Source organism: Kitasatospora sp. NPDC091335, assembly GCF_044757205.1.
Taxonomy (GTDB): Bacteria; Actinomycetota; Actinomycetes; order Streptomycetales; family Streptomycetaceae; genus Kitasatospora.
The window spans coordinates 438,784-495,820 of record NZ_JBIVUM010000002.1 but is presented as its reverse complement, the minus strand read 5'-3'; the positions used below and the strand labels follow the sequence as shown (position 1 = coordinate 495,820).

The window sequence follows — 57,037 nt, the reverse complement described above, 5'->3', positions numbered from 1 at the left end:
GCGGAGCATCATCGCCGCGACCCGGCTCGCAACCTAAAACGGGCAGCCCGGCTCATGGGTCCAAGATCGTTTTAGGTTCCGAGCCGAGGCCGCCGTAGTGTGCCCGTCCCGCCCACCACCTACCTCCGCTGCCCGACCCTCGGCGCTACGAACGCCGAGGGCCACCTGGCAGCCCACCAACCCACCGCCCATCCCACACAGTCGCCATGGCGGCGCGTTGCCCCGCGCCGCCGGGAGGAACACCTATGCCCGAAACGCCCCTGTCCCTCGCGCGCCTTGCCGGCGCGATCGGTCTCACGGAGCACCAGCTTCTCGCCCTCGTCGCCAGCTGCGGCACGGAGGTGCCGGACCCGACGCTTGTGGCCCTCACCGTCGAGGAAGCCGCCCGTCGCCTCGGCGTCGGCCGCACCACGATGTACGCCCTGGTCGCCTCCGGAGAGGTCCCGTCCGTGACGATCGGCCGTCTCCGCCGGGTGCCCGCCGAGGCGCTCAAGGAGTACGTGGCCATCCGTACGCAGGCCGCCGCTTCGGCCGTCGCGCTCGCGGCCTGAGGGGGGACCGATGGCGAACACCCGCAAGCCCAACGGCGACTCCTCGATCTACGAGGGCAGCGACGGCCGGTGGCACGGCCGTGTCACGGTCGGCGTCAAGGACGACGGCACTCCCGACCGCCGTCACGTCAGCGCCAAGACCCGACCCGAGGTCACGGCCAAGGTCCGCAAGCTGGAGAAGCTGCGCGACGACGGCACCGTGCCGAAGGCCGGGCAGAAGTGGACGGTCGGCAAGTGGCTGACCCACTGGATCAAGGAGATCGTGCCGGGCACCGTCAGCGAGAACACGTACGCCGGATACGAGGTCGCCGTCCGCGTGCACCTCATACCCGGCCTCGGCGCGCACCGCCTGGAGAAGCTGGAACCCGAGCACCTGGAGCGCTTCTACAAGAAGATGCAGGCCGCCGGCAGCGCCGCCGGCACCGCCCACCAGGCCCACCGCACCGTCCGGGTAGCCCTCGGCGAGGCCGTACGGCGCCAACACCTCACCCGCAACGTGGCCACGATCGCCAAGGCCCCGAAGCTCGAAGAGGAGGAGGTCGAGCCGTTCGAGATCGAGGAGGTCCAGAGGCTCATGGACACGGCGCGCCAGCGCCGCAACTCTGCCCGCTGGATCTTCGCGCTCGCCCTCGGCCTGCGGCAGGGCGAGGTGCTCGGGCTCCAGTGGAAGGACGTCGACTTCGCCCGAGGCGTCGCCTGGGTGAAACGCGGCCGGCTGCGGCCCAAGTATCGGCACGGCTGCGGCGACCCCTGCGGGAGGAAGCCCGGCTTCTGCCCGAAGAAGGAGCCGATCCGGCGCGAGACCAAGGACACCAAGTCCCGTGCTGGGCGACGCGCGGTGCCGCTGCCCGAGCAGCTCGTCGTGATCCTTCGGCTGCACAAGGAGGAGCAGGACCGCGAGCGGGCCCTCGCCCGCGACCTCTGGACGGACAAGGGCTACGTCTTCACCTCGGAGACCGGCGAGCCGCTCAACCCCAGCACCGACTACCACCACTGGAAGCGACTCCTGCGCGAGGCCGGCATCCGTGACGGCCGCCTCCATGACGCCCGTCATACCGCCTCGACCGTCCTCCTCCTGCTCGGCGTGCCGGAACGGATCGTGATGGCGATCATGGGCTGGTCCTCGACCTCGATGGCCCAGCGCTACCAGCACGTCACCGAGCCGATGCTGAACGACGTCGGCAGGAAGATCGGCGCTCTGCTGTGGGCTGCGGCGGAGCCCGAGGATATGGCCGAAGACGTGGTTTGAATGGGGTGGGGGAGGGCTCTGGTGCTCGGAGCCCTCCCCGGACTCATCCTGCGAGCCACATTCCCTTATCCGGTGTACGCATTTCGCTGAGCCACGTACGGAGGGCATCAGTGTTCACTTCGCGCACGGGATAGCTCCTCGTCCTCACAGTCTCCCGAGCACCAGGAGACCACTCGGTGGTAGCGACGAGAAGTCCCTGCTGTGCGTTCTCCCACTGCACATCTGCCGCAAGCGCCTTAACTACGACCTTGCTGATCTTTCGCTGTTCTCGCTTGCACTGGACGATCATTAGGGGAGGTGTTCCATCGTCGCGTCCATCCTCCCAGACACGGATATCGACTCCGTTGTCATTTCGGCCGGGTCCAAGCTCTACCTTGAATCCTGACCGATGAAAATACTCGGCAATCAGGGCTTCGAACTTCCGCCAATGAATTTGGCCGATCTCCTCGAAGTTGCCGGCCAGGTAATTGACAAAGCGCTGATCGAAGAATCTGCCGTATGTCGCAACGGATGAGTCGGATTTGAAGAGATCGGCGAGAGCGAGCACGTCGCTCCACTCGGAGGACCCTGGATTCCATCTCCATGGTTCGATGGACGCCTGAAACTCTGCCTCGTCTAGCGTCGCGGAGACCGCAGATAAAAAATCTTCGCCGCCAAGTCGCGATGCCTCCCGGAGGATGGTTGCTCTACGCTCATCCGGCATGGGATCGAATCTGTGGCCCATGTGGACCTCGACATCCCAGAGGCTAATTGGTGAATCTGGGGCTTCTCTCTCGCGTGTCATCTGAACAACGAATGCGGCGGCGCGCGAGGCCAGATCGTTGTCGCCGAGAATCTTCCGCAGCTCTGGAACAAGGCCCCCTATGCCGCGAAACGCGCCGGGAATGTAGAAGGCATCCATGGCGCTGTACGCGATGATGGTCAAGGTCTCGCTGCGCACGCGGGTAATTTCATTAGAGGTGCCTGGATACCAATCCCCATAGCCGGTGCGCTTCAGCGAGTACGCCACGTCCTCCTCGGAGATCGCAAGGCCAGCCCTTGCTCCGATCAGCTCTGTGACCCATTCGATGATGTGGCGTCCGCTTGTCCATGTGGCACCCACCATGACCTCGCTGTCTCACATTTGCTAGCGTCAACTGCTGCGGTAATTAGCGCACATCGGCTAGGCGTCGGAGGAATCGCTGCAGTACTGCCATTAGCTCTTTTGGATCCGACAGTGACTCCACAGGAACGCGATCCACGTAGCCGACGCCTGAGTCAAGCAGTAGGTGGTCGCGGCTTGTGTCCAGTGCCCTCCTGGCGTTATGGTGCGGGCCGTCAATTTCCAGAACGCCGGCGCGCCCCTTGTAGGTGACGATTACATCGGGCTCCCATGTGCGCCCTGGCATTCGGCCGTTAGGGAGGGGGAATATTCCGATCGTTTCTTGTGCGGGAAGCAGCTTTTCTTGGATGTACCTCAGTGCCCGATATACTCTCTGCTCTCCGGCGTTCGTGAATGAGAGATTATCCTCTGCCCAGAGCGGTGCGGCGGGTGCAAGTCTTCTGGCCTGGTTGGTTGGCTTCTTGCCTTCGACTTGCTCGCGTAGGGAATCGCGCCAGCCGGGTCGGATGGGCGGAAGTGTTTCGCGTACTCCCAGCCAGCTAACTCCGTAGCCTTTCCGGTTGGATACCTCGATGCATGCGGACCTGAGGCGGGTTACTGCCTCCTCGGCAAAATCCGCACGATCGGCCGGGGCGATCTCGAGCCACAGGTCGAGGGAGCGGTCTTCGTCGTCCCACTCGATGAGGGCTGCTTCAGCGGCGAGGACAAGTCGTGCCGTATCCAGGTCGCCTCGTTGTGCAAGCAGTGTGGCGATACCGCCGAGGAGCGCGTCAGCTTTGGCCGCGTCCTTCTCGTCGTCGGATGCTCGAGGGTCGTCCTTGAGCTCGTCGTAGCTTCTAGTCTCCGGCAAGGGCGAGGGCCCCTGTAGGCGTTCCTGTGCAGTCACGTGGCCTCCCTGCCCGAGCTGACGGCGCATCCAACCGTAGCGGGCCCGTGCCGACAGGCTGCCCCGGACCTGTGGTCACTCGGCTGGGTCTGATTCTTCACTGGCGAGTGCTGTGCTCTACGGGAGGCAAGACCTCGGTGCCGGCTCGGCGGGGGCGCCAGCAGTAGGCGCCGCCGGTTAGGGGACTTGGACCTCTCCCAGGGCTGGTGGCTGCTGGCACAAGCCACGACTGAGACCAGAACTGAGACCACGCGACGACGAAGGCCCCGACCGCTGGGCGGTCGGGGCCTTCGTTATGGCTGGTCAGCCATGGCGGAGGATACGAGATTCGAACTCGTGAGGGGGTGAACCCAACACGCTTTCCAAGCGTGCGCCCTAGGCCTCTAGGCGAATCCTCCGTGGGAGAGCTTAGTACATGTTTCGGGGTGGTCGCGACCACCTATCCCGCAGGCGGGAGGGCGGGGGTGGCCTGTGGATCGTCGGGGCCCGGATCCGGTACTGTGGGGCTCAGCCCCTCGTGTGGCGTTATCTCTCTGAACCCCCCCAGGGCCGGAAGGCAGCAAGGGTAGGAGGGCTCTGGCGGGTGCACGGGGGGTCTTTGCGTTCCCGGGGCCGGGCTCCGGGGGGCGTGGGGGAGCGAGGGGCGACGCGTTTGTCGGTCCGTCCCGATATCGTCGGGGGTGTGTCCCTAGCCCTGTACCGCCGCTACCGCCCCGAGACCTTCGCGGAGGTCATCGGGCAGGAGCACGTGACCGCTCCGCTCCAGCAGGCCCTGCGCAACAACAGGGTCAACCACGCGTACCTGTTCAGCGGGCCGCGCGGGTGTGGAAAGACGACGAGCGCGCGCATCCTGGCCCGCTGCCTCAACTGTGAACAGGGGCCGACGCCGACGCCCTGCGGGGAGTGTCAGTCCTGCCAGGACCTCGCGACCGGCGGGCCCGGGTCGATCGACGTGATCGAGATCGACGCCGCCTCGCACGGTGGTGTGGACGACGCGCGCGAGCTGCGTGAGCGGGCGTTCTTCGCGCCGGTGCACAGCCGGTACAAGATCTTCATCCTGGACGAGGCGCACATGGTGACCTCGGCCGGCTTCAACGCACTGCTCAAGGTGGTCGAGGAGCCGCCGGAGCACCTCAAGTTCATCTTCGCGACCACCGAGCCGGAGAAGGTGATCGGGACGATCCGGTCCCGGACCCACCACTACCCGTTCCGGCTGGTCCCGCCCGGCACGCTGCGCGACTACCTGGCGGAGGTCTGCGGGCGGGAGGGCATCCAGGTCGAGGACTCCGTGTTCCCGCTGGTGGTGCGGGCGGGCGCCGGGTCGGTGCGTGACTCGATGTCGGTCATGGACCAGCTGCTGGCCGGGGCCGGCACGGACGGCGTCACGTACCAGATGGCGACGGCGCTGCTCGGGTACACCGACTCCGCGCTGCTGGACGAGGTGGTGGACGCCTTCGCCGCGCAGGACGGGGCGACGGTGTTCCAGGTGATCGACCGGGTGGTCGAGGGCGGGCACGACCCGCGCCGCTTCGTCACCGACCTGCTGGAGCGGCTGCGCGACCTGGTGATCCTGGCCACCGTGCCGGACGCCGGGGAGAAGGGGCTGATCGACGCCCCGGCCGACCGGGTCGCGGTGATGCAGGCACAGGCGGACGCCTTCGGCGCGGCCGAGCTGAGCCGGGCCGCCGACCTCGTCAACACCGGGCTGACCGAGATGCGCGGCAACGCGGCGCCCCGGCTCCAGCTGGAGCTGATCTGCGCCCGGGTGATGCTGCCGGGCGCGTACAGCGACGAGCTGTCGTTGCAGGCGAGGCTGGACAAGCTGGAGCGACGGGCGGCGGCGGGCGGCTTCGCCACGCCGATGGCGGCCCCGGTGGGAGTTCCGATGGCGGGTGGCGCGATGGCCGAGGCGCCGGTGGCCGCGCCCGTCCAGCCCACGCCCATCCAGCCCGCGCCCGCGCCGATGGCGGCGCCTCCGGCGCAGCCCGCGCCCGTACAGGCCACGCCGCCCGCCACCGCGCCGGCCGGGCCCGCGCCGGGCGCCTGGCCGATTCCGCGCAGCTTCCCGCCTGCCGGCGCCCCCGTCGGCGGAGCCCCCGCGGAGGCTCCGGCGGCGCCCCCCGCGGCCCCGCCGCAGGCCGCCCAGGCCCCGGCGGCCCCCGTACCCGCGCCCGCACCGGCTCCCGTTCCGGCGGCGGCCCCGGCGGCGGCGCCGGGCGGGCAGCCGTCGGCGTCCGCGCAGCAGGGAGCCGCGCAGGTCCGGCAGCTGTGGCCGCAGATCCTGGAGGCGGTGAAGAACCGCCGCCGCTTCACCTGGATCCTGCTCAGCCAGAACGGCCAGGTGGCCGGTTTCGACGGCAGCGTGCTCCAGGTGTCCTTCATCAACGCCGGCGCCAGGGACAGCTTCGTCGGCAGCAACAGCGACGACGTGCTGCGCTCCGCGCTGGCCGACGCGCTGGGCGTGGACTGGCGGGTCGAGTGCATCATCGACCCGTCCGGCGGCGTCGGGGGCCCGGGTGGCGGCGCGCCGGGCGGCGGTGCCCAGAGCGGTGGCGCCCAGGGCGGTGGCGGCTGGGGAGCCCCGGCGCGTCCGGCGGCCGCCGCGCCGTCGATGCCCGCCCCCGCGCAGGTGCCGTCGCCGGTGGCGGCTCCGCCCGTCCAGGCCGCTCCGGCACCGGTCCAGGCCCCGCCCGTGCAGTCCGCGCCGGTGCAGGCCCCGCGGCCGGCGGCGGCGCCGGCCCGTCCGGCGCAGTCGGTGCGCCCGGAGGACGACATCCCGGAGGCGGACGATCCCGACCTCAAGGAGGACGTGTTCTCCGGCCAGGAGCTGATCATCCGCGAGCTGGGTGCGACGGTGCTGGAGGAGATCCACCACCAGGGATCCTGACCAGGCCTCTGCCGGGCTCGCGATCGGCCCTCGATCGGCCCCTGAGCCGACCCTGATCCGGGCCCCGAACCGGGGCCCGGAGCCGCAGGCAGCACGTAGGCTCGGCGGTGACGGACGAAGCACCGCAAGACAGCCGTGACAGCAAGGAGAGTGCCGTGTTCCCCGGTGGTGGCCAGCCCAACATGCAGCAGCTGCTGAAGCAGGCGCAGAAGATGCAGCAGGATCTCGCGAAGGCCCAGCAGGAGCTGGCCGAGACGAAGGTGACCGGTACGGCGGGCGGCGGCCTGGTCGAGGCGACGGTGACCGGTTCCGGTGAGCTGGTGGCGCTGACCATCGCCCCGGCGGCCGTGGACCCGGAGGACACCGAGACCCTGGCCGACCTGGTGCTGGCGGCCGTCCGGGACGCCAACCAGGCCGCGCAGAAGATGCAGGCCGAGCGGATGGGCCCGCTGACCCAGGGCCTCGGCGGCGGCATCCCCGGTCTGCCGTTCTGATGTCAGGCTTTGAACTTCAGAGGATCTGAAGTTCAAAGCCCTGAAATTCAGACGACAGACCCATGTGATTTATGTGGGAGTCGGGCGTCGGGCGCTGCGTCCGACGCCCGATTCGTTGGATGATGGCACCGGAGCACCACCGGCCATCCGGACGACCGGGCACCCCGACGACCGGACACCGGCACCACCGACCATCCGAGGGAAGGCGCGACGTTGTACGAGGGCGTGGTTCAGGACCTGATCGACGAACTGGGCAGGCTGCCCGGCGTCGGGCCCAAGAGCGCCCAGCGGATCGCCTTCCACGTGCTGCAGGCCGACCCGACCGACGTGCGCCGGCTCGCGCACGCGCTGCTGGAGGTCAAGGACAAGGTCCGCTTCTGCGCGGTCTGCGGCAACGTCGCGGAGGCCGAGCGCTGCCGGGTCTGCCTGGACCCGCGCCGCGACCTCGGCGTCATCTGCGTGGTGGAGGAATCCAAGGACGTCGTCGCCATCGAGCGCACCCGTGAGTTCCGCGGCCGCTACCACGTGCTGGGCGGCGCGATCAGCCCCATCGAGGGCGTCGGCCCGGACGACCTGCGCATCCGCGAGCTGCTGTCGCGTCTCGCGGACGGCACGGTCACCGAGCTGATCCTGGCCACCGACCCCAACCTGGAGGGGGAGGCGACCGCCACCTACCTGGCCCGGCTCTGCAAGCCGATGGGCCTGAAGGTGACCCGTCTGGCGAGCGGCCTGCCCGTCGGCGGGGATCTGGAGTACGCGGACGAGGTCACCCTCGGCCGCGCCTTCGAAGGGAGACGACTGCTCGATGTCTGACCGGACGATCAACCAGCAGCCCCACACCCCCCACCAGCAGTCCCACGGGGAACCGGGGGCGCACGCCCCGCACATCCACGGCCACGGCTCGGAGCCGGACGACTTCGCCGTGCAGATCGCCGACTCGGTGGAGAGCTTCGTGCTCGCCGTCACCGAGGTCGCCAAGGGCGACGAGCCGGGCAGCGCGGTCTCCCTGCTGCTCCTGGAGGTCTCGCAGCTGCTGCTGGCCGGCGGCCGGCTGGGCGCGATCGAGGACGTCGTCCCCGACGACCGCTTCGAGCCCGACGCGGGTCCCGAGCCGGACGGCGAGCAGCTGCGCGAGCGCCTCGCCGAGCTGCTCGCGCCGATCGACGTCTACCACGAGGTCTTCGACCCGTACGGTCCGCCGGAGAAGCCCAACGCCTTCCGGATCTCGGACGACCTGGCCGGTGTGGTCAGCGAGCTCCAGCACGGCCTGACCCACTACCGCGAGGGCCGGGTCAGCGAGGCGCTGTGGTGGTGGCAGTTCTCGTACCTCTCCAACTGGGGCACGACCTGTACGGCGGTGCTGCGGGCCCTGCAGTCGCTGATCGCCCACGTCCGGCTGGACAGCCCGATCGGTGCGGCGCCGGACGGTGCGGACACCGACGACGACGGGCTCACCGACGAGCAGCTGGAGCAGCAGGCGGGCGACCTGATGGTGGCCGAACTCGGCCTCGGCCGATAGCCGGTGGGCGGTAGCCGGTAGCCGGTAGCCGGTAGCCGGCAAGGGCCTGGCGGCAAGAGGCGGGCGGCGGGCGGTAAGCGATATGCGGAAGACGGCGGCCCGCCGTATGCGGTACGCGGCATTCCGTGAATCGAATGCGCCCTCGGATTGTGACGGATGCCTCAGCGGACCGGCCGGAAAAGAAATCCGGCCGGATCGCCGCCCCCCGGTCCGCCGATTCTTCGGAGTCGTGCCGAATCGCCCGCAGACCTGACGGTGGAGTCACCCGAACTGCCGCTCACGTGCTGAAACGACTGTCTCACCATATGGAAAGAGCCAGTCGGAGCACCCCTGCTCGGTAGACTGACGACGACCGCACCCCCTTCTCCCCCGGGGGGTACGGGGGCCCACCGCCCCCGGAAAAGACTTCGAGTCGAGGAGCGCACGTGGGCCTTGTCGTGCAGAAGTACGGCGGCTCATCCGTTGCGGATGCCGAAGGCATCAAGCGCGTGGCCCGCCGAATCGTCGATACCAAGAAGGCCGGCCATGAGGTCGTCGTCGTGGTGTCCGCGATGGGCGACACGACGGACGAGCTCATCGAACTCGCGGAGCAGGTGTCACCGCTGCCTGCCGGCCGTGAGTTCGACATGCTGCTGACCGCTGGAGAGCGCATCTCCATGGCGCTGCTGGCCATGGCGATCAAATCCCTGGGGCACGAGGCGCAGTCCTTCACGGGCAGCCAGGCCGGTGTCATCACCGACTCCGTCCACAACAAGGCGCGCATCATCGACGTGACGCCCGGCCGCATCCGCACCGCCCTGGACCAGGGCAACATCGCGATCGTGGCCGGCTTCCAGGGCGTCTCCCAGTCCAGCAAGGACATCACCACGCTGGGCCGGGGCGGCTCGGACACCACCGCGGTGGCGCTCGCCGCCGCCCTCGACGCCGAGGTCTGCGAGATCTACACCGACGTGGACGGCGTGTTCACCGCCGACCCGCGTGTGGTGAAGAAGGCCCGCAAGATCGACTGGATCGCCTACGAGGACATGCTGGAGCTCGCTTCCTCCGGCTCCAAGGTGCTGCTCGACCGCTGTGTGGAGTACGCCCGGCGCTACAACATCCCGATTCACGTACGCTCGTCCTTCTCGGGTCTTCCCGGGACGATCGTCAGCAACGACAACCCGAACAAGCCCGAAGGGGGCGAGATGGAGCAGGCCATCATCTCCGGAGTCGCCCACGACACCTCCGAGGCCAAGGTCACCGTCGTCGGCGTGCCCGACAAGCCGGGCGAGGCGGCGCGGATCTTCCGCGCCATCGCCGACGCGGAGGTCAACATCGACATGGTGGTGCAGAACGTCTCCGCCGCGTCGACCGGCCTGACCGACATCTCCTTCACCCTGCCGAAGACCGAGGGCCAGAAGGCCATCGACGCGCTCGGCCGGGTCAAGGAGGGCATCGGCTACGAGTCGCTGCGCTACGACGACGCGATCGGCAAGATCTCGTTGGTCGGCGCGGGCATGCGCTCCAACCCGGGCGTGACCGCGACCTTCTTCGAGGCGCTGTCCGCCGCGGGCGTCAACATCGAGCTGATCTCCACCTCGGAGATCCGCATCTCGGTGGTCACCCGTGCCGATGACGTGCCGGAGGCGGTCCGCGCCGTGCACAGCGCCTTCGGCCTGGACAGCGAGAGCGACGAGGCCGTCGTCTACGGCGGCACCGGGCGATGACCCGGGAGCGGAGCGGGAGCAGCGGGCGATGACCCGGGCACCCGGCCGGGACGCCGGGCGGTGACCCGGCGTCCGAACCTCGCCGTCGTCGGCGCCACCGGCGCGGTCGGCGAGGTGCTGCTCGGGCTGCTCTCCCTCCGTCAGGACGTCTGGGGCGAGATCCGGCTCGTCGCCTCCCCGCGTTCGGCCGGCCGCGAGGCGGTGGTGCGCGGGGAGGCGGGCGAGGTCGTCCCGCTGACCGAGGAGGCGTTCGCGGGGACCGACGTCGCGGTGTTCGCCGTCCCCGGACCGGTCTCCGCCCAGTGGGCGCCGATCGCGGCGGCCAAGGGCGTCGTGGTGATCGACGGCTCGCCCGCCTTCCGCACCGTCGAGGACGTGCCGCTGGTCGTCCCCGAGGTCAACGCGGCGGCGCTGCGGATCCGCCCGCGCGGCATCGTCGCCAGTCCGGCCGGCACCACCCTGGCGATGATCGCGGCGGTCGGCGCGCTGCACGCCGAGTACGGGCTGGCGCAGCTCGTGGTCGCCTCCTACCAGGCCGCCGCCGGCGAGGGCCGGGACGGAGAGGCGGCGCTGCGCGCCCAGACCGGGCTGGTCGCGGGCACCGGAGTCGGCGGGCAGACCGGCGACCTGCGCGCCCTGGTCGCCGATCAGGGACCGTTCGCCGCCCCGCTCGCGCTCAACGCGGTGCCCTGGACCGGCGGGCTGCGCGAGGGCGGCTGGTCCGCCGAGGAGGCGGGCATCCGCGACGAGTCCCGCAGGGTGCTCGGCCTGCCCGCCCTGAAGGTCTCGGCGACCTGCGTCCAGATCCCGGTCGTCCGCACCCACGCGCTGGCCGTGCACGCCCGCTTCGAGCGCGAGGTGACCAGGGAGCACGCCCAGGACATCCTGCGGGACGCGCCCGGCGTGGTCCTCTACGACGACCCGGCGGCGGGCGAGTTCCCGACGCCGAACGACGTGGTCGGGACGGACCCGGTCTGGGTCGGGCGGGTCCGGCGGGCGCTGGACGAGCCGGACGCGCTGGACCTCTTCCTGTGCGGGGACAACCTGCGCAAGGGGGCGGCGCTGAACCTGGTGCAGATCGCGGAACTGGTGGCGGGAGAGCTGACGGCGGGGCGTCCCGCGGAGGCGGCGGAATAGCGTTCCGGGGCCCTCGCGTGTTCCGGTGTGCCCGCTTGTGTCCACAGCTGTGTCCATACCTGTGTTCGCTCCTCGACACAATCTGTCCGGAATCCCGTGGGAATCCCCTGGAGGCCCGTTCCGTCGATACGGAAGAATGGCCCCCGGGCTGGGCAACCATGACAGGGGATCGAGTGTCCAACGTGCGTGGCGAACGTGATGGTGGGGGCAAGGGCGGGCATCCCGGCGAGAGCCGCGACGGCCTTCCCTTCGCGCGCCCCGTGGTCTGCGAGTAGGCCGGAAGAAGACCAGATGACGGCGGCCGCACCCGGTGCGGCGGACTCCGGTGCCGGTACCGACGCGGGTACCAGCGAGGACCTGCTCACCGCGACCTATCAGGCGCACTACCGCTCGCTGCTGCGGCTCGCCGCGCTGCTCCTCGACGACCTCTCGACCTGTGAGGACGTCGTCCAGGAGGCGTTCATCCGGGTGCACGCCGCCCGGCGCCGGGTGCGCGAGCCCGAGAAGACCCTGGCCTACCTGCGCCAGACGGTCGTCAACCTGTCCCGCTCCACGCTGCGCCGCCGCATCCTCGGACTGCGACTGCTGCCGAAGCCCATGCCTGACATGGCCAGTGCAGAAGAAGGTGCCTACGATGCCCTGGAGCGTGACCAGTTGAAGGCCGCGCTGCGTGGTCTGCAACGCCGTCAGCGGGAGGTTCTGGTGCTGCGTTACTTCGTGGACATGACGGAGGCGCAGGTCGCCGAGACCCTGGGCATCTCGATCGGCTCGGTGAAGGCCTACGGCTCGCGCGGACTCGCCGCCCTCCGCGTCCAGATGGAGGCCGGACATGGCTGAGGCGGACGGCGGCCGGCGGCGGCCGCTGGACAGGGCTTCCGGCACTTCCGGTCCTGCCGGTCCCTCCGGTCCTCCGGGCGGTTCCGGTGCCGCTGGTACGTCCGGTGACTCCGGTGCCCGGGGCGCGGACGGGGCGGCGGAGTTCCCCGGCCTGTCCTCCGAGGAACGGGCGCTGCGGGAGCTGATGCACGGCGCGGTCTCCGGCATCCAGCCCGTGCCCGGCGGGCTGCCGCGGATCCGGCGGTCCGTGCCCCGTCGGCGGGCCACCCGGCGCGGTGCCTGGACCGGAGCGGCCGCCCTGGCCTTCATCGTCGCGATCGGCCTGCCCGTCCTGCACGAGGGCGAGCACCTCGGGCTCTCCGGCGGCCCGGGCTCGGCCGCCGCCAAGAGCCCGGCCGCCGTTTCCCCCAGCGGCACCGCCGAGCACACCGCCGGCGACGCCGGTACGGCCTCGCACGCGAGCCCGAGCGGCACCGGCGAGGTCTCGCCGCCGCCCGGCACCACCTCCGCCCCGCCCACCTCGGGCGGCGAGTCGGCGCGCACCGGTGGCGTCGTCGTGCCCACCGGCACGGCCGGCACGGCGGACGACGGCATCGTCCCGCTGTGCGCCCGGGCCGACCTCGGCGAGGGCGCCGCGCAGGTCGGCACGGCCGACGCCGCGGGGCGGATCTACGGCTCGTTCACCGTCTACAACGTCTCCGGGCGCAGCTGCCGGCTCGGCGGGCCGGGGGCGGTGGCGGTCACCGCCGTCAGCGGCGGCGACCGCGGCCGCGTCCGCACCGCCGACCACGCCCCGGGCGACCCGGCCGCCGGACTGCCCGCGATGGACGGGGAGGCGCCGTTGCTCGCGCCGCGGGCCGGGTACCGGGTGCCGTTCGCCTGGGTCCCCGACCAGGCCTGCGCCGACTCGGACCCGGTGACCCCCCCGTCGAAGGGCGTCAACTACAAGGTGGCCCTGCGCTCGGACGTCCCCGCCGCCGAGTCCGGCGCCCCTGCCTCCGGCGCCTCCGGCGCCCCCGGGGTACCCAGCGCCAACCCGCCGGCCTCCCAGTCCCCGTCGGCGGCCCCCAGCACGACCTCCAGCCCGACGGCGACCCCGACCGGCAACCCGACCACCGCGCCGGCCACCGCCACCATCGCCCACACCCCGGCCCCCGGCAGCCCCGCGGCCGCCACGGTGACCCTGCCGGTGTCGTGCAGCGGCACCGTCTACCGCGGCGGCGTCCAGGGCGTGGGCGGTCCGGCGCCGCAGCCGTCGGGCTCGCCGACTGCGCGGTGACGGGCGGCGGCCACCGGGCGGCGAACGGCGGGAACCGCGCACCGGTCGGCAGCCGCGAACGGGCCGGACGTCGCCGTGTCCGGGGCCCGGGGGGTCGGGCGGATGTGAGGAGTGGTTACCGTGGGGGGTGTGTACCGGTTCCTCCTGACCCCGAGATGGCTCGGCGGCACCGTCGTGGCCGTGGCTGCCGTGGCGGTGTGCCTGTGGCTGGGCTCCTGGCAGCTCGGCCGGTTCGAGGACCGGGTGTCCACGCACCAGGAGACCAAGCAGTCGGCCGCCGATTCGGGTGACGCCCGGCCGCTCGACGCGCTGCTCAACCAGACGACCCCGCAGGTGAACACGGAGACCGTCGGCAAGACCGTCACCGTGACCGGCGGCTACGACACCGAGCACCAGCTGCTCGTGCCCAACCGCGTGATGGACGGCAAGCAGGGCTACTACGTGCTCACCCCGCTGCGCACCGCCGACGGACACGCCGTCGCCGTGGTGCGCGGCTGGGCGGCCGGGGACCCGGGGGCGGGCGCCGCCGGGCCGCCGCCTGGCGGGCAGGTGACGGTCACCGGGCGCTTGCAGGCCAACGAGACCGTGGGCAGCAACGGCGCGGTCGCGGGCGGTCTGCCCACCGGGCAGCTCGGCATGATCAACCGGGCGTCGCTGCTGAACGTGCTGGAGTACGACGGCTGGTACGACGGCTGGGTGGCCGTCGACGACGCGCCCGCCGGGCTGGCCCCCGTACCGACCGTGCAGCCGCAGGGCGGGGACGGGCTCACCCTGCGCGCGTTCCAGAACCTGGGCTACACCCTGGAGTGGTTCGTCTTCGGCGGGTTCGTGGTCTTCATGTGGTACCGCCTGGTGCGCCGCGAGGCGGAGGCGGAGCAGGACCGGGTCCTCGGGCTGGACCCGGTCCTGGACTGACGTTCCGGAGCGCCCCCGGGCTCAGCGCTTGGTCGGCAGGGCCGGTGGCGCGGTGGGCTTGACCGGCGGTGGCACGGTCGGCGGCGCGGTCGGGGCCGGTGTCGGAGGCAGCGGCTGGGTCGGGGACGACGAACCGGTGGGCAGCGGCGTCGGCTCGCCGTGGCAGTGGCCGTTGCCACTGCCGTTGGTGTCGTCGGAGTCGTAGTGGTCGGTGTGGTGGTGCACGGTGCGACCGGACTTCGACCCCTTGGAGCCCTTCGAGCCCGAGGAGCCCTTGGACCCGCTCGACCCCTTCGACCCCTTGGCGAGTTCGACGGTGCCGTCCTGTTCGGTCGCCGCGTACACCGCCGGCAGGACGGCCGTGCCGGTGCCCGACGCGCTCGCCCTGGTCGCGGTGGCGGGCGGTGCGGCGGAAGAGGGTACGGCGCCGGCCGGCGTCGGGGCGGACGGCGCCCCGGTGGGCACGGCGGGCGGCACCGCGGTACTCGTGGGCAGGACGACCGGCGGGCCGGTCGGGGGCGGGCAGGCCGCGTTGTCGCCGTCCGAGCTCGAACAGCCGGTGAGCACCAGGGCTCCGACGGCCGCCACCCCCGCGAGCGTCAGCAGACGTCTCACACGGTCCCCCCGGCCGCGGTGTGTCCGTCCGCGGTGTGTCCGTCCGCGGTGTGCCCGTCCGCGGTGTGTCCGTCCGCGGTGTGTCCGTCCGTGCCCAGGTACCGCCGGACGAAGTCGATCTCCAGCCGCAGCTGCCTGATCCGCTCCTCCACCACCAGCGAGCCGTGCCCGGCGTCGTACCGGTACACCTCGTGCGGCTTGCCGAGCCGCTCCAGCCGCTCGACGTAGTTCTCGATCTGCCGGATCGGGCAGCGCGGGTCGTTGACCCCGGCGCTGATGTAGACCGGCACCCGCACCTGCTCGACGTAGGTCAGCGGCGAGGAGGCGGTGAAGCGCTCGGGGACCTCCTCCGGGGTGCCGCCGAAGAGCGTGCGGTCCAGCGACTTGAGCGCCTCCATCTCGTCGGCGTACGCGGTGTGGTAGTCCGCGACCGGGACGGCGGCGATGCCCAGCGCCCAGCTGTCGGGCTGGACGCCGAGGCCGAGCAGGGTCAGGTAGCCGCCCCAGCTGCCGCCGGTGAGCACCAGCCGGTCCCGGTCGGCGAGGCCGCTCTCGACCGCCCACGCGCGGACCGCCGCGATGTCCTCCAGCTCGATCAGCCCGACCCGCTCGTGCAGGGCGTCCGTCCAGGCCTGGCCGTAGCCGGTCGAACCGCGGTAGTTGACCCGGACCACCGCGAAGCCGTGGTCCAGCCAGGCCGCGGGACCGGCGGCGAAGGAGTCGCTGTCGTGGTGGGTCGGGCCGCCGTGGATCTCGAACACGGTCGGGTACGGGCCCTGCGCGGGCGTCGCCGGCCGTTGCACCAGGGCGTGCACCCGCCCGCCGGGGCCGTCCACCCAGACGTCCTCGACCGGGACCGAACCGGGCGGCACCGCGCCGGGCGCCCGCAGGACGACCGTCCCGGCGGTGGAGCGGACGGCGGAGGGCTCGGCGGCGGAGGACCACAGGTACTCGACGGTGCCGTCCGGACGGGCGGTGGCGCCGCCGACGGTGCCGCGCGGGGTGTCCAGGCGGGTCAGAAGGCCGTCGGAGAGCGCGTACGAGAACAGCTCGCTGCGCGCCTCGTACTCGTGCTCCACCAGCAGTTCGGCGGCGCCGGGGCGCCACTGCGCGGAGACGTCGCCGGGCAGCTCGCGGCCCTGCTCGTCGCGCAGCGGCAGGGCGGTCTCGGCGCCGGTGGCGACGTCCCAGACCATCGGCTCCCAGCGGCCGGTGCGCTGGTGGGCGACCAGCAGACGGGTGTCGCCCTCGACCGGGGCGAAGCCCAGGCAGGCGACCCCGCGCGGCTCGTCCCGGCCGGTGACCTCGTCCAGCTCGGCGACGGTCTCGACGCCGCCGTCCCCGGTGAGGCGCACGACCCGGATCGCGGAGTGCATCGCGTCACCGTGCTCGGTGTGGTCGATGGCGAGCAGCGTGCTGTCGTGGCTGAGGTCGCCGATGCCGCCGTACTCCTCGTGCCGGTAGATCTCGACCGGCTCGGCGCTGCCCGGGCGGCGCAGGTGCAGGGTGGTGCCGTGCTCGTCGGTGGAGCGGCCGACGACCACCGTGCCGTCGCGGCCGACGGCCAGGCCGGCCGAGTAGGAGGGGGCGAGGCCGGGCACGGCCTCCTCGTCGGGGCCGCCCGCGAACGGCTGGCGGCGCCAGACGCCGAACTCGTCACCGTCGTGGTCGTCGAACCACCAGACCCAGTCGCCGTCGGGGGACAGCTCGGCGTCGGTGGTGCCGTTCGGGCGGTCGGTGACCTGGCGGTGGGTGCCGGTGGCGCGGTCCCAGGCGTAGACCTCGTAGGTGCCGGTCGCGTTGGACACGTACAGCGCCCGGTCGGGGGCGTCCTCGGCCCAGTCGGGCAGTGACACCCGGGCCGCCCTGAACCGCTGCTCCCACGCCGGTACGGCGCTCTTCTCCTCGCTCATCCGACCATCCAACCCGATCGGGGGGAGCGAAGGGAACGGGCGGGCGGGCTTCGGGCCACCCGCCCGGTGCGCCGGGGGCCGCCGGAGGCCGCCGGGGTTCCGTCGGCGGCTCTCGGCGGCGGCCCGCGTCGGGCGCCGGGCCGGGCGTCCACGAACGCCCGGCCCCGGTATCCCGACCTGCCGCGGTCCGCCGTCCTCCAACGGGCGCCGCACCAACAGAGGTTGACGACCAACCGGGCCGTCGCCCAGGCACTGCCGGACGGTGACCGCCGCACCTGGCACCTCGCCCTGGCCGCCACCGCCCCGACGCCGCCGGCGCCGGCATCGACCCGGTGTACGCCGCCCGGCTCCCCGCGGCGGTTCTCGACGCCCTGCTGAAGGCGCCTCAGCGGCAGCGCCGGAGAGGCCGCTCTCCCTGCGGATTTCTCCGGGAATTCTCCCGAGAGCCCCGGGAGAAACAGTCAGGGCCGGTGTCCCTTGCGGGACACCGGCCCTGAGCTGGTGTTACTGGGTCGGGGTGGCGGGATTTGAACCCACGGCCTCTTCGTCCCGAACGAAGCGCGCTACCAAGCTGCGCCACACCCCGGTCTTGCGTTTTGTTGCTCTGTCTCCGTCGCAACGAGTAGAACTCTACCGGACGCTCGCCGAGACGCGAAATCCGGTTTCGGGCGGGCGTCCGGCGGGGGTCAGCGGGGGGCCGGGGTGAGGGTGAGGAGGGTGGCCTCGGGAGGGCAGGCGAAGCGGACGGGGGTGTAGCGGTTGGTGCCGCAGCCGGCCGAGACGTGGAGGTGGGAGCGGTGGCCGCCCGCCGTGTGGGTGGAGAGGCCCTTGACCCGGCGGGTGTCGATGTCGCAGTTGGTGACCAGCGCGCCGTAGAAGGGGATGCAGAGCTGGCCGCCGTGGGTGTGGCCGGCCAGGATCAGCGGGTAGCGGTCGGCGGTGAACGCGTCGAGGACCCGCAGGTAGGGCGCGTGGACGACGGCGAGGGAGAGGTCGGCGTCGGGGGAGGGGCCGCCGGCGACCTCGCTGTAGCGGTCGCGGCGGATGTGCGGGTCGTCGAGGCCGGTGAACTCCAGGTCGAGGCCGTTCACGGTGAGGCGGCCGCGGGTGTTGGTGAGGTCGAGCCAGCCGGCGCCGTCGAAGCCGTCGCGGAGCTTCTCCCACGGGTTGTGGACGGCCCCGCTGATGCCGCGGCTCGCGGTCCCGTCGGGGTTGTTCATGCCGTGGACGCCGCTGCGCATGGCCTGGAGGTAGCGCGCCGGGTTCTTGCGGGCCGGGCCGTAGTAGTCGTTGGAGCCGAAGACGTAGACGCCGGGGAACTCCATGAGCGGCCCGAGCGCGTCGAGGGCGGCCGGGACGCCGAGCGGGTCGGAGAGGTTGTCGCCGGTGTTGACCACCAGGTCGGGGCGCAGGCCGGCCAGGCTCTTCAGCCAGCGCTGCTTCTTGCCCTGTCCGTTCACCATGTGGATGTCGGACACCTGGAGGACCCGGATCGGCCGGGCGCCGCGCGGGAGGACGGGGACCTCGATCCGGCGGAGGCGGAAGGCCCGGACCTCGTACCCGACGGAGTAGGCGAGGCAGGCGGCGCCGGCGGCGGCGATGCCGAGGGGAACGGAGTGCAGCGGTCGCATCAGTCCATGCTCTCAGACGGTCGATCAGCTGCCACCCGCCCGGAGCCGGCAGAGGAGCCGGCTGGGGAGGCAGCGGCGGAAGGGGGAACGGCGGCGGCGGGCTCCTCGGAGTCGCGGCGGGCGCGCAGGGCGCGGACCTTGTGGCGGTTGCCGCAGCGCTCCATCGAGCACCAGCGCCGCCGGCCGGGCCGCGAGGTGTCGACGAAGATCAGCCGGCAGTCGTCCGCGCCGCACTCCCGGACCCGGTCCGCGTACGGGCCGGTCAGCAGGGCGATGGCGTCCCGGGCGAAGGTGGAGGCCAGCTGCGCGCCGTCGGCGGGCAGGGGGGCGGCCCCGGTGCCGTCCGGGGCGATCCGGGGGACCAGCGGCGGGTGCTCGGCGGCCCGGTTGAGGACGGCGTAGTCCTCGGGCGTGCCGGTGGTGCCGCGGGCGTGGGCGGCGGTGAGGCGCCAGAGCGCGTCGCGCAGGGCGCGGGTGCCGGCGAGCCCGGCGGGGGAGATCCGGACCGCCTCGGCGGGCAGCCGCAGCCGGGAGAGCGGGAGCCAGCCGGCGAGGTCGGCGGGCCGGTGCAGCACCTCGTACCGGGCGTACGGGCCGGGGCCGCCGGTGGTGAGCAGTTCGAGGCAGAGGGCGCCGGGGTCGAAGTGGAAGCGGCCGCCCCCGGGGGGCGTGAGGACCAGCCCGTCGTCTCCTTCGGTCATGCGATCAGGATAGGCGTAACCGGAAATGGGGGTTACTGGGAATGGCGGTCACTGGGAGCGGGGGGCACCGGGAGGGGAGGCCGCGCCCAGGAGGGCCGGTGTCAGGCTCCGGATGTCCCCGCGCAGCTCGCCGGCGGTCAGCGCCGCCCACATCACCCGGCGCCGCGGCTTGCCGCTGGAGGTGACGGCGATCCCGCCGCGCGGCATCTCGACCGCGAGCAGGTCCGCCTCGTGGCCCAGGGCCTCGGCGAGCACCGAGTGGGCGGCCGACTGCCAGCGCGGCTCCGGCTTCTCCAGGACGACCACGCCGGTCGGACGGTCCTCCCGGTGGCCGAGCAGGATCGCCACCCGCCGCTGAGGGATGCCCAGTTCGTGCAGCCGGGCCTCCAGGTTCTCGGCGAACACCATCCGGCCGCGGATCCTGACGCCGTCGCCGATCCGGCCGACGACGAAGAGCTGACCCCCGCTCATGAAACCCGCGTCGCCGGTGCGCAGCACCCCGCCGCCCAGCACGGTGCCGGAGGCGGTGACGATGTCGTCCCGGTAGCGGGTGCCCACGGTGCCGCCGCTGACCAGCACCTCGCCGACCACCCGGTCCGGCACCTCGTCACCGCGGTCGTCGACCACCCGCACCCGGACGCCGTCCAGCGGCCGCCCGCAGCCGACGTAGCGGCCCGCCTGCTCGCCCTCCAGGTCGACGGTCGTCCAGCCCTCGCCGATCGGCAGGCCGGTGACCGCCAGGGTGGCCTCCGCCCCGCCGTACGCGGGCAGCAGCGCGCGCCGGTCGAAGCCGTACGGGCCGAGCAGCTTCTCGAAGTCCTCCAGCACCTGTGGGTCGATCCGCTCCGCGCCGAGGATCAGCGAGCGGACGGATCCGAAGTCCAGGCCCTCCAGCTGCTCCGGCCGGACCCGGTTCAGGATGTAGACCAGGCCGAAGTTGGGCATGGCGGTGAGGGAGAGCTTGTTCTCGCTGAGGCAGCGCAGGTAGCGCAGCGGAGAGCGGAGGAAGTCGTCCGGTTGCAGCATCCAGCCGTCGCAGCCCACGGTGACGAAGCTGACCAGGCAGCCGATCAGGCCCATGTCGTGGTGGACCGGCAGCCAGGAGACACCGGCGTCGCCGGGCAGCCACTGGGTCCAGCGGTGGATGGCGTTCACGTCGTTGCGCAGCGCGTCGTGTCCGATCAGGACGCCGCGGGAGCGGCCGCTGGAGCCGGAGGTGAACTGGAGCAGCGCGAACTCGGCCGGGGGGTACGGTTTCGAGGCCGGTCCGACGCCGGCGACGAGTGCGTCGAAGAGCACCGGGGCGGGCAGGTCGAGACCCTCGGTGACGCCGCGCACCAGGGCCAGGGACTCGTCGTCGCAGACGATCACCGCGGGCCGCGCGGTGGTGAACAGGGCCCGTGCGCGCTCGGCGTACGCGCCGCGGCGCTGGAGGGCGAACGGCGGCGCTATCGAGCACGGGGTGCAGCCGGCCGCGATGGCGCCGAAGAACGTCGCCACGAAGCCGGGGCTGCACCGCTGGACGACGGCCACCACGTCGCCGTCGCCGGCTCCGGCGGCGCGCAGCGCCTCGGCGGTGCGCAGCACCTGCTCGGCCAGGTCGGCGTAGCTGTGGAAGTCCCAGGAGTCGCCCGGTCCGGCGAAGCGGAGGCCGCGTTCCTCGGGGGCCTCCTCGATCCAGTCCAGCAGGGCCCTGTCGGGGGTGCTCATTGACCGATTCCTCCCAGATCCTCGCGTCATCCGGAGCAAACTGGTGCCGCCCACGCGGAATCCTCCGGTTCCTTCGGGCGGGAGGACAGGAATCCCAGCGGGCAAGTCCGTCCCGGGGGCACCGGGGACCGGCAAGGCAGGTTGCCGGTCGCTTTCCTGGCCGACGCCCGCGGCGCGGGCCCGGCGTCGGCGGCGACGAACCGGCGATGAACCGGCGACGAAACGGGCGCGGCATCGGTGCGAAACCGGCGGAGGCGACCGGCGGGGAGAAGAGCGCGCCCCGGAGCACACGCAGGGACCGGAGCACACGCAGGGACGGGAGCGCGGGCAGCACGGACGGTACGGGCGTGGGGGCCGGCCTCAGGCCGGAATGGCGTTGACGTACTCGCGCATCATCCGGGGCACCCGGTACGCGTACTGGTGGCCGCGGTTCACCTGGACGACGGAGAAGTCGACCAGCTCGGCCAGGACGTCGAGGTTGCGGGAGGGCTCCAGCGCGTCGTCGACCGGCTCCTGCCGGACGTCCTCGATGGAGAAGTCCTCCGGGAAGCGGGAGAACCGTCTGAGCGCCCGGCGCTGCCGTTCGTCGAGCAGCCCGTACGCCCAGGCGAGGCTGCGGTGCAGCGAGCGGTGGTGGGAGAGCCCGCCCACCTCCTCCTGGCCCAGGATCGGCAGCACCCGGCACTCCTCCACCAGGACGCGCAGCGGCACCGAGCGCATCCGGAACGCGGCGTTCTCGATCGCGAGCGCCAGACCGCCGAGGCGCCGGCACAGCTCGACCACCTGGGGCATCTGGTCGCTGAGGTCCAGTGTCGGGACGACCGAGTGCACCCGGCGGCAGAACAGTTCGGCGGCGGGTGGGCAGCCGTACAGGCCGTCCGGCTGGTCGACCGACAGCGGCGACACCTCCCACAGGTCGGCGGGGACGCCGGCGGGTGCCCGCAGCGAAGTGATCACGATGTGCAGCGCGGGGTGCCGCTCCAGCAGCGCCCTGACCTGCCGGGCCACCGTGTCGATGATGTGCTCGGCGTTGTCGACGACCAGCAGCATCTGCATCTCGGGGCTGGTCCGAGGGTCGCGGTCGAAGCTCCGGAACAGGGTGTCGAGCGCGCGCTGGGCCTGGGCCGAGGCGGCTGCCGGGTCGACGCCCTCGGGGGTGACCGAGCCGAGTTCCAGGACCGCGACGCCGTCCCGGAAGCGGTCCAGGAGGTGGGCGGCAGAGTCCAGCGCCAGCCGGGTCTTGCCGACTCCGGCCGGTCCGGTGAGCACCAGCGGCCGGCCGGGGCGCAGGGCGGTCACGACGTGCAGCAGGTCGGCCTGGCGGCCGACGGTGATGTCCGTCTTGGGGCGCAGCCCCTGCCACCGTGCGGTTTCCGGGATCGCGGCGGCCGGGGCGAGCAGGCGGGGCTCGGGCCGTGCGGGCAGCAGCCCGGCCGGGGTGCCGGGCCGTCCGGCCTGGGACATCAGGACGTCGCGGTTGGTCGCCGCGGAGAACAGTGCCCCCACCAGGAGTTCCACGGAACTGCGCCGCGGATTCCTGATGGCACCGGTTTCCAGATTGCGAATGGTCCGGACACTGACATTGGAGTGCTCGGCTAATTGCTCCTGGCTCCAGCCGACCATCTTCCGTTGCGTTACCAACATCGAGCGAAGCTGATTGTTGTCCATTCCCCCGCGCTTCCTGCTGTCGTGAGCAGAATACAAGTCAAGAACAAGTCAAGAACTCGATGCGCCGTTTCGCGGCGCCGGTCACTCCGAAAACGATCGCTCCGGCCGGGCGACCGGTCGGAGCGCAGGCGTGGGCGCTCGTACCGGGCTCGGGCCGCAGTGCGCACGGTTCGCGGTCCGCGCGGGCCGCGACGGGCGTGGGCCGCACGGCGCTCGGGCCGCAGTGGGTCGGTGCCGTGGAATAATGAATCGGGGACGTGGTGACGGTTTGTCGCAGCTGTTCGGCCGCGGTCTTCGGCAGTGCTTTTGCGGTGAGGTGATCGCCGCTCGGGGGCTGCTCGGGCGACGCGCGAACGAGTGTACTACGCGGGTAAATTCCGGGAAGCGTCCGCAGCGTTCGAGGTGCCCCTCCGACACCGGCAACTTCGCGCGGTTTCCGGCAATTCCCGGCCTTTCGACCGGGTGCGTGCGGGCATTTTCGGCCACCGTGGCCCGATTCCTTCGGCCGTTCCCGGCCTTGATCGCCGATTGTTCACGGACCCGGCCGTCGCCTGTTCACGGACTCGACCTCCGCCGTTCCCGGGTCGGATCGGCGTCGCCCGACGCGCCGCCGGGCGACGGACGGCCGGTGTCGCCGGGGCATACTCGTTCATCTGCGAAAACCCGCTGGATGCCTGCGGGAAACCCGGTTGAGCCCACCCACGGCCGAAGGATATGAAGAGGAAATGACAACGCTCAAGGAGCAGCTGCACGAGGACCTCACCGCTGCCATCAGGGACCGGAACGAGCTGCACTCGTCCACCATCCGGCTCACGCTGGCCGCCGTCACCAGCGAGGAGGTGGCGGGCAAGCAGAAGCGCGAGCTGTCCGACGCCGAGGTGCTGAAGGTGATCGGTCGCGAGGCGAAGAAGCGCCGGGAGGCGGCCGAGGCCTTCGACACCGCCGGCCGGACGGAGCAGGCGGACCGGGAGCGGGCGGAGGGCGAGGTGCTGGCGACGTACCTGCCCAAGCAGCTCTCCGACGAGGAGCTGGCCGCGATCGTGGCGGCCGCCGTGGCCGAGAGCGGCGCGAGCGGCCCGCAGGCGATGGGTGCCGTCATGAAGCTGGTGAAGCCCAAGGTCGACGGTCTGGCCGAGGGGGGCCGGGTCGCCGCCGCGGTGAAGGCCGCCCTGCTCTGACCCGCCCTGCTCTGACCCGACCCGGCCGGGGCCGCCCCGCCCTGCTCCGGCTCGACCCTTCCGGGCCCGTAGCATCCGGGCCCGTCCGGGCCTGACCTGGGCGGTCGGGCCCGCCCCCGGCCCCCGCGAGGCGGCGGCGCACTGGCCTGAATCGAGTGTTCCGGTGCCGCCGTGCGGCGCCCGGCCGCCCGTTCCGCCCGCGGCCCCGCCCCCGGCGCCCGGCAACACGCCGAAGGGGCGCCCTCCGCACTGGAGGGCGCCCCTTCGGCATGCTCGTCCGCCGAGCGCGGGGAAGGCCGGTCAGCCGTTCCCGTTGCCGCCGTGCCGGCCGTTCCCGTTCCCGTTGCCGGGCCCGCCGATGCCGGGCGGGAAGGTGAACCCGCCGGGCAGTCCGCCGGGCAGCCCGCCAGGAAGACCGGTGGTGCCGCCCTGCTGCGGCTGCTGCGGCGGCGGGGGGTTGCCGGCGGGCGGCTGGGCGGCGTTCGGGTCGGCCGGCGCGGTGGTGGCCCCGGGGGGAGTGACCGGCTGCGGGTCCGGGATGCTGGCGGTCTGGATCGGCTCCAGCGGGGTGCCCTTGAGCGCCTGGTTCATCGCCAGCGCCCAGATCGGCCCGGGGCCGGTCGCGCCGAACACGTCGTCGAAGTGCTTGCCGCCGATGTTGATGTTCTTCATCTTGACGCCGCCGGCCGGGCCGCCGAGCCAGACCGCGGTGGCCAGCGACGGGGTGTAGCCGTTGAACCAGGCGGCCTTCTTCTCGTCGGTGGTACCGGTCTTGCCGGCGATCTTTCGGCCGTCGTCCATGGTCAGGGCGGCCGCGGTGCCCTTCTCGGTCACGTTCAGCAGGACGGCGTTGAGCGAGTCCGCGGTCTGGTCGGAGAAGGCCTGGCTGCACTGGGCCTGCGGGACCGCGATGTCCTTGCCGTCCACCGTGGTGATCTTGTTGATCGCGACCGGGGTGCAGTACTTGCCGCGGGCGGCGAAGGTCGCGTAGACGTTCGCCATGGTCAGCGGGGAGAGCTCCAGGGTGCCGAGGACCATCGAGGGCACCTCCTGGAAGGCGTCGCCCTTGGCGGACTGGGTGATACCCAGCTTGTTCGCCATCTGCTTCATAGCGCAGAGGCCGACCTGCTGCTCCATCTGCACGAAGTAGGTGTTGATCGAGCGGGCCATCGCCTCCTTCAGCTGGTACGGCCCGACCTCGTTCTCCTGCTCGTTCTTCACCGTCACCTTGGGCCGGTCGGTGTTCTTCCAGGTGCCCGAGCAGGTGGACATCTGCGGGTACTCGATCTTGTTCTCGGACGGGAACGACTGGGTGTTCGACATGCCCGACTCCAGCGCCGCCGCGGCCAGGATCGGCTTGAAGGTCGAACCGGTCTGGAAGCCGTTGCCGCCGCCCATCGCGGCGTCCACGTTGAGGTTGACGACGGTCTGGTTCTTGTTCGGGTCCAGGCCGTACGGGCGGGTCTGGGCCATCGCCAGGATCTTGCCGGTGCCCGGCTCCATCATGGTGGCGGCCGCCGACACCTGGTCGGTCACGTTGACCTTCGAGGTGACGGCGTTCTGCGCGGCGGTCTGCTTGTCCGGGTCCAGCGTGGTGTAGATGTTCAGGCCGCCGGTGTTCCACACCTTCTTGCGCTCGTCGGCGCTCTTGCCGAACGCCGGGTCCTGCTTGACCACGTGGCGGACGTAGTCGCAGAAGAAGCCCATCCCGGCCTTGGCGGTGATGCAGCCGTTCTGCGGGTCCTTGTACTTCAGACCCAGCGGGGCGGCCTTCGCCTCCTTCGCCTGGTCCGGGGTGATGTGCTTGTTCTCCAGCATCTTGTCGATCACGACGTTGCGGCGCTTGACCGTGTTCTCGGGGTAGCGCACCGGGTCGAAGGACGACGGGTTCTGCACCATGCCGGCCAGCGTGGCGGCCTCGGCGACGGTCAGGTCCTTGTTGCTCTTGCTGAAGTAGCGCTGGGAGGCGGCCTCCACCCCGTAGGCCTGGTGGCCGTAGAAGGTGATGTTGAGGTAGTTGGTGAGGATCTGGTCCTTGCTCAGCTCCTCCTCCAGCTTGATGGCGACCTTGAGCTCCTGGATCTTGCGGCCCAGGGTCTTGCGCTGGGCCTCCAGGACGGCGGCCTGGTCGTCGCCGGCCTTCTCCACGTTGACGTTCTTCACGTACTGCTGGGTCAGCGTCGAGGCGCCCTGGGAGGTGGTGCCGCTCTCGGCGTTCTTGCTGACCGCGCGCAGGATGCCCTTGAGGTCGACGGCGCCGTGCTCGTAGAAGCGGGCGTCCTCGATGTCGACCTGGGCGTACCGCATGAACGGCGACATCTGGTCGGCGGGGATGACCGTGCGGTCGCGCTCGTACACCTTGGCGATCAGGCCGCCCTTGGCGTCGAAGATCTGGGTCGCCTGGGTGAGCGGCGGGGTCTTGAAGTCGTCGGAGACGCTGTCGAAGCTCTCCGCGGTGTCCTTGGCGGTCAGCCCTATGGCGCCGACGGCGGGCAGGGCGAGGCCTGCCAGCAGGAGTCCGGAGAGCACGCTGACGCCCAGGAACTTCACGCCGTTGCCGGCGTGCTCCAGCGCTGATCCGCCGGAGCGGTCGCGAGGAGCTCCGGTGTTGCCTGGGGGCTGGGGTGCCTGGGGGCGCTTCGGTGCCATGGGGAGAACCCTACGTCGCGGAATCCCGCACACCGGGGCAGGTGTTCGCCTAGGCTTGTCACAAGCTTGCGACAGCTTCGGTGCGTCAACATCGTTCACTCGTGTGGGCGAGGAGACTTGCCCGAATTACCCGCCGATGGCCGGATTTTGAGGCAGCTGTGGCCTGCTGTACCCCTGTGGCCGGTCACGCTCCGTGGTGACGTCTGTGGCGAGGGTGAGGGTTCGGTCCTTGGCAAGGTGTACGACCTGCGATCACTCCAACGAGTGAGCTGATAGATACCCATAGTCCGATCGGGTCATGCGAGATTGAGCCCGAAGGGGCTGTTGCAAGCTGTCGTTCTTCCGTAACGTCCTCAACTGGCAACGGTGAACATGCCGTTGCCGCCGTGGGGGAGCCTCGATACGGGAGAGGACGGCGCCGGGATGGGCTGGGTTGACGACTGGAGTGCGCAGGCCGCCTGCCGCACGAGTGATCCGGACGAACTGTTCGTCCAGGGGGCGGCGCAGAACCGCGCGAAGGCGGTGTGCAGCGGTTGTCCCGTCCGGACGGAGTGCCTCGCGGACGCCCTGGACAACCGGGTGGAGTTCGGGGTGTGGGGCGGGATGACGGAACGCGAGCGCCGGGCGCTGCTGCGCCGCCGCCCGACCGTCATCTCGTGGCGGAGGCTGCTGGAGACGGCACGCACCGAGTACGAGGAGTCCCTCGCGACCGGCGTGATACTGACGGACTACGCCCAGGCGGGCTGAGCCCGGCCGCACCACGCGGTCCGGGCCGGTCGGCCCCGCGGGCGCGGACTACACCGCGCCGTTGAGCCGGTCCCCGATGGCCCGCAGTCCGTCCAGGTCGTGCACGTCGCCCGGCAGCGCCGGCACCTCCACGATCGGCACGTCCGGGTACACCGAGACGAAGCGGTCGCGGGTACGGCGTTCGCGCCCCACGATCTGCATCCGCTCGGCGTGCAGCCGCAACAGACCTGCCGCGAGCAGCTCCGCCTCGGGTGAGGTGTGCTCCGAGCCGTTCTCCTCCAGGGCCTCGGCGGCTGCCAGCGCCCGCTCCGCGGTGAGCTGCGGCGCGCCCGTGCCGTGCACCCGGTTGAGCACCAGCCCGGCCAGCGGCATCCGGTCCGCGGCCAGCCGGTCCACGAAGTACGCCGCCTCGCGCAGCGCGTCCCGCTCCGGCGCGGCCACCACCAGGAACGCCGTGCCCGGCGCCTTGAGCAGCTGGTACGTGCGGTCCGCGCGCTCGCGGAAGCCGCCGAACATCGAGTCCATCGCGCTGACGAAGGTCTGCACGTCGGTGAGCAGCTGGGCGCCGAAGATCTTGCCCAGGGTGCCGGTGAGCAGGCCCATCCCGGCGTTCAGGAACCGCATCGCGCTGCGCCCGCCGACCTTGGCCGGGGCGGTCAGGATCCGGATCACCCGGCCGTCCAGGAAGGACCCGAGCCGGTTGGGCGCGTCCAGGAAGTCCAGCGCCGAGCGGGACGGCGGGGTGTCCACGACGATCAGGTCCCACTCCTCGGCGGCGCGCAGCTGCCCGAGCTTCTCCATCGCCATGTACTCCTGGGTGCCCGCGAAGCCGGCCGACAGGGACTGGTAGAAGGGGTTCTCCATGATCGCCCGGGCCCGCTCGGGCTCGGCGTGGGCCAGCACGACCTCGTCGAAGGTCCGCTTCATGTCCAGCATCATGGCCTGGAGCTCCCCGGTGCCGGTGACCCCCTTGACCACCCGCGGAGTGTTGTCCAGCTCGGTCAGGCCCATCGACTGGGCGAGCCGGCGGGCCGGGTCGATGGTCAGCACCACGACCTTGCGGCCGCGTTCGGCCGCCCGCAGGCCGAGCGCGGCGGCGGTGGTGGTCTTGCCGACGCCGCCGGAGCCGCAGCAGACGATGATCCTGGTCTTCGGGTCGTCGATCAGCCCGTCCACCGCGAGCCGCTGCCCGGTGCTCCGGACCCCGTTGCCTGTCGCGCCGGTGCCGTTGGTGGTCATGCCGCCCCCTGCCGCTTCAGTTCGCCGGCCAGCCGGTACAGCCCGCCGAGGTCCACGCCCTCGCCCAGCAGCGGCAGTTCGTACGTCGGGAGCCGCAGCTGCTGGATGTCGGCGCGCTGCGCGCGCTCCAGCTCGACCCGCTCGGCGTGCTCCCTGGCCTGCTCCAGCAGCGGGTCGAGCAGCGGCTCCACCGCCGCCCTGACCTTCTCCGCGGTGCGCGGGCGGCCGCCCAGCCCGGCCTCCCCGAGCGCCAGGGCGACCTCCTCGCGGTGGTCCCCGTCCACCGCGGCCACCGCCGCCGCGTCCAGCACCGGCGGCCTGACCAGGTTGACCATCACCCCGCCCACCGGGAGCGCCGCCTCGCGCAGCTCCCCGATGCCGTCCACCGTCTCCTGCACCGGCATCTCCTCCAGCAGGGTGACCAGGTGCACCGCGGTCTCCGGCGACTTCAGCACCCGCATCACGGCCTGCGCCTGGGTGTGTATCGGGCCGATCCTGGCCAGCCCGGCGACCTCGGCGTTGACGTTCAGGAACCGGGTCAGCCGTCCGGTCGGCGGGGCGTCCATCACCACCGCGTCGTAGCGCCGCCGGCCGTCCCGCTCCTTGCGCCTGGTCGCCTCGCAGGCCTTGCCGGTGAGCAGGACGTCCCGCACGCCGGGCGCGACGGTGGTGGCGAAGTCGACGAAGCCGACCTTCTGGAGCGCCTTCCCGGCCCGGCCGAGCTTGTAGAACATCTCCAGGTACTCCAGCAGCGCCAGCTCGGTGTCGATCGCCAGCGCGAAGACCTCGCCGGCGCCGGCGTCACCGGCGGGCAGTCCCAGCTGGGTGCGGGAGACCGAGGCGATCCGGCGCTCCTCGTACGGCAGCGCGGCGATCCCGAACAGCTCGGCGATGCCCTGCCGGCCCTCGACCTCGATCAGCAGCACCCGCCCGCCGTCGGCGGCGAGCGCCAGGGCCAGCGCCGCGGCCAGCGTGGTCTTCCCGGTGCCGCCCTTGCCACTGACCACGTGCAGCCGGACGCCCTCCCAGTCGGGGTCGCGCCGGTCCGTCTGGCCGGGGGTGCGTGCCACGCTCCGTCTCCGTCCGTCTCCGTCCTGCGGGCGTTCCCTCCTGCCGAGGGTGCCCCTCGCCAGGGTGCCCTCCCGCGAGGGTAACCAGGGACCGCGCCGGATGCCCGGAGCACCGGGGCCGCCAGGCCTGATCATGCCCTCTTTGTGCCCCACCTCACACGCCTCGCGGCCGGCGGAGCGGATCGCCGCGACGGCTCGTCTAGAGTCTGGCCATGACCAAGTGGGAATACATGACGGCGCCCCTGCTGGTGCACGCCACCAAGCAGATCCTGGACAACTTCGGCGAGGACGGCTGGGAGCTCGTCCAGGTCGTGCCCGGCCCGAACCCGGAGCAGCTGGTGGCCTACTTCAAGCGGGAGAAGAACGCATGAGCAAGGTCGAGGAGAAGCTCGCCGAGCTGGGCCTGACCCTGCCGCCGGTGGCCGCCCCGGTCGCCGCGTACGTGCCGGCCGTGCAGTCCGGCGACCTGGTGTTCACCTCCGGCCAGCTTCCGGTGGTCGGCGGCAAGCTGCCGACGACCGGCAAGGTCGGCGCCGAGGTGTCCCCCGAGGAGGCCAAGGAGCTCGCGCAGATCTGCGCGCTGAACGCCCTGGCCGCCGTGAAGTCGGTGATCGGTGACCTCGACCGGATCGAGCGGGTCGTCAAGGTCGTCGGCTTCGTCGCCGCCGCCCCCGACTTCATCGCCGTCCCGGCCGTCGTCAACGGCGCCAGCGAGCTGCTCGGCGCGGTGCTGGGCGAGGCGGGCGTGCACGCCCGCAGCGCCGTCGGCGTCGCGGTGCTGCCGCTGGACGCCCCGGTCGAGGTCGAGCTCCAGGTGCGGGTCAAGACCGCCTGAACGTGATCGCGGAGGCGGGGCCGGGCCTGTCCGGCCCCACCTCCGTGTTGCCGGGGTGTGTCCGATCGACCGGTGAGCCTGGCGGGAATTGTCGGACACGCCCTAGCATCCGGGCATGGACCATCGAGCGACGACGCTCCCGATGCCGCCCGGCTGGCCTGCCCGGATCCGGGCGGTCGAATCCGGCGCGGTGACCCCGCCGCTGCCCAGGCCCGCCGCGACCGTCGTGCTGCTGCGCGACACCGCCGAGGGGCCGGAGGCCTACCTGCTGCGCAGGCGCACCTCGATGGCCTTCGCGGCCGGGATGTACGCCTACCCCGGCGGCGGGGTGGACCCGCGGGACGCCGAGGTCGAGCCCCGCTGGGCCGGGCCGGCGCCCGAGGAGTGGGCGCGTCGGCTCGGGGTGGACGCCGGGACGGCGCGGGCGGTGGTCTGCGCGGCGGTCCGCGAGACCTTCGAGGAGGCCGGCGTGCTGCTGGCCGGCCCCGACGCGGACAGCGTCGCCGCGCCGCGCGACTGGTCCGCCGAGCGGGCCGCGCTGGAGGCGCACGAGCTGTCCTTCGCCGAGTTCCTCCGGGACCACGGCCTGGTGCTGCGCAGCGACCTGCTGGGCGGCTGGGCCCGCTGGATCACCCCGGAGTTCGAGGAACGGCGCTACGACACCTGGTTCTTCGTGGCCGCGCTGCCGGCCGGCCAGCGGGCGGCCCTGGAGGTCGGCGAGGCCGACCGGGTCGCCTGGCTGACCCCCGCCGAGGCGGTGCGGGGCCACCGGGAGGGCCGGTTCGGGATGCTGCCGCCGACCGTGACGGTGCTGCGCGAACTGTCGCCGGTGCGGACCGCCGCCGAGGCCCTGGCCGTGGCCGCCGACCGCCCGCTGGCCCCGGTGCTGGGCCGGGCCGAGGTCCGCGGGGACCGCCTGACGGTCCGCTGGCCCGGATACGAGGAACTGACCATCGACGGGGAGTTCCCCGAGGGCTCCTGACCGTTCCACCGACCGGGACCACCCGTCCCGACCCGCAGGGCCCGCACGACCTGCACGACCCGCAAGATCCGTACGACCCGTACGACATGACCTTCCCGCACCTCCGCAGAGAGAGGACCGACGCCCGATGACCCACGACGACGTGGCTCGCCGGACGGCACCCGAGATGCCCGCCCGCCGCCTGATTCCCCGTGTCCCCGCCTGCGACAGCCAGGCCCCGTTCGTCGAGGTGGCGCAGCGGGCCCTCGTCCGGGCGCTGCCGCTGCGGGCCCTGCACCGAGACCTCGGAGGCGGCCGGTGAGCGGACTCCTGCCGGGTGACCCCGCCGCCGTCGTCGGCGGCGAGGCCACCCCTCGGGCGCTGTGCGTGCTGGCGCCGAACCCGTCGCCGATGACGCTGGACGGCACCAACACCTGGCTGCTCTCCGAGCCCGGCTCGGACCTCGCGGCGGTGATCGACCCGGGCCCGCTGCACGAGGGCCACCTGCGCCGGGTGATCGACCTCGCGGAGGAGCGGGGCAAGCGGATCGCGCTGACCCTGCTCACCCACGGCCACGCCGACCACTCCGAGGGCGCGGCGCGCTTCGCCGAGCTGACCGGCACCGAGGTGCGGGCACTGGACCCGGCGCACCGGCTGGGCGCGGAGGGCCTGGTGGGCGGACAGCGCCTGGACGTCGGCGGCCTGGACCTGCGGGTGGTGGCCACCCCTGGGCACACCTCGGACTCGCTGACCTTCCACCTGCCGGACGACGGCGCGGTGCTCACCGGGGACACCGTGCTCGGCCGCGGCACCACGATGGTGGCGCACCCGGACGGCCGGCTCGGGGACTACCTGGACTCCCTGCGCAGGCTGCACACCATGGCCTCCGACCAGGGCGTGCGGACGGTCCTGCCGGGCCACGGCCCGGTGCTCGCGGACGCGCTCGGCGCCGTCGACTACTACCTGGCCCACCGGGCCGCCCGGCTCGCCCAGGTGGAGACCGCGGTCGAGGACGGCTGCCGGACCGCGTCCGAGGTGGTGGCCCGGGTCTACGCGGACGTGGACCGGGCGCTCTGGCCGGCCGCCGAGCTGTCGGTGCGGGCCCAGCTGGACTACCTGGTCGAGCACGGGCTGATCCCGGGCCAGGGCGGCGACTGACCGCGCCGGGGCGGCGACCGACCCGGGGAACGCCGAAGGGCCCGTCCGATCCGGACGGGCCCTTCGGCGTTCGCGGGCGTCAGCGCGAGCGGCGCGACAGCCGCTCGACGTCCATCAGGACCACCGCGCGCGCCTCCAGCTTCAGCCAGCCACGGCCGGCGAAGTCGGCGAGCGCCTTGTTGACCGTCTCGCGGGAGGCGCCGACCAGCTGGGCCAGCTCCTCCTGGGTGAGGTCGTGGGCGACGTGGATGCCCTCCTCGGACTGCACGCCGAACCGGCGGGAGAGGTCCAGCAGGGCCTTGGCGACGCGGCCGGGCACGTCGGAGAAGACCAGGTCGGACATCACGTCGTTGGTGCGGCGCAGACGGCGGGCGATGGCCCGCAGCAGCGCGATGGAGACCTCGGGGCGGGCGTGCAGCCAGGGCTGGAGGTCGCCGTGGCCGAGGCCGAGCAGCTTGACCTCGGTCAGCGCGCTGGCGGTGGCGGTGCGCGGGCCCGGGTCGAACAGCGACAGTTCGCCGATCATCTCGCTGGGGCCGAGCACGGCCAGCATGTTCTCGCGGCCGTCCGGCGAGGCGCGGTGCAGCTTGACCTTGCCCTCGGCCACGACGTACAGCCGGTCGCCCGGGTCGCCCTCGTGGAACAGCGACTCCCCACGGGCGAGGGTGACCTCGGTCATGGAAGCGCGCAGCTCGCCGGCCTGTTCGTCGTCGAGTGCCGCGAAGAGTGCGGCGCGCCGCAGAACGTCGTCCACGTGCTTCCTCCTTCTCGGCCGTACGGCGGGTGGGCCGTCCGGCACAAGTTCCGTTCAGTGTTCTGCATCACCAAGCATGGCGCATGTCGCTCCGATCATATGAGGAGGGGGTGTGCGGAGGTGTGCCGTGCGGGGCCATTCGTACCGGCGGGTCACCGTGCGGGCCCGGTGGCGGGAGCCCCGGGGCGGCCATCGGACGAACGCTTGTCCGGTCTCGTCGAACAGTGGCCGACCGCATATGCTTTACGGGTAAATTATCTGCTAATCTTTTGTGCATGGCCACAACCGCCCAGTTCCGGCAGGCACTTCGGATCGGCCCGTCCGGGGACATCTGGCACAAGCCCGCGCTCAGCGCCGTGGTCACCCTCGGTGCGCTCAACCTGACCCTGCTCGGTCTCGGCCGGCTCGACCTCGCCCTCTACACCTCCGCCGGGGGCCTGGGCGCCCTGTACGGGCACGGCCTGCCGTACCGGGCCAGGGCCCGGACACTGGCCGGCGTGTTGCTCGGCACCGTGCTCAGCACCGGAGCGGCCCTCACCGCCGCCGCGCTGACCCACGACGCCGCCGTCCTGGTCGCGGTGGCGGCGGTGCTCGCCGCCCTGCACAAGCTGTTCTGCGACGCCGCCCGGGTCGGCCCGCCCGGCAGTCTGATCATCACCTTCACCACGGCGAGCTGCGCCTTCCTGCCCCAGCGCCTCTCCGACGTCCCCGCGCACCTGGCGCTCACCGTGCTCGGCGCCGCGCTGGCCTGGCTGGTCTGCATGGCCCCGGCCCTGGTGCGCCCGTACGGGCCGGAGCGGATCGCCACCGCCCGCGCCCTGGAGGCCGCCGCCCGGCTGCTGCGGACCGACCGGGACGGTCCGGGCGCGGCCGCCGCCCGTACCGCGCTGGTCGGCGCGGTCGAGGCGGCGTGGCAGAGCCTCGCGCTCTCCTCCCCGAACCGGCCGCGGTCGCTCGGCGACCGACCGGAACGGCTGCTCGTGCACGCGGAGTCCGCCCTGACCGGGCCGGGCCGGGCCGAGGACGCCGACCGGTACCTCGCCCGGGCCCGCGACCTGCGCCGCGACCGCCCGCTGCCACTCCTGGACCTCACCGACGCGGAGGAGGCCGAACTGCGCGCCCGACTCCCCGCCCCGCGCCGTCCGTTCCACCGGACACCGCACCGGGCGCTGCGCCCCGGGTCCGCGCTGCTGCCGATCGCCCTGCGGGTCGCGGTCGGCTGCGCCGCGGCGGGCTGGCTGTCGCTGGCGCTCGGCGTCGGCCGGCCGTACTGGGCGGTGGTCACCGCCGCCTCGGTGTTCCAGGCCAACAGCACGCTCACCTGGCAGCGCGCGCTGCAACGGGTGCTCGGCAACCTGCTCGGGCTGCTGCTGTTCACCGCCGTGCTGCCGGTCGCGCACTCGGGCCCGGTGGCGCTGATCGGGCTCGGGCTGGTCTGCCAGTTCGGTGCTGAGGCGACGATCGCCCGCAGCTACTGGCTGGCGACGGTCTTCGTCACCCCGATGGCACTGCTGATGACGGAGTTCGCGGGCCCGCAGCCGGCCGGGGCCCTGGTCGCCGACCGCTGGCTGGACACCTGCGTCGGCGCGCTCACCGGACTCGCGGCCTGCCTGCTGGTCACCAACCGCCGCACCGCCGCCCGGCTGACCCGCGCCCTGGCCGGCGCCGAGGCCGCCGGCCACCGGGCGCGCGCCTCCGCCGGTGCCTCGAGTGCCCCGGAGGCCCACGCCGCCCGCACCCGCCTCGCCGCCGCCCTGCTGGAACTGCGCGAGGCCGCCGACACCGCCGCCGGCGAGTGGCGCCGCCCCGACCTCCCGCACCAGCGCGCCGCGGTCACCGAGCAGCAGGCCCACCACCTGCTGGCGGCCCTGCTGGAACGGCGCGGCCGCCGGGACCTGCCGGACACGCCTTAGGATCGAAGCCGATCGGCAGGCCGCAGAACGGGAGCAGCACGCGTGGAGGACGTCGTCGCAGGTGTGCTGCGCCAGTGGGAGCGGGCCTACCCGGGGCTGGACACCGGTCCGATCGCCGTCCTCGGCCGGATCAACCGCTGCGCCGCGCTGCTCCAGCAGACCCCGGACCCGCTCACCAGGGCCGGGCTCACCCGCGCCGAGTTCGACATCCTCGGCGCCCTGCTCCGCCTCGACCGCGAGCTGACCCCCACCCAGCTCGCCCGGGAGAGCTTCGCCTCCGGCGCCGCCGTCACCAAGCGCCTGCGGCTGCTGGAGGAGCGCGGCCTGGTCAGCCGCCGCACCGACGACCGGGACCGCAGGGTCGCCCACCTCGCGCTCACCGAGGAGGGCCGCGCCCTGGTGGACGGCCTGATCCAGGAACTCGTCGCCTACGACCGGGCCCTGCTGGTCGGCCTCACCCCCGCCGAGCAGGACCGCCTCGCCGGGGCCCTCAGCGGCCTGCTCAACAGCCTTGAGGGGACCATCGGCCGCACCCCGGGCTGAGCGCCGCGGCCTGCCACGCCCGATGCCGGTGTCGGTGCGGCGTCGGTGTCGGTGCGGCGTCGGTGCCGGCTTCGGTGTCGACGGATCGTCGGCGGAGCGCCGTCGACGGGAAACTATGCTCGGGTGCGACGTGTCAAGTCGTCTGCCGGGAGCACTCCTTGGGCCACCGCGCGAACCGGGACGACGACGGTCGCCCCCACCCGGAGCGCCCGCCCCGCCCCGGTGACCCGCAGGGCGCAGACGAGCGCGGTGAAGGCGCCGGCGAAGCCCGCCTTCCGGCCCCGTACCGTCCGCCAGGCAGGCTTCGACACATGGCTCGGCTCCCCCCGGTACGGCGCCCTCGACGTCCTCGCGAGCCTAGCTCCGGGCGTACCGGCCGTCATGCCCTTCGTTGACGAAGGGAAGCCTCGTTGAGCCTCGCCGGAGGTCGGTCACGGTCGGATCCATGCGAAACGCACGGTCCGTCAACGCCGGAGGCGCCATGTCACCGAAGCGATCCGCCGTCCGGGCCGGGCGTCGCCGGGCCCGGCCGCGGAGCTGGACCGTCGGCAGCCAGCCCATCTCCCCGGCGATCCGGATCGCGTCGACCCGGCCGCCACCTCCCTGATCGCCGCCGCCAGCTCCCGCGCCGGGGCGTCCTTCCCGAGGAACCCGAGCGCACGGGCGGAGAGCGCGGCGCGCAGGTACGCGGGTCGCACCAGTCCGGTGAGGACCAGCGTCCGGCAGCCGGGGAGCTTCTCGTGGAGTTCGGCCGCCGCCCGCAGCCCGTCCAGTCCCGGCAGGTCGATGTCGAGCACCGCGACGTCCGGGCGCACCTCCAGGGCGGTCGGCACCACCAGGTCCCCGCGCTCCACGTCGGCGACGACCTCCAGGTCCTCCTCGTACGCGAGGAGGGCCATCAGCGCGCCGCGCACCATGCTCGTGTCCTCGGCCAGCAGGACCCTGATCATCCGCACTCTCCCCCTGTCAGGTGACGGCCACGGGCGGGGTTCATCAGACAACAGGCCCTGCCAGGGGCCGTTTCCGCGCTTGATCGGCCCCGAGCGGTCCGCCGGTCGGCGTAGCCTTCGTGCATGGCAGAGAGCAAGGTCCGGACGGCCGCGGCGAAGCCGGTGGCGAAGAAGGCGGCGGGCAAGCCGAGGAAGCCGGAATCGCATCTGGCGATGGTGCGGCGGGCCCGGAGGATCAACCGCGAGCTGGCGGAGCTGTACCCGTACGCGCATCCGGAGCTGGACTTCGAGAACCCCTTCCAACTGCTGGTGGCCACCGTGCTGTCGGCGCAGACCACCGACCTGAGGGTGAACCAGACCACCCCGGCGCTGTTCGCGAAGTACCCGACGCCGGAGGACATGGCGGCGGCGAACCCGGAGGAGCTGGAGGAGGTCATCCGCCCGACCGGCTTCTTCCGGAACAAGGCGAAGTCGCTCATCGGCCTCTCGATAGCGTTGCGCGACGAGTTCGGCGGCGAGGTGCCCGGCAGGCTGGACGACCTGGTGACCCTGCCCGGTGTCGGCCGCAAGACCGCCAACGTCGTCCTCGGCAACGCCTTCGGGGTCCCCGGCATCACCGTGGACACCCACTTCGGGCGGCTGGCCCGGCGGTTCGGCTGGACCACCGAGGAGGACCCGGTGAAGGTCGAGGCGGCCGTCGCCGAGATCTTCCCGAAGTCGGAGTGGACGATGCTCTCGCACCGCGTGGTCTTCCACGGCCGCCGGATCTGCCACTCCCGCAAGCCCGCCTGCGGCGCCTGCCCGATCGCACCGCTCTGCCCCGCGTACGGCGAGGGGGAGACCGACCCGGAGAAGGCGGGCAAGCTGCTGAAGTACGAGATGGGCGGTCAGCCGGGGCAGCGGCTCCAGCCCCCGGCCGACTTCCCCGGTGAGGCGGCCGCCCGCGCGGACGCCGCCGTCCACCACGGGCGGGTCGCGGACCTGGCGGTGGACGCATGAGCGAGCGGTGGGGGCACCCCGGCGGCCCGGAGACCGGAGGCGCCGTGCGGGGCATCGAGCCCCACGGTCTGCCGGACTGGCTCGCGCCCGTGCAGGAGGCGGCCGAGCGGGTGCTGCCGGAGCAGCTGAGCCGCTTCCTGCCGCCGGCCGAGGGCGGCCGTCCCGCGGCCGTGCTGATGCTGTTCGGCGAGGGGCCGGACGGTCCCGACCTGCTGCTGATCGAGCGGGCCCGCTCGCTGCGCTCGCACGCCGGCCAGCCGTCCTTCCCCGGCGGCGCGCTGGACCCGGAGGACGGCGACCCGAACGGTCCGGGACCGATCGCGGCGGCGCTGCGCGAGGCCTGGGAGGAGACCGGCCTGGACCCGGCCGGGGTGCAGGTGTTCGCGGAGCTGCCCCGGCTGTACATCCCGGTGAGCGACTTCGTGGTGACCCCGGTGCTCGGCTGGTGGCGCGAGGAGTCGCCGGTGCACCCGGTGGACGAGGGCGAGACCGGCGCGGTGTTCCGGGTCACGCTCGCGGACCTGGCCGACCCGGCGAACCGGGTGCGGCTGCGGCACCCCTCCGGGCACCTCGGGTCGGCCTTCGCGGTCGCCGGGCGGCTGGTCTGGGGCTTCACCGCCGGGGTGATCGACCGGGTGCTGCACCACAGCGGCATGGAGCTGCCGTGGGACCCGTCCCGGATCGTCGACCTCTCGGACGAGGCGCTGGCCCTGGTCCAGGGCGACCTCGAACACTCCAGGGCGCTGCCGGGCGGCGACTCCGGCGCCTCGTGACCGGCCGGCGGCGCGTCCGGCGGGACCGGCGGGACCGGCGGGTCCGGTCCGTTGTGACGGGCCGTCGGCGCGTCCGGCGCGCGGACCGTGGGAGGGTGTCCGGGTGAACGTCCTGGATGTGCTGCTGATCGCCGCGGCCGTGGCATTCGCCGTGTCGGGCTACCGGCAGGGCTTCGTGGTCGGCGTGCTCTCTCTGGTCGGCTTCCTCGGCGGCGGCCTGCTGGCCGTCGAACTGCTGCCGCTGCTGGTGCTCGACCACATCGGCCCCGGCACCACGGCCTCGGTGGTGGCCGTCGTGGTGGTGATCGTCCTCGCCGCGATCGGCCAGGCGGTCACCGCGCACTTCGGCTGGAAGCTGCGCGGGCACATCGGACGCCGCCCGGCCCGGGTGCTGGACGCGTCCGGCGGCGCGGTGGTGAACGTCGTCTCGATGCTGCTGGTGGCCTGGCTGATCGGGTCGGCGCTGGCCGGCGCGTCACTCCCGACCGTCTCCAAGCAGGTCCGCTCCTCGGCGGTCCTCGGCGGGGTGCAGGACGCGCTGCCCGGCGACGCGCCGAACTGGTTCTCCGACTTCTCCAAGGTGCTCGCCCGCAACGGCTTCCCGCAGGTGTTCAACCCCTTCGAGCACGAGCCGATCACCCAGGTCGACACCCCAGACCCCGCGCTCGCCGCCAGCCCAGCGGTGGCGCGGGCCCGGCAGAGCCTGGTCAAGGTGGTCGGCACGGCGACCTCCTGCAGCAAGACCCTGGAGGGCAGCGGCTTCGTCTTCGCCCCGCACCGGGTGATGACCAACGCCCACGTGGTCGGCGGGGTCAACGAGCCGACCGTGCAGATCGGCGGGGTCGGCCAGCTGTACGACGCGACGGTGGTCCGCTACGACTGGCAGCGCGACATCGCCGTCCTGGACGTGCCCAAGCTGAACGCGCCCGCGCTGACCTTCGCGGGCGAGGCGAAGACCAACGACAGCGCGATCGTGGCCGGCTTCCCGGAGAACGGCGCCTTCAACGTCCAGCCGGCCCGCATCCGCGGCCGGATCCAGGCCAACGGCCCGGACATCTACCACCGCGGCCAGGTGGTCCGCGACGTCTACTCGGTGCGCTCGGTGGTCCGGCAGGGCAACAGCGGCGGGCCGCTGCTCACCCCGGACGGCGAGGTGTACGGCGTGGTGTTCGCCAAGTCCCTGGACAGCGCGGACACCGGCTACGTGCTGACCGCGGCCGAGGTCCGGGAGGACGCCGAGCGGGGCGTCGCCGCGACCGCCCGGGTGGACACCCAGGGCTGCGCGCTCTGAGCGGGCGGCGCGGCCGGTCGCCGGCCGCCGCTCCCCGGTCGCCGATCGTGCTCCGGAGGGCGCGCCGGACCGGACCGCCCGATATCCGTCACACCGTCAGGCGGCCCTGATAGCGTCGGCCGCGCTCACCCGTTCGGCTCAATCGGACGCCGTCCAGGAGTGGGCCCGACGGGAGGTCCCGGCAGTCCGATGATGGGTCACTCGCACGCGGTGAGCGGGGCGATGCTGTACGCGGCCTCGGCTCCCTTCCTGCCCCCGCTGCTGCTGCACACCACCTTGCAGCCGGCGGACATACTGATGGGCACGGTGCTGTGCGCGGGCGCGGCCCTGCTGCCGGACCTCGACCACCACGACGGCTCGATCGCCAACTTCCTCGGCCCGGTCTCCAAGGTGCTCTGCCGCTTCGTGGCCTGGGCCTCGGGAGGCCACCGGCACGCCACCCACTCACTGCTGTTCGTCGCGCTGACGGGCGCCGGCACCTGGGCCGGGGTGACCTTCCTGGGCCGCAACTTCACCCTCGGGCTGACCTTCTTCCTACTGGCGCTGGCGATCAGGGCCCTGCGGCTCTGCCCGCCGGGCGACGGCCCGGAGGCGTGGATCACCGTCATCGGCCTGGCCGCGCTCGGCACCTTCGGGATGAACACCTGGATGCCCAACTCGCCCGGCTGGCTCCCGTACGCGGTGGCCCTGGGCACGCTGGCGCACTTGCTCGGCGACTGCCTGACGAAGAAGGGCGCGCCGCTGCTCTGGCCGCACAAGGAGCGCTACGAGATCGTGCTGATCAAGCGCAGCGGCAACAGCGTCGAGACCAAGGTGCTGGTGCCGATCATGTCGGTGGCGACCTTCGTCCTGCTCTGGTTCACCGCGCTGTCGCCGACGATCGTGAACTGAACGGGGTGCCGGGTGCCCGGCACCCCGGCCGAGGTGACGGCCGGTGTGACGCGGCGCGAGGCCTCAGGTCTCGCGCCGCAGCCGTGCGCCCACCCAGCGGGCGCGCCGGCCGAGGATGCGGGGGATGCCGAGCTGTCGCCGCTCCGTGCGCTGACGGCCGTCGGGGCCGTCGAAACCGAGGTCGTCCGCCCGGTCGGGCCGGTGGGCGGAACGCTGGGGGCTGTTGTGGCGTCGGCCGCGCGGAGCGCCGCCGCTTTCGGGCATCCAACTCATACCGGAAGGGATGCCCGTGGGCCGGTGGGGGTAACCGCCCCGGCCTCGCCGAAATTGGCCTATGCGGATGTCATATGAGCGTCAAGCCAAGGGAGTTGGGCCCAACGGCCCTTCCGGCACCGACCGCACGTCCGGCCCTGCCCCACCCGTCACCGGCTACTCCTTGTGACGGCCGATCCAGTCCAGCAGCTCGGCCGTGAACTCCTCCGGCGCCTCCTCGTGCGGGAAGTGCCCGACCCCCGGCAGCAGCCGCCAGCGGTACGGCGCGGCCACGTACTCGCCGCCCCCGAGCGCGGTGTGCGACAGCAGCACCGGGTCCGCCGCGCCCTGGACGTGCAGGGTCGGCGCGGTGATCGGCTTCTTCATCCGCCGGGCGAACTGGATGCCGTCCGGCCGGGCCAGCGAACGCAGCAGCCAGCGGTACGGCTCGATCGAGCAGTGCGCGGTGCTGGGGATCTGGATCGCCTGCCGGTACGCGTGCACGGCGGCCTCGTCCAGGCCGTTCGGGCCGGTCCAGGAGGTCAGGTAGCCGCCGACCAGCTCGGCGTCGTCGGCCACCAGCCGGCGCTCCGGTATCCACGGCCGCTGGAAGCCCAGCACGTGCTCGAAGGCGGCGAACTGCCGACGGTCGGTCAGCAGTGCCCGGCGCAGGTCCCGCGGGTGCGCGGCGGAGACGACGGTCAGGCTCTGGATGACGGACGGACGCATCACCGCCGCCACCCAGGCCAGGGTGCCGCCGGAGGCGTGCCCGACCAGGTGCGCCCGGCGCTCGCCGAGCGAGCGGATCACGCCGGTGATGTCCAGGGCGAGGTTGCCGGGGTCGTACCCGCGCGGGGTGCGGTCGCTGCCGCCGATGCCGCGCAGGTCGAGCGCCACCGCCCGGTAACCGGCCGCGGCGAGTGCGGTCAGCTGGTGGCGCCAGGCCCACCAGTACTCGGGCCAGCCGTGCACCAGCAGCACCAGCGGGCCGGAGCCCAGCTCGGCGATGTGGAAGCGGGCGCCGTTGGCCGCGAGGTCGCGGTGCGTCCACGGGCCGGCCTGCCGGACGCTCCAGGCCTCGCCGCCCTGCGCCGGGGCGTCGCCGGAGGCCGCTTCGACGGGTTCCCGTGCCGGCTCCCGCCCGGGCTCCCGCTCCGGCTCCGGGGTGGGCGCCAGGCCGGCGCCGTCCGGCGCGGTGCCGAGGCCGTCGCGGCCGTCCGGCGCGGTACCGGCCGGGCCTTCGGAGGCGGTGCCGGGGCCTTCGGGGGTGAGGCCGGCGCCGGAGTCGGGACCGGAGTCGGCGGACGGCTGCGCGGGCACGGGCTTCTGGTCAAGCGGCATACCGAGAGCGTGTCACATCCGCGCGTCGGACACGTGCCCGGCACTCGTTGTCGGCGGGTCCGGTGGCCGGTCGGCGCGGGGCCCCGCCGCGGGTCAGGGCGACGCCCCTGCCGGTGGGCCCATGGATCCGCGGAGCACGGATTCCCGGGCTCCGCGGATCCGTGGAATCACGGAGTCGCGGGCTCACGGAGCCACGGACCTACGGGATGCGGCCGAGGGCCCGGTCGATCTCCTCCTGGGTGGCCGGGCGCGGACGGGCGTTCTTCAGCACGTCGGCCGTCTTCTGGGCGCCCTCGATGGTGCGGACCGGCTTCTCGATCTTCTTGAACGAGCGCCAGGCCAGCACTCCGAGCAGCACCGCGAGCAGCAGGTAGGCACCGGCCACGATCAGGAAGGACCAGCCCAGCGAGAGGCCCAGCGCGTGGATGCCGAAGGCCGCGGCGGCGCTCAGCATCGGGATGGAGAACAGCGCCACCACGCCGGCGACGATCAGCGAGACGCCGCCGGAGACGCCGCGCTTGACGTCCGCCCGGATCTCGGCCTTGGCGAGCGCGATCTCGTCGTGGACCAGCGCGGACAGGTCGGCGGTGGCCGCCGCGAACAGCTGCCCCACCGAACGCTCGCCCTCGTAGGGCGCCCGGCCGTTGCTGGACGGGTCTGCGGCTCCTGCGGGCATCAGCGGTTCTCCTCTGCGGCTGTGCGGCGTGACGCCGCCGCGGGTGTGCGGTTCCGGGAGCCGGTGGGGGTTCCGGAGACGTCTGTGGATTCGTCGACAGCTCAGAATCATGCCCCTACCGGTCAGTCGGACACCACTCCGGGGCCCCGCCGGAGGGACGTGTCCCGGCGGCCGGGGCCCTCCGGACGCAGTTCGGAGGCCTTCCGGAGGGGCTTTCCGGCGCTGTCCCGGGCGGATCTCAGCCGTGCCTCAGGCCTGCGGTCCGGACCGGTCCTGGTGGTCCTGGTGGCCTTGGTGGTCCGAGCCCGGGCCCTCGCCGGTGGCCGGGCGGGCCGCCTCGCCGACCCGTGCCCGCCAGGCCGGGTCGTCCTCCTGGTAGACGTCCGGGATGCCGTCCCCGTCCACGTCCCGGTCCTCCTCCTCGCACAGCGCGCGGTAGTGCCGGTTGCGCAGCTTCAGCAACACGGTGGCGACCGTCGCGCAGATCAGCGAACCGAGCAGGACGGCGGTCTTGGCCCGCTTGGCGAGGTCCGGGTCGTCGGGGAAGGCCAGCTCGCTGATCAGCAGCGAGACGGTGAAGCCGATGCCCGCGAGCACCGAGACGGCGACCATGTCGGACCACTTGAGCTGCGGGTTCAGTTCGGCCCTGGTGTACCGGGCGGTCAGCCAGGTACCGCCGAATATGCCCACCGACTTGCCGACCAGCAGCCCGACCACGATGCCGATCGGGGTGGCCTGGGTGAACACCTCGCGCAGCGCCGAGCCGGAGATCACCACCCCGGCCGAGAACAGCGCGAACAGCGGGACGGCCACGCCGGCCGAGAGCGGGCGGACCAGGTGCTCGATGTGCTCGCCGGGGGAGTGCTTCTCGTCGCCCTCCCGGTGGCAGCGCAGCATCAGGCCCATCGCGACGCCCGCCACCGTGGCGTGGATGCCGCTCTCGTGCATCAGCGCCCAGGTCACGACGGCCAGCGGCACGAAGATGTACCAGCCGTGGACACCGCGCCGGTGCAGGAACCAGAACAGCACCAGTCCGGCGAAGGCGAGGCCGAGCGCCCAGAACTTGATGCCGTGACTGTAGAAGACCGCGATGATCAGGATCGCGATCAGGTCGTCGACCACGGCCAGGGTGAGCAGGAAGGCACGCAGCGGGGACGGCAGGTGGCTGCCGACCACGGCCAGCACCCCGAGTGCGAACGCGATGTCGGTGGCGGTCGGGATCGCCCAGCCACCGGGGTGTCCGCCGCTGCCGGAGTTCACCAGGGCGAAGAGGATCGCGGGCAGCGCGACCCCGCAGACGGCTGCGGCCACGGGCAGCAGTGCGGCACTGGGCGTGCGCAGCTCGCCGGCGACGAATTCGCGCTTGAGCTCGATCCCGGCGACGAAGAAGAAGATCGCCAGCAGGCCGTCCTTGGCCCAGGTGGCCAGGGAGAGGTCGAGGTGCAGCGGGGCGGAGGGACCGACGGTGTAGTCGAGCATGCTCTGGTACGCCTGCGGCCAGGCATTGGCCCAGATCAGCGCGATGGCCGCGGCGCCCAGCAGCAGCATGCCGCCGACCGTCTCGGTGCGCAGGGCGTCGGTGATGAACGTGCGCTCGGGCAGTGACAGCCGGCCGAGGAACTGCCGGCGGCGGGTCGTCGGCTCGTGGACGGGCGGCTGATCGGTCACGGGGGACCTCCTGGGGCTGGGAGCGGCAACGGATACACGTGTGGTGTAGTTGCCGACCAGACTTCCCGGCGCGCCCTGTGACGTCCGCGAGTCCCGTCAAGGGATCTTGATACGTCCCTAACAGTCTAGCGGGCGATCAGGTGACATCCGGATTGTCCTACTCAAGGACTTAAGCCCTGTGGGCCGGTTCTGCACTCCGGAGGAGCACCGAACCGCCACCCGGACGGTCCTGGAGAGCCCCGGACGGTCCCGGACGGCTGCCGCTCGCCCATGTGGCGGGCGGGGGTGAACGCGGCGTCGTGGCGACGGAACGGCTGTGCCCCGGGCGGTGACCACCGCCCGGGGCACAGCCGTTGTCCGTCTCAGCCCGTCTCAGTCTGTCTTAGTCCGGTTCAGACCGGTTCAGCCGTCGCCGGCCTGGTGGACCCGGCTGTCGCCGGGCCGGTGGGTTCAGCCGTTGCCGTTGTCCGAGGCCGGCAGCTGGGCCTGGATCTGGCTCATCACCGTGCTGTCGGCCAGGGTGGTGGTGTCACCGACCTCGCGGCCCTCGGCGATGTCGCGCAGCAGGCGGCGCATGATCTTGCCGGAGCGGGTCTTCGGCAGCTCGCCGACCACCTTGATCTGCTTCGGCTTGGCGATCGGGCCGAGCGTGCGGCCGACGTGCGCCCGCAGCTCCTCGACCAGCTCGGGGCTCTCGGTGGCGCCGCCGCGCAGGATCACGAAGGCGACGATGGCCTGGCCGGTGGTGGCGTCGGTGGCGCCGACCACGGCGGACTCGGCCACGGACGGGTGGCCGACCAGGGCCGACTCGACCTCGGTGGTGGAGATGTTGTGGCCAGAGACGAGCATGACGTCGTCCACCCGGCCGAGCAGCCAGATGTCCCCGTCCTCGTCCTTCTTGGCGCCGTCACCCGCGAAGTAGCGGCCCTCGAAGCGGGACCAGTAGGTGTCGATGTAGCGCTGGTCGTCGCCCCAGATGGTGCGGAGCATGGACGGCCACGGCTCGGTGAGCACCAGGTAGCCGCCGGAACCGTTCGGCACCTCGTTGGCCTCGTCGTCCATCACGGTGGCCGCGATGCCCGGCAGGGCGCGCTGGGCCGAGCCCGGCTTGGTCTCGGTGACGCCCGGCAGCGGGCTGATCATGATGGCGCCGGTCTCGGTCTGCCACCAGGTGTCCACGATCGGGCACTTGCCGGCGCCGATGTGCTCGCGGTACCAGATCCAGGCCTCGGGGTTGATCGGCTCGCCGACGCTGCCCAGCACCCGCAGCGAGGACAGGTCGAACTTCGCGGGGATGTCGTCGCCCCACTTCATGAAGGTGCGGATCGCGGTCGGCGCGGTGTAGAGGATGGTCACGCCGTACTTCTGGACGATCTCCCAGAACCGGCCCTGGTGGGGGGTGTCCGGGGTGCCCTCGTAGATGACCTGGGTGGCGCCGTTGGAGAGCGGGCCGTAGACGATGTACGAGTGGCCGGTGACCCAGCCGATGTCGGCGGTGCACCAGTAGACGTCGGTCTCCGGCTTGAGGTCGAAGACCGCGTGGTGGGTGTAGCTGGCCTGGGTGAGGTAGCCGCCCGAGGTGTGCAGGATGCCCTTGGGCTTACCGGTGGTGCCCGAGGTGTAGAGGATGAACAGCGGGTGCTCGGCGTCGTGCGCCTCGGGGGTGTGCTCGGTGGACTGGCGCGCGGTGATCTCGTGCCACCAGACGTCGCGGCCCTCGGTCCACGGGATGTCCTGCTCGGTGCGGCGGATCACCAGGACGTGCTCGACGCCGTCGACCTTGGTGAGCGCCTCGTCGATGGCGGGCTTGAGCGCCGAGGGCTTGCCGCGGCGGTAGCCGCCGTCGGAGGTGATGACGAGCTTGGCCTGGGCGTCCCGGATGCGGGAGGCGACGGCGTCGGCGGAGAAGCCGCCGAAGACCACCGAGTGGGTGGCGCCGATCCGGGCACAGGCGAGCATCGCGACGACCGCCTCGGCGATCATCGGCAGGTAGACGGCGACCCGGTCGCCCTTGCGGACACCGAGCTCCAGCAGCGCGTTGGCGGCCTGCGAGACCTCGTCCTTGAGCTGGGCGTAGGTGATCGAGCGGCTGTCGCCGGGCTCGCCCTCGAAGTGGATGGCGACCCGGTCGCCCAGGCCGTTCTCCACGTGGCGGTCGACGCAGTTGTACGCGACATTGAGCTTGCCGTCGGCGAACCACTTGGCGAACGGCGGGTTGGACCAGTCGAGGGTCTCGGTCGGCTCGACGGCCCAGGTGAGGCGACGGGCCTGCTCGGCCCAGAAGCCCAGACGGTCCTCGGAGGCCTGCGCGTACGCCGCCGCGGTGACGTTGGCGGCTGCGGCGAGCTCTGCCGGCGGGGCGAAGCGCCGCTCCTCCTTGAGCAGGTTGGCCAGGCTCTCGTTGCTCAACGCGCACTCCTCATCGAGTCATGATCGGGGGCGATCCCGTGCGTGGGGATTGTCCCGTGTGTCCCAGCGCACAGCTCACCAGGCGAACGGGGCAGTTGACAAGAGGCTCCTGTGAATTGGTGTAGACCTTTGACCGACGGGCGGCCGACTTCCCGTGCGGTCCGCCGCGGAGAGCCGGCGATCCGTGCGAGGGTGGGTGGGCCCGTGCCCCGGCCCGCCCGGCGGGGGCACGGACCCGGCTCTCAGGCGGCCAGCTGTGGGCCCTCCTCGCTACCCTCTACCGGAATCCGATCGTCCTCATTCACCCGTTCGGCCGATGCTGTGTGGGGTCGGGCACGGGGGCCGGTCCCGGCATCGGCCTCGGCGTGGTGTTCGATTTTGCCTGTGGTGTGGCTCCCGGCGTCGTCCGCGGCTCGGGCTGCGGTTCGGGCCGCAGCGCCGTTCCCGGGATGCTCCTCGCCACAGTCCTCGCCACAGTCCTCGCCTTGGTCTTCACCGCGGTTCTCGCTGCGGGCCTCGACCGGGCTGAACGTCCCGGCCGCCCGGTCCAGGACGTAGGCCTGGGCCGTCGCGAAGTCGAAGTACATCCCGACCAGCCGCAGGGTGCCCTCCTCGACCCGGCGCTCCACCGCCGGGTTCGCCATCAGCTGGTCCAGCTGCTGGACCACGTTGGTGATGCAGAGCTGCTCCGCGACGTCCACCACGGGCCTGGCGGCGAACTCCGCCGGCACCCGTCGGAGCCGGTCCAGCGAGCCGCGGCCGTTGCGCAGCCAGCGGGCCAGCGGGGTGGGCTGCCCCGGGCGCTCGTGCACTCCGTCCAGCAGGGCCTGCATCGCGCCGCAGCCGGAGTGGCCGCAGACCGTGATCGAGCGCACCTCCAGCACCTCGACCGCGTACTGCACCGCGGCGGCCACCGAGTCGTCCGCCGCACCGGGTTCGTGTGGCGCCGGCACCAGGTTCCCCACGTTGCGCACGGTGAACAGGTCACCCGGACCGCTGTTGGTGATCATGCTGGTGACCATCCGGGAGTCCGCGCAGGTCAGGAAGAGCTGGGAGGGCGTCTGCCCCTCCCGGGCCAGCCTGGCGAGTTCCGGTCTGACCAGCGGGGCGGTGTGCAACTGGAACACCCGGACGCCGTCCAGCAGCCGGCCGTGCGGGTCCTCCTGCTGTTCGATGCAGTGGTGGCCGACCCAGGGCGTCCAGGCCCGGCACCGGTGCGGGCCCGGTGAACTGCCCGCGCGCACCGTGCCGTCCGGATCGAGCACCTCGTCGTCCTGACGTCGCGTCACCATCGAGACCCGGCCGCCCGCGCCCTGGTGCCCGGCCCGCCAGGAGTGCAGCGTCTCGTACGCGGCGTGGTCCAGGAAGGAGCCGTCGTGGACCACGGCGACCCCGGCCCCGGCCGGGATGCCGGCCAGGGCCCGGCCGAGCCGGGGGACGGCGGTGAAGGTGAGCGGGCCGTGGGTCCGGACGGTGACCGTGCCGTCGGGGCCGGTCTCGACGTCCACATGGGCCCGGGTCAGCCGGTGGAGGGCGAGCAGTGCGGCGGTGCCGGCCCCGATCGCGACGCCCCACAGCACGCCACCGGCCACCACACCGAGCACGGTGATCAGGTAGACGGGGAACTCGCGGTGCCGGTGCACCTTGCGGATGTGCGCGAAGCTCACCATCTGCAGCCCGACCACCAGCACCAGCGCGGCGAGCGCGGCCAGCGGGATCCGGCGCAGTCCGCCGGTCAGCGCCAGCGCGGCGGCCAGCACCCAGACGCCGTGCAGCACCGAGGCCCACCTGGTCCGGCCGCCGGCCCGCACGTTGGCGGTGCCGCGCACCGCGCCACCGGCGATCGGCAGCCCGCCGACGAGGCCGCTCACCAGGTTGGCCAGGCCCTGGCCGCGCAGTTCACGGTCGAGGTCGCCGGTGCGGCGGGACATCCGGTCGATCGCGACGGCGGACAGCAGCGACTCCACGCTGGCCACGGCGGTGACGGTGAGGGCGGCGGCGAGCAGCCCAAGGAGCGGGCCGTGCGGCAAGGTGGGCAGGAACACGTCCGGCCGCCAGGCGGGCAGTTCGACGTGGGCGAGCCGCAGGTCCAGGGCGACCACGAGCGCGGTGGCCAGCGCGACACCGGCCAGCGGACCCGGCACCGCGGCCAGCCGGGTGCCGAACTCTCCCGCGCGGCCCGGGAGCCGGCCGAGCCGAGGCCAGCAGATCAGGACGGCCACGGTCGCCGCGCCGGCCACCAGTGCGGGTGGGCGAGGATCGGCCAACTGCCCTGGCAGGGCGAGCAGGTCGGCGATCGCGGAGCCCTGCGGCGAGCCGCCCAGGACGACGTGCAGTTGCGCGATGGCGATGGTGATGCCGACTCCGGCCAGCATGCCGTGCACGATCGCGGGCGAGACGGCGAGCGCGGTCCTGGCCACCCGGCGTGCGCCGAGCAGGAGTTGGAGCAGCCCGGCGGCGACGGTGATGGCGCAGGTGGCCTGCCAGCCGTACTGGGCGACCAGTCCGGCGGTGATCACCGTCAGCGCCGCGGAGGGGCCGCTGACCTGGAGCGGTGTGCCGCCGAACAGTCCGACCACGATCCCGCCCACGGCCGCGGCGGCCAGGCCGGCGGCGAGCGGGGCGCCGGTGGCGAGCGCGATGCCGAGGGAGAACGGCACGGCGATCAGGGAGACCACGAGGGAGGCGGAGAGGTCCTGGGCCCAGCGGATCCGGGAGCCCGGGCCCGGTGGCGCGTGGTCGGTGGTGTCGGAGGCGATGGGGGCGCTGGAGATGTCGAGGGTCATTGTCTTCCCGTCTGTCCGGGGGAGCGAACGCAGTCAGGTCCGGTGGTGGGTCCGGCGTGGGGCCGGGGCGGATCGGCTGTCGTGGGTCGCGACGGTGTGGCGGGATGGCGTGGGCGCGGCGGGGGAGTGCGGGATGTCACCGGCCGGCGTTGACCATCAGGGCCGCCAGGGGTCCGGGCGAGGTGCGGGACGTCTCGCGAGGGCCGCCGGGCGAACCATCAAGACTCGGTAAACCGAGGGTAATGAAAGCTTTGCACAGCGTGGTTACGGGAGGGAAGCGGAAAACCCCCTCGTTCACCCCAATGGGTGGTGGTCGAACCGCCGGGAATCTGCTGGTGGGGGCAGTCGGCCCGGATGAACCGGCCGGGGCCGGGTATGCCGACGGGCCGCGGCCTCCCCGGGATGGGGGAGGGCCACGGCCCGTCCGGCTACGGTGGAACGGGTCAGGCGTGGGCGCCCGCCGGGGCCGTGCGCTCGTCCTCGTCCGCGAACTCGCCCAGGACGAAGCCGTCGTCCACCTGGGTGGCGAGGTCGATGCCGACCTTGGAGTTGGCCCAACTCTCCGCGTTGCGGCGGTGGAAGAGCACCGCCTGCTCGGTGTAGCGGCGCGCGTCCCGCCGCCCGTACGCCGTGTCGGCCTCGATCCGCAGTTCCTCCAGCACGGCCCGGTTGGCCGGCTCCAGGGCCTTCAGCGGCGGCTCGGCGCCCTGTTCCAGGCGACGCACCCAGTCCGACTGCCCGAAGGTGGTCAGCAGGTCGTCGCCGACCTCGCGACGCAGGAAGGCCAGGTCGTCCGGGCCCTGCACCTTGTTGCCGACCACTCGCAGCTGCACGCCGAAGTCGCGGGCGTAGTCCTTGTACTGGCGGTAGACGGAGACGCCCTTGCGGGTCGGCTCGGCCACCAGGAAGGTCAGGTCGAAGCGGGTGAACAGGCCGGAGGCGAAGGAGTCCGAGCCGGCGGTCATGTCGGTCACCAGGTACTCGCCCGGGCCGTCCAGCAGGTGGTTGAGCAGCAGCTCCACCGCGCCGACCTTGGAGTGGTAGCAGGCCACCCCGAGGTCCTCCTCGGTGAAGGCGCCGGTCGCCAGCAGTCGGACGGAGCCCTCGTCCAGTGCGATCGGGCGGGCGCAGGAGGCGTAGACCGGGTTCTCCTCGACGATCCGCAGCAGCCGCGAACCGCGGCCGGGCGGCGTGGTTTTGATCATCTCGTCGGAGGAGCGGATCAGCGGGTTGCTGCCGCGCAGGTAGTCCTTGATCTCCGGCAGGTGCCCGCCCAGCGAGGGCAGCCCGACCGCCTGGTCGTCCGTCAGCCCCAGCGCGGGGCCCAGGTGCTGGTTGATGTCGGCGTCCACGGCGATGACCGGCCGGCCTTTGGCTGCCAGGTGGCGGATGAACAGGGCGGACAGCGTGGTCTTCCCGCTGCCGCCCTTGCCGACGAAGGCGATCTTCATCTGGGGACTCCGGCTCTCGCTCTGGGCCCTCGCGACGGGCCGCCTGCCCAGGGGCCGCGTGGGGGCGGGATCCCCTAGTTGGAAATCGTTATCGTCTCCGATAGCGGCCATGCTAGCCGGGGTTTGGGGTCCGCCGGGGGCGGGAAGTGAGGATTGCCTCTAACGGGTGATGCGGGGTTGCTGTTCCGGGAGGGGCGGCCTGTTCATTACTCTCGGGTAGGTGAGCACTGGAACTGATCCCCTCGCCCCGCTGGCCCAGCTCCCCGGGGTGCCCGACGCGGTGGCCGAGGTGCGCAAGGCCGTCGACCGGCTCTACGGCCACCGGGTGATGCGCCGCCGCGCGGCCGAGGTCACCTCCGAGTCCGCGCTGCGCGGCGCCCGCGCCTCGGCGGCCCTGGCCGGGGCCGACTGGTCGCTGGAGGAGGTCCGCCGCCGCAGCGACTTCGGCGCTGAACCCGAGGCCAGGACGGTCGGCGCGGCCCTGCGGATCGCCGCCGAGGCCGGTCAGCTGCTCAGCATCTGGCGGCACTCGCCGCTCCAGGTGCTGGCCCGGCTGCACCTGCTCGCGGTCGGCGACGGCGAGCAGGCCGCGGGCCGCCCGCGGCGGGCCGGGGAGGGCGCCGAGGAACTGTTCCCGCTGGAGCTGAAGCCGGTGGAGAGCGTCGAGGTCGACGCCGTGGACGGGCCCTTGCCCGTGCTGCCGCCCGCCCCGGGCGCGGACGAGGTCGCGGCCAGGCTCGACCAGCTCTCCCGGCTGCTGGTGGCGCGCGCGGAGGGCCAGGGCGTGGGTACGCCGGCCCTCGTCGTGGCCTCGGTGGTGCACGGCGAACTGCTCGTACTGCGGCCGTTCGGCACCCACAACGGGGTGATCGCCCGGGCCGCCCAGCGGATCGTGCTGATCGCGGAGGGCCTCGACCCGAAGTCGGTCTGCCCGGCCGAGGTCGGCCTGGCCGAACTCGGCACCGCCGCCCACCGCCGGGCCCTCGCCGGCTATCTGGCGGGGACCCCCGAGGGGATGGCGGCCTGGATCGCGTACTGCGGCCGGGCGCTGCGGCTCGGCGTGCGCGAGAGCACGGCGGTCTGCGAGGCGATGCAGCGCGGGATGGTCTGAGCGGCCGGTCCTGACCGGCGCGAGCGCCCCGTCGAGGGGCGTGCGGACACGATGATGCGGCGGCACCCGCTTCTGCTGGGTGCCGCCGCTGGTGCAGATACCGGGTGACCATGCATGCACCGGAAGTGCCGATCAGACGGGGATCCTGCCCGTTCGTCTGGTCCGGCGGCCCGACAGCGGGTCGGCTGCATGTGGGTGCCCGGATATCTGTACGTGCGGTCCGTGGGGCCTTAACTGCGTTGTCGGTTTGACCTCTTAGGTCCTGACCGGGTCTCGCGGGCCGTGCTTCATTTGTATCGCGTTTCGGGCGAAAGGGGAACCCGAAACGAGAAGTCTGTCCCGATTGACCGTTTTGTCCAAGGAGTGCCGGGTGACACGGCCCCTCAGGCCGCGGGGCGCCGCCGGCGGGCCAGGTACCAGATCACCCCGGCGGTCACGGCGGCCGTCCCGACCGCCACGGCGGTCAGCACCGAACCGCTCGGTGCGGAGAACTCGGGCAGCCGGCGCCGCAGTTCCACCGGCTTCTCGAAGACCAGCACCGGCCACTCCCGGGCCTGCGCCTCCTTCCGCAGCGCGCGGTCCGGGTTGACGGCCGACGGGTGGCCGACCGCCTCCAGCAGCGGCAGGTCGGTGGAGGAGTCGCTGTAGGCGTAGGAGGCGGCCAGGTCGTAGCCCTCGGTCGAGGCCAACTCCCGGATGGCGGCGGCCTTGTTCTCGGCGTAGGCGTAGTACTCGATCTCGCCGGTGTAGCAGCCGTCCTCGACCTGGAGGCGGGTGGCGATCACGTGGTCCGCGCCGAGCAGCCGGCCGATCGGCTCGACCACCTCGGAGCCGGAGCTGCTGACGATCACGACGTCCCGCCCGGCCGCGTGGTGCTGCTCGATCAGCGAGGCGGCCTCGTCGTAGATGATCGGGTCGATCAGGTTGTGCAGGGTCTCGGCGACGATCTCGCGGACCTGCTGGACGTTCCAGCCCCGGGTGAGCGCGGAGAGGTACTCGCGCATCTTCTCCATCTGGTCGTGGTCCGCGCCGCCGACCAGGAAGACGAACTGGGCGTACGCACTGCGCAGTACGGCCCGACGGTTGATCAGGCCGCCCTGGTAGAACGGGCGGCTGAAGGCCAGCGCGCTCGATTTGGCGATGATGGTCTTGTCGAGGTCGAAGAAGGCCGCCGTGCGCAGCCCGCCGGGTCGGGGGAGGCCGGGCGGACGGAGTTCTCCGGGCCCGGTGGTGTCGCCCTGGGACTCGTCGGCGTGGTCGTCGGCGTTCTCGGTGGTGTCCACGGGAACCGAGGATAGAGGGAGCCGCAAAAGACCCCGCCATTCGGCGTACTCGCGGGCGTGTGGGTTTGTGTTTCTGGCCGCTCGGGTACACCATGGAAGTCACGGATCGTTCGCGACCGTGCTAACCCGGTCCGGCTCCTCCCCCCCGAGTCGGGCTGTGGATAGACGACCCCCGCTCTCCCCCCCGGCGGGGGTCGTCGCACGTCCGGGGCCATTTTCAGGGCTTGAACGCCCTTCGCGGCGCATTCGGCGCCGCCGCTCCGGCGGCTTACAGGGGGTGTCCGCGGTTCGGGCCGCCGGCCGACTTTCGTCACTCTGTGTCGCCATTTGCTCATGCCGGTCGAAGATCGAACGGCTGGTTCCGATCGGTGGCGCCGGCCTCTCGGAGCGCGGTGCCCGGACGGTGTCGGGCGGTGGTCCGGAGAACGACCGGACGGGACGGGGCGGGTCACCGGTTCATCTCTGTGACCCCCTTTCGTCAATTCTTCGCCGATTAGCCCCCCGCCCGGGTGAACGTTTTCATCCACAGTCCACGAGTTATCCACAGGCAATCGGAACTCGGATGACGGAATCCGGATCTCCCCCCACCGTGATGACCGGCGGCGGTCGCCGGGCAGGGCCTCAACCCCCTTCCTCCCCCAGAGGTCTGCCTGGCGGCTGTCCGCCGGAACCGTCCGACGTGCGCCGCCGGCCACCCCCGGTGGCCGGCGGCGCGGAGGGGAGACCACCATGTCGACGCCGATCGCCGACCACATCACCGCCGAGGGCCCCGCTGTCGCCGGGCCGCTCGTCGTCACCGAGGACGAGGGCCTGGCCGAGCACCTGCTGCGGATCTGCGCGGCGGCCGGCACCGAGCCGAGGCTGGTCAGGGGTGCGCCGCCGACGCGGGAGCTCTGGGAAGGAGCCTCGCTGGTCCTGGTCGGGGACGACCAGGCGGTCCGCTGCTCCGATCTGGGGCGGCGCGGCGGCGTGCTGCTGCTCGGGCTGGACCTGGACGACCCCGGAGTCTGGGTCAGAGCCGTCCGGCTCGGGGCCGAGCACGTGCTGTTCCTGCCCGACGCCGAAGCCTGGCTGCTCGACCGGATCGCCGACGCGGCCGAGGGCGTCGGGTGCCCGGCGGTCACCGTGTCGGTGCTCGGCGGGCGCGGCGGGGCCGGGGCCTCGACCCTGGCCTGCGCGCTGGCGGTCACCGCCGCCAGGGCGGGCCGGCGGACGATGCTGATCGACGGCGATCCGTTGGGCGGGGGCCTCGACATCCTGCTCGGCGGCGAGCGGGTCAGCGGGTTGCGCTGGCCCGATCTGGCCGGCTCACGCGGGCGGGTCAGCGGGGCCGAGCTGGCCAGGGCGCTGCCGGCGCTCAAACGGCTCACCGCGCTGTCCTGCCTGTCCTGGGACCGCGGCGACACCCTGACCGTGCCGCCGGAGGCCATGCGCAGTGTGCTGGCCGCATCCAGACGGCGCGGCGGGCTGGTGGTGGTCGACGTGCCCCGTCACCTCGACGCCGCCGCCGGGCAGGCGCTGGAGCAGTCCGACCTGGCACTGCTGGTGGTGCCGTCCGAACTGCGCGCGGTGGCCGCCGCGGACCGGGTCGCGGCGGCGGCCCGGATGCGGCTCGGGGACGTCAGGGCCGTGGTGCGACCGGTGCAGGCCGCCGGGCTCGCGACCCGGCAGATCGTCCGCGGGCTGGGGCTGGCACTGGCCGGGGAGCTGGAACCGGAGCCGGGCCTGGCCCAGGACGTGGTGAGGGGCGTCCCGCCCGGGAGTCGGGAGAGCGGCCCGCTGGCGCGCTTCTGCGCGACCTTCCTGAACGAGGTGCTGCCGCCGGTGCCGGTGGTCGGAGGAGGTGTGTACTGATGGACCGTCTGCGTCGAACAGTCCTGCGGGGCGGCTCGTCCGGCCCGGGTGCCGGTGCGCGGGAGCACCGGCCGCTCAGGAGCGTGCCGCCGACCGGCAGGCTGCCGGAGGCCGAGCACGGGCCCTGCCCGTACGGCCGGACGGCCCGCGAGCAGCGGACGGCGGCCCTGGTGGACGCGGTCCGGCTGCGACTGGCCGAGTCGGGGGCAGCCCCGACGGCAGGCTCGGTCGCGGCCGCGCTGCGGGCCACCCGTCCGCCGCTCGGCGGGGACGAGGTCCTGGACACCGTGCGCTCGCTGCGCGCCGAACTGGTGGGTGCGGGCCCGCTGGACCGGCTGCTGGCGGCGTCCGACGTCACGGACGTCCTGGTGAACGGGCCGGACGAGGTGTGGGTCGACCGTGGCGGCGGCCTGCACCGGGCCACCGGAGTCCGGTTCGCCGATGCCGAGGCGGTGCGGCGGCTGGCCCACCGGCTGGCCACCGCGGCCGGGCGGCGGTTGGACGACGCCCGCCCGTGGGTGGACGCCAGACTGCCGGACGGCACCCGGCTGCATGCCGTGCTGCCGCCGATCGCGGCCGGCTGCACCCACATCTCGTTGCGGGTCTGCCGTCCCCGGCCGTTCACGCTCGACGAGTTGGTGGCGGGCGGGTCGCTGCCACCGGAGGGGGCGGAGCTGATCGCGGGCATCGTGCGGGCCCGGCTGTCGCTGCTCGTGTCGGGTGGGACGGGCTCGGGGAAGACCACGCTCCTGTCGGCCCTGCTCGGCCTGGTCGGGTCGGACGAGCGGATCGTGGTCGCCGAGGACTCCGCCGAGCTGCAACCGGCCCACCCGCACGTGGTCCGGTTGCAGGGCCGCCCGCCGAACCAGGAGGGGCTGGGCGAGTTCACCCTGCGGGATCTGGTCCGCCAGGCGCTGCGGATGCGCCCGGACCGGTTGGTGATCGGCGAGGTCCGCGGGGCCGAGGTGTCGGACCTGCTGGCCGCTCTGAACACCGGGCACGAGGGCGGCTGCGGCACGGTCCACGCCAACACGGCGGCGGACGTGCCGGTCAGGCTGGAGGCCCTGGGCTCGCTCGCCGGCCTCGACCGGCCGGCCCTGCACAGCCAACTGCGCTCCGCGCTCGACGTGGTGGTGCACCTGGTCCGTGATCCGGGCTCGGGGCGGCGCCGGGTGGCGGAGATCCACACGCTGGCCGGGGACCGCGCAGGGCTGGCCGTGACCACACCCGCGGTGGCCTTTCCCGCGTCCGGCGGGTGGTGCCCCGGCGCGGGCTGGGAGCGGCTGGTCGGCCTGCTGGCGGCGCGCGGGGTGTCGCTCGGGTCGGGGCGGTCGTGATCGCGGTGACGGCGGCCGGGCCGGCCGGGCCGGACGTACGGGTGGTGGAACTCGCCTTCGTCCTGCTGCAGGGCGGGTGTGTGGTGGCCGCCGTGGCGCTGCTCGGCGGCTCGGGACG

At 72.7% G+C, this 57,037-nt stretch carries 47 protein-coding genes, 2 tRNA genes, 1 other RNA gene and 2 pseudogenes; 28 read left to right on the top strand and 24 right to left on the bottom strand.

The annotated features are described in order from the left end of the window. Positions 1 to 245 precede the first annotated feature (245 nt). Both ACIQOW_RS07115 and ACIQOW_RS07110 read left to right on the top strand, forming a co-directional pair. Positions 246 to 551 carry a helix-turn-helix domain-containing protein gene (locus ACIQOW_RS07115; RefSeq protein ID WP_401080566.1) on the top strand — a complete coding sequence of 102 codons (306 nt, stop codon included), beginning with the start codon at positions 246 to 248 and terminating at the stop codon, positions 549 to 551. 10 nt (positions 552 to 561) lie between these two features. After that, positions 562 to 1,800, top strand: a complete 1,239-nt coding sequence (locus ACIQOW_RS07110) for a tyrosine-type recombinase/integrase (protein ID WP_401080564.1) — start codon at positions 562 to 564, stop codon at positions 1,798 to 1,800. A gap of 43 nt (positions 1,801 to 1,843) precedes the next feature. Here the strand turns inward: ACIQOW_RS07110 and ACIQOW_RS07105 are convergent, their stop codons facing one another. From ACIQOW_RS07105 to ACIQOW_RS07095, 3 genes are all read right to left on the bottom strand, one after another. Next, on the bottom strand, positions 1,844 to 2,905 hold the full coding sequence (locus ACIQOW_RS07105) for a restriction endonuclease (RefSeq protein ID WP_401080562.1): 1,062 nt from the start codon (positions 2,903 to 2,905) through the stop codon (positions 1,844 to 1,846). A gap of 43 nt (positions 2,906 to 2,948) precedes the next feature. Continuing rightward, positions 2,949 to 3,788, bottom strand: coding sequence for a hypothetical protein (locus tag ACIQOW_RS07100; RefSeq protein ID WP_401080560.1), 840 nt, complete (start codon positions 3,786 to 3,788; stop codon positions 2,949 to 2,951). A gap of 310 nt (positions 3,789 to 4,098) precedes the next feature. Next, a tRNA-Ser gene (locus tag ACIQOW_RS07095) sits at positions 4,099 to 4,186 on the bottom strand. A gap of 111 nt (positions 4,187 to 4,297) precedes the next feature. Between ACIQOW_RS07095 and ffs the strand changes: the two genes are divergently transcribed. The 10 genes from ffs to ACIQOW_RS07045 all read left to right on the top strand — a co-directional run bounded on the left by ffs (position 4,298) and on the right by ACIQOW_RS07045 (position 14,562). After that, positions 4,298 to 4,388, top strand: an RNA gene (gene ffs / locus ACIQOW_RS07090) — signal recognition particle sRNA small type. 82 nt (positions 4,389 to 4,470) lie between these two features. After that, entirely contained in the window at positions 4,471 to 6,675 is a 2,205-nt protein-coding gene (locus ACIQOW_RS07085; protein ID WP_401080558.1) for a DNA polymerase III subunit gamma and tau, read from the top strand. Between the two features lie 155 nt (positions 6,676 to 6,830). After that, complete coding sequence (locus ACIQOW_RS07080; protein WP_401080556.1) at positions 6,831 to 7,169, top strand: YbaB/EbfC family nucleoid-associated protein; 339 nt, start codon at positions 6,831 to 6,833, stop codon at positions 7,167 to 7,169. A 213-nt stretch (positions 7,170 to 7,382) separates the two neighbouring features. Further along, a complete protein-coding gene (recR, locus tag ACIQOW_RS07075; protein ID WP_401080554.1) occupies positions 7,383 to 7,982 on the top strand; it encodes a recombination mediator RecR in 600 nt (199 codons plus the stop codon). Continuing rightward, on the top strand, positions 7,975 to 8,688 hold the full coding sequence (locus ACIQOW_RS07070) for a DUF5063 domain-containing protein (protein WP_401080552.1): 714 nt from the start codon (positions 7,975 to 7,977) through the stop codon (positions 8,686 to 8,688). The genes recR and ACIQOW_RS07070 overlap by 8 nt, the downstream gene beginning before the upstream one ends. Positions 8,689 to 9,113: 425 nt before the next feature. Next, on the top strand, positions 9,114 to 10,394 hold the full coding sequence (locus tag ACIQOW_RS07065) for an aspartate kinase (protein WP_401080550.1): 1,281 nt from the start codon (positions 9,114 to 9,116) through the stop codon (positions 10,392 to 10,394). Positions 10,395 to 10,454: 60 nt separating this feature from the next. Beyond that, a complete protein-coding gene (locus tag ACIQOW_RS07060; RefSeq protein ID WP_401080548.1) occupies positions 10,455 to 11,531 on the top strand; it encodes an aspartate-semialdehyde dehydrogenase in 1,077 nt (358 codons plus the stop codon). 291 nt (positions 11,532 to 11,822) lie between these two features. Beyond that, positions 11,823 to 12,368, top strand: a complete 546-nt coding sequence (locus ACIQOW_RS07055) for a SigE family RNA polymerase sigma factor (protein ID WP_401080546.1) — start codon at positions 11,823 to 11,825, stop codon at positions 12,366 to 12,368. Then, positions 12,361 to 13,647: a hypothetical protein gene (locus ACIQOW_RS07050; RefSeq protein ID WP_401080544.1), complete on the top strand. Its 1,287-nt coding sequence runs from the start codon at positions 12,361 to 12,363 to the stop codon at positions 13,645 to 13,647. The genes ACIQOW_RS07055 and ACIQOW_RS07050 overlap by 8 nt, the downstream gene beginning before the upstream one ends. A gap of 129 nt (positions 13,648 to 13,776) precedes the next feature. Further along, positions 13,777 to 14,562 (top strand): SURF1 family protein, encoded by a 786-nt coding sequence (locus ACIQOW_RS07045; RefSeq protein ID WP_401080542.1) that lies wholly within the window; start codon positions 13,777 to 13,779, stop codon positions 14,560 to 14,562. A 21-nt stretch (positions 14,563 to 14,583) separates the two neighbouring features. On the opposite strand, the gene ACIQOW_RS07040 is transcribed toward ACIQOW_RS07045, so the two are convergent. The 8 genes and pseudogenes from ACIQOW_RS07040 to ACIQOW_RS07005 form a co-directional block, all read right to left on the bottom strand. Then, the gene (locus tag ACIQOW_RS07040) at positions 14,584 to 15,177 is read right to left on the bottom strand and encodes a hypothetical protein (protein ID WP_401080540.1); all 594 of its coding nucleotides are present in this window, start codon (positions 15,175 to 15,177) and stop codon (positions 14,584 to 14,586) included. Then, complete coding sequence (locus tag ACIQOW_RS07035; RefSeq protein ID WP_401080538.1) at positions 15,174 to 17,090, bottom strand: S9 family peptidase; 1,917 nt, start codon at positions 17,088 to 17,090, stop codon at positions 15,174 to 15,176. The genes ACIQOW_RS07040 and ACIQOW_RS07035 overlap by 4 nt, the downstream gene beginning before the upstream one ends. 512 nt (positions 17,091 to 17,602) lie before the next feature. Then, positions 17,603 to 17,676, bottom strand: a tRNA-Pro gene (locus ACIQOW_RS07030). A gap of 100 nt (positions 17,677 to 17,776) precedes the next feature. Beyond that, positions 17,777 to 18,721: a metallophosphoesterase gene (locus ACIQOW_RS07025; protein ID WP_401080536.1), complete on the bottom strand. Its 945-nt coding sequence runs from the start codon at positions 18,719 to 18,721 to the stop codon at positions 17,777 to 17,779. Then, positions 18,721 to 19,422: a CGNR zinc finger domain-containing protein gene (locus tag ACIQOW_RS07020; RefSeq protein ID WP_401080534.1), complete on the bottom strand. Its 702-nt coding sequence runs from the start codon at positions 19,420 to 19,422 to the stop codon at positions 18,721 to 18,723. Before ACIQOW_RS07020 ends, ACIQOW_RS07025 begins: the two co-directional genes overlap by 1 nt. A gap of 48 nt (positions 19,423 to 19,470) precedes the next feature. Then, positions 19,471 to 21,132 (bottom strand): AMP-binding protein, encoded by a 1,662-nt coding sequence (locus ACIQOW_RS07015; RefSeq protein WP_401080532.1) that lies wholly within the window; start codon positions 21,130 to 21,132, stop codon positions 19,471 to 19,473. Positions 21,133 to 21,492: 360 nt separating this feature from the next. Beyond that, positions 21,493 to 22,638 (bottom strand): ATP-binding protein, encoded by a 1,146-nt coding sequence (locus tag ACIQOW_RS07010; protein ID WP_401081384.1) that lies wholly within the window; start codon positions 22,636 to 22,638, stop codon positions 21,493 to 21,495. After that, a pseudogene (locus ACIQOW_RS07005) lies at positions 22,639 to 22,755 on the bottom strand (multiprotein-bridging factor 1 family protein); the annotation flags it as partial. A 770-nt stretch (positions 22,756 to 23,525) separates the two neighbouring features. Here ACIQOW_RS07005 and ACIQOW_RS07000 point away from each other — a divergent pair. Next, positions 23,526 to 23,978 carry a GatB/YqeY domain-containing protein gene (locus ACIQOW_RS07000; RefSeq protein WP_188295898.1) on the top strand — a complete coding sequence of 151 codons (453 nt, stop codon included), beginning with the start codon at positions 23,526 to 23,528 and terminating at the stop codon, positions 23,976 to 23,978. Positions 23,979 to 24,278: 300 nt separating this feature from the next. Here ACIQOW_RS07000 and ACIQOW_RS06995 read toward each other — a convergent pair whose 3' ends face one another. After that, positions 24,279 to 26,627, bottom strand: coding sequence for a transglycosylase domain-containing protein (locus tag ACIQOW_RS06995; protein WP_401080530.1), 2,349 nt, complete (start codon positions 26,625 to 26,627; stop codon positions 24,279 to 24,281). Positions 26,628 to 27,050: 423 nt separating this feature from the next. Between ACIQOW_RS06995 and ACIQOW_RS06990 the strand changes: the two genes are divergently transcribed. Further along, complete coding sequence (locus ACIQOW_RS06990) at positions 27,051 to 27,374, top strand: WhiB family transcriptional regulator (RefSeq protein ID WP_030240986.1); 324 nt, start codon at positions 27,051 to 27,053, stop codon at positions 27,372 to 27,374. 48 nt (positions 27,375 to 27,422) lie between these two features. Here the strand turns inward: ACIQOW_RS06990 and ACIQOW_RS06985 are convergent, their stop codons facing one another. Together ACIQOW_RS06985 and ACIQOW_RS06980 are read right to left on the bottom strand one after the other, a co-directional pair. Then, entirely contained in the window at positions 27,423 to 28,613 is a 1,191-nt protein-coding gene (locus ACIQOW_RS06985; RefSeq protein WP_188295896.1) for an ArsA family ATPase, read from the bottom strand. After that, on the bottom strand, positions 28,610 to 29,683 hold the full coding sequence (locus ACIQOW_RS06980) for an ArsA-related P-loop ATPase (protein ID WP_188295895.1): 1,074 nt from the start codon (positions 29,681 to 29,683) through the stop codon (positions 28,610 to 28,612). Before ACIQOW_RS06980 ends, ACIQOW_RS06985 begins: the two co-directional genes overlap by 4 nt. A 212-nt stretch (positions 29,684 to 29,895) precedes the next feature. Between ACIQOW_RS06980 and ACIQOW_RS06975 the strand changes: the two genes are divergently transcribed. The 5 genes from ACIQOW_RS06975 to ACIQOW_RS06955 all read left to right on the top strand — a co-directional run bounded on the left by ACIQOW_RS06975 (position 29,896) and on the right by ACIQOW_RS06955 (position 32,637). After that, complete coding sequence (locus tag ACIQOW_RS06975) at positions 29,896 to 30,054, top strand: DUF4177 domain-containing protein (protein WP_094743074.1); 159 nt, start codon at positions 29,896 to 29,898, stop codon at positions 30,052 to 30,054. Continuing rightward, a complete protein-coding gene (locus tag ACIQOW_RS06970) occupies positions 30,051 to 30,518 on the top strand; it encodes a RidA family protein (RefSeq protein WP_401080527.1) in 468 nt (155 codons plus the stop codon). Before ACIQOW_RS06975 ends, ACIQOW_RS06970 begins: the two co-directional genes overlap by 4 nt. A gap of 115 nt (positions 30,519 to 30,633) precedes the next feature. Further along, positions 30,634 to 31,500 carry an NUDIX hydrolase gene (locus ACIQOW_RS06965; RefSeq protein ID WP_401080525.1) on the top strand — a complete coding sequence of 289 codons (867 nt, stop codon included), beginning with the start codon at positions 30,634 to 30,636 and terminating at the stop codon, positions 31,498 to 31,500. 127 nt (positions 31,501 to 31,627) lie between these two features. After that, the gene (locus ACIQOW_RS06960) at positions 31,628 to 31,801 is read left to right on the top strand and encodes a hypothetical protein (RefSeq protein WP_188295892.1); all 174 of its coding nucleotides are present in this window, start codon (positions 31,628 to 31,630) and stop codon (positions 31,799 to 31,801) included. Further along, on the top strand, positions 31,798 to 32,637 hold the full coding sequence (locus ACIQOW_RS06955; protein ID WP_401080522.1) for an MBL fold metallo-hydrolase: 840 nt from the start codon (positions 31,798 to 31,800) through the stop codon (positions 32,635 to 32,637). Before ACIQOW_RS06960 ends, ACIQOW_RS06955 begins: the two co-directional genes overlap by 4 nt. A gap of 79 nt (positions 32,638 to 32,716) precedes the next feature. Here the strand turns inward: ACIQOW_RS06955 and ACIQOW_RS06950 are convergent, their stop codons facing one another. Further along, entirely contained in the window at positions 32,717 to 33,391 is a 675-nt protein-coding gene (locus tag ACIQOW_RS06950; RefSeq protein WP_030240972.1) for a Crp/Fnr family transcriptional regulator, read from the bottom strand. 275 nt (positions 33,392 to 33,666) lie between these two features. On the opposite strand from ACIQOW_RS06950, the gene ACIQOW_RS06945 reads away from it, so the two are divergent. Both ACIQOW_RS06945 and ACIQOW_RS06940 read left to right on the top strand, forming a co-directional pair. After that, positions 33,667 to 35,304, top strand: a complete 1,638-nt coding sequence (locus ACIQOW_RS06945) for an FUSC family protein (protein WP_401080520.1) — start codon at positions 33,667 to 33,669, stop codon at positions 35,302 to 35,304. Between the two features lie 42 nt (positions 35,305 to 35,346). Beyond that, entirely contained in the window at positions 35,347 to 35,847 is a 501-nt protein-coding gene (locus ACIQOW_RS06940; RefSeq protein ID WP_401080518.1) for a MarR family winged helix-turn-helix transcriptional regulator, read from the top strand. 587 nt (positions 35,848 to 36,434) lie between these two features. Here the strand turns inward: ACIQOW_RS06940 and ACIQOW_RS06935 are convergent. Next, positions 36,435 to 36,797 (bottom strand): annotated as a pseudogene (locus tag ACIQOW_RS06935) (response regulator); the annotation flags it as partial. Positions 36,798 to 36,920: 123 nt separating this feature from the next. Between ACIQOW_RS06935 and nth the strand changes: the two are divergent. The 4 genes from nth to ACIQOW_RS06915 all read left to right on the top strand — a co-directional run bounded on the left by nth (position 36,921) and on the right by ACIQOW_RS06915 (position 40,751). Next, positions 36,921 to 37,796, top strand: coding sequence for an endonuclease III (nth, locus tag ACIQOW_RS06930; protein ID WP_401080516.1), 876 nt, complete (start codon positions 36,921 to 36,923; stop codon positions 37,794 to 37,796). Then, the gene (locus ACIQOW_RS06925; protein ID WP_188300224.1) at positions 37,793 to 38,569 is read left to right on the top strand and encodes a CoA pyrophosphatase; all 777 of its coding nucleotides are present in this window, start codon (positions 37,793 to 37,795) and stop codon (positions 38,567 to 38,569) included. Before nth ends, ACIQOW_RS06925 begins: the two co-directional genes overlap by 4 nt. A gap of 103 nt (positions 38,570 to 38,672) precedes the next feature. Further along, positions 38,673 to 39,860, top strand: coding sequence for a MarP family serine protease (locus tag ACIQOW_RS06920; protein WP_188300225.1), 1,188 nt, complete (start codon positions 38,673 to 38,675; stop codon positions 39,858 to 39,860). A 189-nt stretch (positions 39,861 to 40,049) separates the two neighbouring features. Then, a complete protein-coding gene (locus ACIQOW_RS06915) occupies positions 40,050 to 40,751 on the top strand; it encodes a metal-dependent hydrolase (RefSeq protein WP_401080513.1) in 702 nt (233 codons plus the stop codon). Between the two features lie 63 nt (positions 40,752 to 40,814). On the opposite strand, the gene ACIQOW_RS06910 is transcribed toward ACIQOW_RS06915, so the two are convergent. The 7 genes from ACIQOW_RS06910 to ACIQOW_RS06880 all read right to left on the bottom strand — a co-directional run bounded on the left by ACIQOW_RS06910 (position 40,815) and on the right by ACIQOW_RS06880 (position 51,334). After that, on the bottom strand, positions 40,815 to 41,015 hold the full coding sequence (locus tag ACIQOW_RS06910; protein WP_049652146.1) for a hypothetical protein: 201 nt from the start codon (positions 41,013 to 41,015) through the stop codon (positions 40,815 to 40,817). 165 nt (positions 41,016 to 41,180) lie between these two features. Then, entirely contained in the window at positions 41,181 to 42,179 is a 999-nt protein-coding gene (locus ACIQOW_RS06905; protein WP_401081345.1) for an alpha/beta fold hydrolase, read from the bottom strand. Positions 42,180 to 42,543: 364 nt separating this feature from the next. Further along, on the bottom strand, positions 42,544 to 43,020 hold the full coding sequence (locus ACIQOW_RS06900; RefSeq protein ID WP_401080510.1) for a phage holin family protein: 477 nt from the start codon (positions 43,018 to 43,020) through the stop codon (positions 42,544 to 42,546). 249 nt (positions 43,021 to 43,269) lie between these two features. Further along, positions 43,270 to 44,688: a Na+/H+ antiporter NhaA gene (gene nhaA, locus ACIQOW_RS06895; protein WP_401080508.1), complete on the bottom strand. Its 1,419-nt coding sequence runs from the start codon at positions 44,686 to 44,688 to the stop codon at positions 43,270 to 43,272. 450 nt (positions 44,689 to 45,138) lie between these two features. Continuing rightward, a complete protein-coding gene (gene acs, locus ACIQOW_RS06890) occupies positions 45,139 to 47,097 on the bottom strand; it encodes an acetate--CoA ligase (protein WP_401080506.1) in 1,959 nt (652 codons plus the stop codon). Positions 47,098 to 47,339: 242 nt separating this feature from the next. Beyond that, on the bottom strand, positions 47,340 to 49,883 hold the full coding sequence (locus ACIQOW_RS06885) for a SulP family inorganic anion transporter (RefSeq protein ID WP_401080504.1): 2,544 nt from the start codon (positions 49,881 to 49,883) through the stop codon (positions 47,340 to 47,342). Positions 49,884 to 50,326: 443 nt separating this feature from the next. Further along, positions 50,327 to 51,334, bottom strand: a complete 1,008-nt coding sequence (locus ACIQOW_RS06880; protein ID WP_401080502.1) for an ATP-binding protein — start codon at positions 51,332 to 51,334, stop codon at positions 50,327 to 50,329. 220 nt (positions 51,335 to 51,554) lie between these two features. Here ACIQOW_RS06880 and ACIQOW_RS06875 point away from each other — a divergent pair, with 220 nt between their 5' ends. Then, entirely contained in the window at positions 51,555 to 52,445 is an 891-nt protein-coding gene (locus tag ACIQOW_RS06875) for an oxidoreductase (protein WP_401080500.1), read from the top strand. Positions 52,446 to 52,828: 383 nt separating this feature from the next. On the opposite strand, the gene ACIQOW_RS06870 is transcribed toward ACIQOW_RS06875, so the two are convergent. After that, the gene (locus ACIQOW_RS06870; protein ID WP_188300236.1) at positions 52,829 to 53,626 is read right to left on the bottom strand and encodes an HAD family phosphatase; all 798 of its coding nucleotides are present in this window, start codon (positions 53,624 to 53,626) and stop codon (positions 52,829 to 52,831) included. An 831-nt stretch (positions 53,627 to 54,457) separates the two neighbouring features. On the opposite strand from ACIQOW_RS06870, the gene ssd reads away from it, so the two are divergent. Together ssd and ACIQOW_RS06860 are read left to right on the top strand one after the other, a co-directional pair. After that, positions 54,458 to 55,582, top strand: coding sequence for a septum site-determining protein Ssd (gene ssd, locus ACIQOW_RS06865; protein WP_401080498.1), 1,125 nt, complete (start codon positions 54,458 to 54,460; stop codon positions 55,580 to 55,582). After that, the gene (locus tag ACIQOW_RS06860) at positions 55,582 to 56,919 is read left to right on the top strand and encodes a TadA family conjugal transfer-associated ATPase (protein ID WP_401080496.1); all 1,338 of its coding nucleotides are present in this window, start codon (positions 55,582 to 55,584) and stop codon (positions 56,917 to 56,919) included. The genes ssd and ACIQOW_RS06860 overlap by 1 nt, the downstream gene beginning before the upstream one ends. Positions 56,920 to 57,037 lie beyond the last annotated feature (118 nt).

Bases quoted from the DNA above. Each gene is read 5' to 3' on its own strand.
- ACIQOW_RS06965 (WP_401080525.1), top strand. From the start codon at position 30,634: ATGGACCATCGAGCGACGACGCTCCCGATGCCGCCCGGCTGGCCTGCC.
- ACIQOW_RS06970 (WP_401080527.1), top strand. From the start codon at position 30,051: ATGAGCAAGGTCGAGGAGAAGCTCGCCGAGCTGGGCCTGACCCTGCCG.
- ACIQOW_RS06925 (WP_188300224.1), top strand. From the start codon at position 37,793: ATGAGCGAGCGGTGGGGGCACCCCGGCGGCCCGGAGACCGGAGGCGCC.
- ACIQOW_RS07115 (WP_401080566.1), top strand. From the start codon at position 246: ATGCCCGAAACGCCCCTGTCCCTCGCGCGCCTTGCCGGCGCGATCGGT.
- ACIQOW_RS07000 (WP_188295898.1), top strand. From the start codon at position 23,526: ATGACAACGCTCAAGGAGCAGCTGCACGAGGACCTCACCGCTGCCATC.
- ACIQOW_RS06975 (WP_094743074.1), top strand. From the start codon at position 29,896: ATGACCAAGTGGGAATACATGACGGCGCCCCTGCTGGTGCACGCCACC.
- ACIQOW_RS07050 (WP_401080544.1), top strand. From the start codon at position 12,361: ATGGCTGAGGCGGACGGCGGCCGGCGGCGGCCGCTGGACAGGGCTTCC.
- ACIQOW_RS06880 (WP_401080502.1), bottom strand. From the start codon at position 51,334: ATGAAGATCGCCTTCGTCGGCAAGGGCGGCAGCGGGAAGACCACGCTG.
- ACIQOW_RS06860 (WP_401080496.1), top strand. From the start codon at position 55,582: ATGGACCGTCTGCGTCGAACAGTCCTGCGGGGCGGCTCGTCCGGCCCG.
- ACIQOW_RS07110 (WP_401080564.1), top strand. From the start codon at position 562: ATGGCGAACACCCGCAAGCCCAACGGCGACTCCTCGATCTACGAGGGC.
- ACIQOW_RS06885 (WP_401080504.1), bottom strand. From the start codon at position 49,883: ATGACCCTCGACATCTCCAGCGCCCCCATCGCCTCCGACACCACCGAC.
- ssd (WP_401080498.1), top strand. From the start codon at position 54,458: ATGTCGACGCCGATCGCCGACCACATCACCGCCGAGGGCCCCGCTGTC.
- ACIQOW_RS07020 (WP_401080534.1), bottom strand. From the start codon at position 19,422: ATGACCGAAGGAGACGACGGGCTGGTCCTCACGCCCCCCGGGGGCGGC.
- ACIQOW_RS06995 (WP_401080530.1), bottom strand. From the start codon at position 26,627: ATGGCACCGAAGCGCCCCCAGGCACCCCAGCCCCCAGGCAACACCGGA.
- nth (WP_401080516.1), top strand. From the start codon at position 36,921: ATGGCAGAGAGCAAGGTCCGGACGGCCGCGGCGAAGCCGGTGGCGAAG.
- ACIQOW_RS07025 (WP_401080536.1), bottom strand. From the start codon at position 18,721: ATGCGACCGCTGCACTCCGTTCCCCTCGGCATCGCCGCCGCCGGCGCC.
- ACIQOW_RS06990 (WP_030240986.1), top strand. From the start codon at position 27,051: ATGGGCTGGGTTGACGACTGGAGTGCGCAGGCCGCCTGCCGCACGAGT.
- ACIQOW_RS07070 (WP_401080552.1), top strand. From the start codon at position 7,975: ATGTCTGACCGGACGATCAACCAGCAGCCCCACACCCCCCACCAGCAG.
- ACIQOW_RS06985 (WP_188295896.1), bottom strand. From the start codon at position 28,613: ATGACCACCAACGGCACCGGCGCGACAGGCAACGGGGTCCGGAGCACC.
- ACIQOW_RS06945 (WP_401080520.1), top strand. From the start codon at position 33,667: ATGGCCACAACCGCCCAGTTCCGGCAGGCACTTCGGATCGGCCCGTCC.
- ACIQOW_RS07105 (WP_401080562.1), bottom strand. From the start codon at position 2,905: ATGGTGGGTGCCACATGGACAAGCGGACGCCACATCATCGAATGGGTC.
- ACIQOW_RS07035 (WP_401080538.1), bottom strand. From the start codon at position 17,090: ATGAGCGAGGAGAAGAGCGCCGTACCGGCGTGGGAGCAGCGGTTCAGG.
- ACIQOW_RS07015 (WP_401080532.1), bottom strand. From the start codon at position 21,132: ATGAGCACCCCCGACAGGGCCCTGCTGGACTGGATCGAGGAGGCCCCC.
- ACIQOW_RS06915 (WP_401080513.1), top strand. From the start codon at position 40,050: ATGATGGGTCACTCGCACGCGGTGAGCGGGGCGATGCTGTACGCGGCC.
- ACIQOW_RS06910 (WP_049652146.1), bottom strand. From the start codon at position 41,015: ATGCCCGAAAGCGGCGGCGCTCCGCGCGGCCGACGCCACAACAGCCCC.
- ACIQOW_RS06900 (WP_401080510.1), bottom strand. From the start codon at position 43,020: ATGCCCGCAGGAGCCGCAGACCCGTCCAGCAACGGCCGGGCGCCCTAC.
- ACIQOW_RS06960 (WP_188295892.1), top strand. From the start codon at position 31,628: ATGACCCACGACGACGTGGCTCGCCGGACGGCACCCGAGATGCCCGCC.
- ACIQOW_RS07055 (WP_401080546.1), top strand. From the start codon at position 11,823: ATGACGGCGGCCGCACCCGGTGCGGCGGACTCCGGTGCCGGTACCGAC.